We start from the raw sequence: 40,528 nt of genomic DNA, 5'->3' as shown, positions 1-40,528 counted from the left end.
GGGTGGCAGGATTCGAACCTGCGGCCTTCCCGCTTTAAGGCGGGACACGATAAAGGTTCTATGCTACAATTGATATTTAAAATCGATGTCTTACAGATATCTTTTTGCACCTCGTTTCTTTATTTTAGATTCTAAAGTCACTGCTTCAGATCTTGAATCTAGTTGAATTGTATAAATGATTTTCCATGGAATACCATTTTTTGTAGATAATGATTGTCCACTATTGTGTCTTCTCAGTCTATCTTCGATATCATTTGTTTGACCGATGTAAAACTTTTCTTTTGTAGTACTGTAAAGAATATAAACGAAAAACATAGAAGTTGGGATTAAAGCAAAAAAGCCGAACATTTCTGTTCGGCTTTTGTCGGGGTGGCAGGATTCGAACCTGCGGCCTCCTGCTCCCAAAGCAGGCGCGATAACCGGGCTACGCTACACCCCGTAGCATTTGCTTATTGATCGTTACTGTGGTCTTCCCGCCTAGAGCGGGACACGATAACCGGGCTACACTACACCCCGAAGATGTATTTGTAATACTGCCCGAAAGCGGATGCAAAGATAGAAATAAATTTCATTTACAAAAGGAAAAAATGAAAATAAATAAAACTTATTTTGACATAGTTATTTCGGATTTATTTTAACCCTAAATTTTTATAATAAAGTTTACATTTGCAACTCAAAAAAACTATAGATACTATGTCAAATACAATCGAAAAAATTAAATGCCTTATTATAGGTTCTGGTCCTGCAGGCTATACAGCGGCGATTTATGCAGCCAGAGCAAATATGAATCCAGTATTATACCAAGGAATGCAGCCTGGTGGTCAATTGACTACAACAAATGAAGTTGAAAACTTTCCAGGTTATGTTGATGGAGTTACAGGACCAGAAATGATGATTCAGTTACAAGAACAGGCAAAACGTTTTGGCGCTGATATTCGTGATGGATGGGCTACAAAAGTTGATTTTTCTGGAGATATTCATAAAGTTTGGATTAATGATTCTATCGAATTGCACTGTGAAACAGTAATTATTTCTACAGGTGCTTCGGCTAAATATTTAGGATTGCCATCAGAACAACACTACTTAAATATGGGTGGAGGAGTTTCAGCATGTGCTGTCTGTGACGGTTTCTTCTACAGAAATCAAGATGTTGTAATTGTAGGAGCAGGAGATTCTGCTTGTGAAGAAGCTCATTACTTATCTAAACTTTGTAAAAAAGTAACCATGTTGGTTAGAAGCGAAAAATTCAGAGCTTCTAAAATTATGGAAGAGCGTGTTCGTAAAACAGAAAACATCGAGATTTTAATGAATCACGATACAGTTGAAGTTTTAGGAGACAGTAATGTTGTTCACGCTATTAAAGCTTTAAACAAAACAACTGGCGAAACAATCGAAATTCCAGCAACTGGTTTCTTCGTAGCAATTGGTCACAAACCAAATACAGATATCTTTAAAGAGTATATCACTCTTGATGAGACTGGATATATCGTAAATACTCCAGGTACATCTAAAACGAATGTTGAAGGTGTATTCGTAGCAGGAGACGCTGCAGACCACGTATACCGTCAGGCAATTACTGCTGCTGGAACTGGATGTATGGCAGCATTGGATGCTGAAAGATATTTAGCTTCTAAAGAATAAACAGTTATAGTGTTCAGTTTTCAGTTAGATAGTATTCAGTCTGAAAACTATAAAAGAAAAAGCTCCGATCATCAAATGATCGGAGCTTTTTCTTTTTAGTCTATTTGTGCTGCAAACGGAACTGAATACTTAAAACTGAACACTGAATATTACGACTATTTTATCTTCTTAAACAACTTAGCTTCTTCAGAAAAACGAGTTAGTGTAATGGCAGGACTTCCTAAAAGAGAGATTTCCGCTTTATCGCCAACTGCCAATGAAAGTGTTGTTTCAGCAAAAATACTTCCTACTGCATAATTTTCAGCTGTAACATTGGCATCTTTCAAAGTAAATTTTGTTCCTGTGAAAACCGAATTGTTGTCTAATCTAATAGTTGCTTTTTCTGCAATACCTTCGATGGCAGCATTAGCTCTTTGGTACAAATCACATTTGAATTTTATAGCAGAAACTAATGTTTTAACAGAAGCGTTTTTACTCAATTGTAAGCTTCCATCTTCTGCTTTTAAATTCAGTTCTGTTTTCGATTTATCATCTGCAATTAAGGTGAATTTTTTTGAATTTACATTCAAGTACAATTTAGAAAAATCAAGGCAATTCATTGTAATATCATCCAATTGTAATTCCTGAATGGCATAAACGATTGCTTCATTTTTGGTAATCACTTTATTTAATGACTTCGTGTAAGTAACTTTAACAGATAGTTTTTTAAAAATCGTCGATTCTTTATTGGTATATAATCGAAGCGTTTTTTCTCTTAAATCCATACCAATGATATCGTGTAAATTATCATCGGCTTCGATTTTGATTTCGTTTTTTTCTCCTTGTTCTAAATATACCTCAAGATTATCATCGACTTCAATGGCATCAAAACTGCCAACTTCTTTTATCGAAGTAGTTACAACTTTAGAGCCTTTAACTTTTTCTCTTTTTTGTGCAAAAGTGAATGTTGTAACAAATAATAATAAGAGCAACGCTGTACTTTTTTTCATTAATTCTAGATTTGATTTTGACAAATATAAAAAAATCATCCACTTTTGATGAATGATTTCTTTTATATTTAACAGTTACTTCTGTTTAGCTTTTGCTAATGTTTCCTCCAGAGCTTTCAGATTTCTCTATAGTTTTAGGAGAACCGCTGTAATTGATATTTCCGCCGCTTGAGGCTTGCGCTTTTAAGCTTACAATAGGTCGTATCGAAATTGTACCGCCGCTAGAAGCTTCTGCATGAACATCATTAGACATCAATTTACCTGCATCAATACTTCCTCCGCTTGAAACCGAAGTACTTAAACTTAATGATTTTCCTTCAATAACTACAGAACTACCACTGCTAGAATCAACAGAGATTTTGTCTGACTCAATATTAACATTCATCGAAGCCGCGCTTGAAGTCTCTAATGTAATGTTTTCACCTTCGATGACATTTTTAGTTTTAACGGATGAAGCACTTGAAGCTTCTATCTTGTCTACAATAGGCATTTTTACAGTTACTTTTTTTGCTGTGATGTTGCGGAAAGAGTTGTATTTGCATTCAATAACCAATGTTCCGTTTTCTACTTTAGTAACAATTTCTTTTTGAAGATTGTCATCTGCCTCAACAGTGATTTCTTTAGAATCAGCTTGTTCAATTACTACATCAATAGCATTACTTACTTTGATATTAGTAAAATCTCCCTGAACAGTTCTTTTTTCAGTTGTAACATTTCCGCTTCCTTCAATTGCGTTCATGTTAAAATTACATGAAGCAAACAACAATGCTGTTAGGGTTGCGATAACAAATTTTGTAATATGAATGATTATTTTGATCATGGCTTAGTTAATTTTGATTATAACTCCGTTTTTATCTGTGGTTAGTTTTCCTTTAGTTTTTTTTCCGTTTATAACTTCTTTTCCATTTATCTTTACTGAAACTTCTTTTATTGTATCATTACCAATAGTACTTATTTCTTCTGTATCATAGTCATGATCATCGTCATCGTGATCTTTTGCTGGGCAGTTTAAACATTTAACTTTAGATCCGATTACTTTATAGTTGTAATTTCCATCATAATTTAGATTAAAGAAATCGTCTTCATAGCTAAAATAATCTCTAACAGAACTATCTGGTTTAAATAGTTGTCCTTCTGGTAGATATAGGTAGATGTCAACTTCTTGTCCTCTGAATTTGTTTTTTATATCTGTCAGAAAATAGTTATCCAAAATTAATTGATTTCCGTTAACTTGAAACTTATAATTGATCTTTTCTGCTCTTTTTTTAGCATTTGTAAAAGAATTTCCTCTTGCACTTTTTTCTACCTGAATAAATGGAGTTTTTTGATCTGTATGCAATACATGTAAACGAACATCGTTGGAATAAATCAAGTCATTGCTGGCAGAATCCTGAACAAATTCAAAATCTCTGTAATGATTCAGGCTTTTTGTATAATAATCGCTGTATTTGAACTTTACGTACAAGGTATCAGTTGTATTAATTGTTATGGCTTTCTTCTCAATTACTTTATTATCATGAGAGATTTCAGTTGCCTGTTTAATTCCGATGCTTGCTAAAATTGCAATAGAGATAATCCAAACTGCTAAAAGTGTATATTTTGTAATGTTTCCAATTGATTTTAAGTTTGGAGATAACAATTTAAACCCTAAAAGTGTTAAGAAAAAGAACGGAATTCCAACAACAAAGAACATTAATAATCCAAATGACCAAAGCGGATATTCTGTAAAGTTTCCAGCTTCAACAAAATTCTGCCAAGGGAAATCAACAAAAATATTGGTTCCTAAAGTAAAAACTCCGATTAACAACATGATCAAAGTTGCGATTCCGCTTATGATTAGAATTACACCTAAAAACTTTGCAAAAATCTTAAAAATTGTCATGATAAAGTCTCCAAATGAACTACTTATTCTCTCAGCTCCCGACTTTACTTGGTTTCCCATTTCGTCATAATCTGCATTTTTGAATTTTTCAGAAAGGGTATCAATTTCTTCGCGAACTTTTTTTTCAATGTTCGAAATAGTTACCGGCTCACCTGTCATTTCTAATTTTTCTGAAGTTGTAACTGCTTCAGGAGTTACAATCCAAAGAACGAAATAAGCCAAGATTCCTGTTCCAAAACCTGCAAAAACGAAAATCAAGAAAATGATTTTAATCCAAACAGCATCAATTCCAAAGTAATGACCTAAACCTGTAGCCACACCACCAATTAAACCTTTTTCTTTATCACGGTATAATTTTTTGTGTTTTCTTGGACCGTAATTATTATAAGATTGATTTGCGTTTTCTTCGTCTTCAATTCTGTAGTCTTCTGGTTGTCCCATCACCGCAATCACTTCGTCAACGTCTTTCAGTCCTACAACATGTTTTTCGCTTTTTTGTTTTTCCGTCAATAATTCAGAAACACGCATTTCGATATCTTTAATAATTTCATCCTGACCAGATGAGTTGTTAAGTGATCGTTTTATAGCGTCAAAATAGCGTGTTAATTTTAAGTATGCGTCTTCATCGATGTGAAAAAACATCCCGCCTAAGTTAATATTTACTGTTTTGTTCATGACTTATTGATTTTGATTGGTGATTAAGTTTACAGCGTCAGACAATTCTGTCCAAGTTCCGCTAAGTTCGTTTAAAAAAGTTTGCCCTATTTCGGTTAATCCATAATATTTTCGTGGTGGCCCTGAGGTCGATTCTTCCCATCGATAATTAAGTAAACCATCATTTTTTAATCTAGTTAACAACGGATAAACAGTTCCTTCTACAACTAGTAATTTTGCGTTTTTTAAAGTGTCTAATATTTCTGATGTATAGGCATCTTTTTCTTTTAGGACAGATAAGATGCAAAACTCAAGAACACCTTTGCGCATCTGTGCTTTTGTGTTTTCAATGTTCATAATTTCATTTTGTTTTTTTTTGATTGAACAATTCGTTTTTTGATTGATGATGATTGCTTTGCCAGTTCGCCTTTCTGGCTCGGGTGATTGATGATTGATTTCGAATATAACTTTTAACCTTTTTAAGGATTACTTTATAAAAGGAATCGTAATCGGATATTTGTATAATTCTCCGTTTGAAGCTTTTATTGAAGCATAAATCACTAAAAAGAATTCAACAAATTTTAATAATCCAAAAAGCACTACAGCTGTAATTCCTACACTTAGCATTCCGATATGCGCTTGAAAGTCAAAATTTCTAATCACAAAATCGTGGTCATTAAAAACAGCTTCCATTGGAATATTCTGCAAAATGATAGTAATAAAAATAGGTATAGCGATAAGTGCTAAAATCAAAGTATAAAGCAATAAGCTTAACTGAAAGTTCAAAGCCTGTTTTCCGTGATGGTCTGCAAATTCAGATTTGTCTTTGTAGTTCGTCCAAATGATTAACGGAAAAATATAGTTTCCAAACGGAATTATATATTGACTTAATGTACTCAAATGAGTAAATGCTGCTGTATTCTTTTCTGATGTTTTTTCCATGATGAGTGGTGTTGATGATTGCATGATTAAAAGTATATAGTAATTTCTTATGCAAATATATGTCTAAAAAACAGTATCTTGTTTTACATAGTACTAATTATTAACAAAAATTTAACAATTTAAAAAGTAAGAATATGTATTTAAATTGTTGATAATCATTCGGAAGTATTGAATTTATTGAGGTCTTTCTGATAGTTGAATAATTTATTGTGCATGCATAGTTTTTTTGTATTTTTACATAAAAAATAAATCACATGGCACTTTCTGTATCAAAACTTAATAAGTTCGTTCTGTTTAAACTTCCTTCTGCCTACTTCTGCGGCGTACGTGTTAAGGATATAAACGATTCAAGTTGTACCGTAACAGTCAAACACAGATGGATTAATCAGAATCCTTTTAATTCGATGTATTTTGCAGTTCAGGCTATGGCGGCAGAATTGACAACAGGTGCTTTGGTAATTTCTCAAATTCAGCAAAGCGGCAAAAAAATCTCTATGTTAGTTGCCAACAACAAAGGAAACTTTACCAAAAAAGCAACAGGCCGAATTACATTTGTCTGCAAAGACGGACATTTAATTGCAGATGCTATTAAAAAAACAATCGAAACTGGAGAAGGCCAGACGTTTTGGATGAAATCTATCGGTACCAATGAAGAAGGTGTTCAGGTTTCGGAAATGGATTTTGAGTGGAGTATTCGAGTGAAATAGGGTTTTGTTTGCCACGAATTTCACGAATTAGCATAAATTTAAATACGATGTTTTTTAGTGTAAATTAGTGAAATTCGTCGCGAAAAAAAATAAAAAAAGGCTTCGAACAATTAGAAGCCTTTTACTTTATAATTTAATGTTACTTTTTGGTACAACAAGATTTTTTGTCTTTTTTGTCTGCTGTTTTTTTACAGCATGATTCTTTTTTCGCTTTATCTTTTTTCGCTGGTTTCGTGTCCTGAGCGCTTACGCTAATTGTAAATAAAGCAACGGTAACGATTGTGATTACTTTTGTCATTTTGTTTTAATTGTTTTTTGTTAGAAGAATTATAATTGAGTGAATCAAATATAGATTGATTTATTGTTTGTAAGAATAGTTCTGTTGTTAATGTTTTGGTAAAAAACTCAAAAGCCGTAGGCAATTTTACGCTCTTTATATTTTCCTTTTTCTATAATCCATATAATTTCATAACCTCCAGCTCCATCACTATTGCTAGATGTGATATATAAAGTATCGGATTTTTGATCATAATTTATTTGGGTTTTAAAAAGAGTAGGTTCAAATAAATCGTCGAAAGAGTTTTTAGGAAGTTCAATACTATTGTTGCCTAAAGTAACCGTTATACTTTTATAAGCCTTTTTAGGAATTTCGCCATCGGTTCCCCAAAAAGATTTTCCGTTAATTTCTTTTAGAAAAGATTTGTCCTTCCCTGAAAAGATTAATTTTGCCAAATTTAATTCGAATTTTTTGCTTTCGATACTAATATTAAAACCATCTTTTTCGAAAACAACTTTAGTTTGAGTTTCTTTGATTAATGGGATTTCTGTGAATTCAGACAAATATTGAATCCTGTCTTTGTGTAAATAACCGCTTCTGTCTTTGTTATTTTTAGAATAATCAATATTGATCCAGTTGTTTTTTGGTTCAAAGCAATACACGACAAAGCCGTTATTTAATTTGTCTGAAATATTATTTCCTTTTGAAGCTTCAGTCCGGATATTTACATAACCATCGTTATCTTTTATGACTGCGAATTGACCAAAAGCATTATTTAAAAATAAAACGAAAAGGATGGAAGAAATTGCTTTCATTTTTGTTTACGGTTATACGATCTTTTAATTAGGTATTGAATAAGTATTGTAAGTAATAAAACTGCAATAATAAGCAGTTCCATAAAAACTAATCCAACAAAAGGCATTCCGCATCTGATTCGTCCATTTGATTCTTGATTAAGTTTATGCTCAAGAAATACATAGGCCCAATAAGAAAAAGCAATTTGCAAAAGAAAATTAATGATGCTGATTTTAGCAAAATTTAATTTTATGCTTCTCGCATAGTCTTTAATTCCAAATATAAGCTGTAAAATCAAAGGTAGAAAAAGCAGCAAAAAAGGATTGAAGTCAAACATAAGGTTGATTTTAGATTGGTTTTTAGCTGTTTCTTCTCAACCAAAATTAATGCCAATTCAAATTTTTTAAACCATATAAGTTATGTAAGTAAATATTTTTTTCAAATAAACTTAAATCACTTATATGGTTCAAAAACAAATCAATAATTCAAATTAACCCCAAAACCAATTCCCATATCACTGTCATAATGCGTCGTGATTCCAAAGTTTCGGGCAACAATGTATTTCAGTCCCGCCATATATTCTTTATCTGTATTCCACATTAAATTCATTCGAAGTCTTTGCGAAAGCGGAATATCTTTTCGTTCAAATTGCACTCTTACGTTTCCATCGGTATAAACCTCAACTTGTGCCTTTATAAGCATTGGCAAAGTATATTCGGCTCCTAAACTGAAAACCGAACGATTGTCTTTGGTGTTTTTCTGTCCAAAAAGATTTTGTTCCTGTTCGTCCATTCCCATTTTTCGGTAGCGCCAGTCAAAACCAATAAAAGGCATTAACCATTGATTTTTTCCAATGTAACGTCCAATATGAGTTTCGGTTTCATAACCATGTTTGTCATTATAGCCCAATCTCCATTCCGTTCCAATACTCCATCTTGTGTTGCTGAACATAGCTTCACCATCATTTCCATTGCTGGCAAAATCATTTTCTGCCATAAAATGAAACATTCGATCATCCATTTTCAACATTTTGAAAGCCATTTCCGGATGATGAATCAACGGATTTGGTGCTGAATTTTCATAGCTAAAAATTCTTCCCATTCCAGCCATCATGTGATATAAAATATGGCAGTGAAAGAACCAGTCCCCATCAGCATTTGCCTGAAATTCGATCGTATCGGTTTCCATTGGCATAATATCAATCACATTTTTTAGCGGAGCATAATCTCCGTGTTCATTCAGAATTCTAAAATCATGTCCGTGCAAATGCATGGGGTGGCGCATCATCGAACCGTTGTATAAAACGATACGAACATTTTCTCCTTTTTTGATTAAAATTTTATCGGTTTCGGAAACGACTTTATTGTCTAAACTCCAAACATAACGATTCATATTTCCAGATAAAGTAAAACGCAATTCTTTAACAGGAGCATCTTTTGGAAGATTCGTTTTAAAAGGAGATTTCAGCATTCCGTAATTCAAAGTCACAATTTCAGAAGTTTCAGTGCTGTCACTTTCCATTTTCATTTCTTCCATATTATGATTCGAATGATCCATCGCAGGTTTTGCATTTTCATCTTCACCCGAAATTTCAGGATACATTACGGCATTCATGTCCATTTTGTTCAAAGACATATTCATGCCCATATCATTCATTTCGCCGTTCATTTTCATCATATCGTTCATCATTTTCATGCCTTCAAAATATTTTAGTTTTGAAAGATGATGAACAGGTTGTTTTTCTCCACTTCCTAAAAACAAAGACGCAGATCCTGTTCTGTCTTCGGCTGTAGCCAAAAAAGCAAAAGATTTATGATCTTCTGGAACAGTAACGACAACATCATAAGTTTCAGAAACGGCAATAATCAAACGATCCACTTCTACTGGTTCGACATCGTTTCCATCACTTGCTACAACGGTGATTTTTCCTCCGCCATAAGTCAGCCAGAAATAACTGGAAGCACCGCCATTGGCAATTCGCAATCTAACTTTTGAGCCAGGTTTGAGATCTGAAAATTGTTGTTCATTTTTACCATTAAGCAGAAATTTTTCATAATAAACATCGCTGACATCCATTGCGTTCATTCGTTTCCATTCGTTGGTCACTTTGGTTGAAAAATGTCCTTGTTTGATAGCTTCGGAATAACTTTGAGTCGTTCCTTTTTTTATCGCAAACCAATCGTTGGCATTGTGAAGCATTCGCTGAATATTTTCTGGTTTCAAATCAGACCATTCACTTAAAATAACTGGAATCGTTGGTAAATCATCAATTCCTTTTCGAATAGTTGAATCGTCTTTTTTCTTGTTGATGATAAAAAGTCCGTACAAACCAATTTGTTCTTGTAATCCCGAATGACTGTGATACCAATACGTTCCATTTTGAATTATGGGAAAAGAATATTTATGAGTTGTTCCAGGTTCAATAGGCATTTGAGTCAAATACGGAACTCCATCTTCTTTATTGGGCAGAAATAATCCATGCCAGTGCATCGAAGTGGTTTCTTTTTTTAATTCGTTGTGTACATAAATTTCTGCAATATCGCCTTCGGTAAAAGTCAGAGTTGGCATCGGAATTTGTCCATTTACTGCAATCGCACGTTTTTCTTTACCCGAGAAATTGACAATTGTATCGCGAACATGCAAATCATAACGCACTACTTTTTGCGCCTTTAACTGAATAGCAATTAAAAAAAGCACAAGTATATATTTTATTTTTGTCATCGATTATAATTTTAAATCGTTAGGTTAAATTTATTTTAACACATAGAAACATAGATTTTTGTGTCTAAAAAAGAGCATAAAAGAAACTAGTTTCCACACATAGCTATGTGTATTGTAACAAGTGAAACGCCTTTACGCACAATGCAAAACTATGTTTCTATGTGTTGAAAATAATTGCGTCCCAACTCACAATTTTAGATTTCTCAATCGTAAAGCATTTACAATTACCGAAACAGAACTCAAACTCATTGCCACCGCAGCCAACATCGGCGAAAGCAATATTCCTAAAAACGGATATAAAATTCCTGCTGCAATTGGAACGCCCAAAGTATTATAAATGAAGGCAAAGAATAAATTCTGTTTAATATTTGACATTACAGCGTGGCTGAGGTTTTTAGCTTTTACGATTCCGTTTAAATCGCCTTTAACCAAAGTGATTTTAGCACTTTCTATTGCGACATCTGTTCCTGTTCCCATTGCAATTCCGATGTTAGATTGCGCTAAAGCTGGAGCATCATTGATTCCGTCTCCCGCCATGGCAACAATTTTTCCTTGAGCTTGAAGACGTTCAATTTCTTTTAATTTATCGTGTGGAAGACAATCTGCTTTAAACGAACTCAAATGCAAATGTTCAGCAACTGCTTTTGCTGTATTATGATTGTCGCCCGTCATCATGATAACCTCAACGCCTTGAGTAATTAATTCTTTGATCGCTTTTGCACTGTTTTCCTTGACGGCATCGGTAATCGCAACATAACCTAAAACAATATTTTCAATTGCGATGTACGAAATAGTTTTTCCTAAATTTTGTTCTGCTGTTACTTTTTGTTCTAAATCACTAGAAACAGAAACGCCGATTTCTTCCATTAATTTTTTATTTCCTAAAGCTACTTTTTTGCCTTCGATAGTTCCTAAAACACCTTTTCCGGCAATCGTTTCAAAACCTTGAACTTCTTTGAATGAACTATCTTTTGCTTTCGCGAAATTGACTACGGCCTGCGCCAAAGGATGCTCGCTATGCTGATTTAAAGAAGCAATATTTTCGAGTAGAAAATCTTCGTTATTATGGATAGCAACTATTTTTTCAACCGATGGTTTTCCTTCTGTAATGGTTCCTGTTTTGTCGGTAATTAAAACATCAATTTTATTCATGTTTTCCAGAGCTTCGGCATTTTTAATCAGGATTCCGTTTTGTGCTCCTTTCCCAACTCCAACCATAACCGACATTGGAGTTGCCAATCCAAGTGCGCACGGACAAGCAATAATTAAAACGGCAATCGCATTAATTAATCCGTAAACATAAGCGGGTTCAGGACCAAATTTCGCCCAGACAAAAAATGTTACAATCGAAATGATAACTACTGTAGGCACAAAATATTTAGAAACCCTATCGGCTAGTTTTTGAATTGGAGCACGAGATCTGCTGGCATCATTTACCATTTGGATAATTTGCGAAAGCATCGTTTCTGAACCCACTTTTTCGGCAATCATCACAAAAGATTTTGTACCATTTATAGTTCCTGATATTACAGAATCTCCAACCTTTTTATCCACGGGAATTGGTTCTCCTGTAATCATAGATTCGTCGATGCTGCTTTCGCCAAAATAGATTTTTCCATCAACGGGAATTTTTTCTCCCGGTTTTACACGTAATAAATCGTCTTTTTTGATATTGTTAATGGAGATTACTTTGTCAATTCCTTTTTCTACTAAAGTTGCTTCGGTTGGAGCTAATTTCAATAATTCTTTTATCGCACCATTGGTTTGTCCGTGTGCTTTGGCTTCCAGTAATTGTCCTAATAAAACTAAAGTGATAATTACGGTTGCAGCTTCAAAATACAAATGTATAGTTCCGTGATGCGATTTGAATTCGGCTGGGAAAATATCAGGAAAAAACATTCCAACAATACTAAATAAGAATGCTACGCTTGTCCCGATTCCAATTAAAGTAAACATGTTTAAATTCCAAGTCACAATCGATTTGTAAGCGCGAACAAAAAACATCCAACCCGCATAAAACAAAACAGGAATTGAAAATAAAAGCTGCACCCAATTCCATTTTTCAATTGACATTACATTATAAAGCGGATTATTCGGAATCATTTCTGACATTGAGATAATGAAAATAGGAAGTGTAAACAAAATTGCGATTTTCATTTTCTTCAATAAATCAGAATAGGTTTTGTTTTCCTCACTTTCAGAAGCCTGCATCGGAACCAAATCCATTCCGCAAATTGGGCAGTCACCCGGTTCGTTTGAAACAATTTCAGGATGCATTGGACAAGTAAATTGTGTTGCTGTGATGGCAACTTGGGGAACTAAATCCATTCCGCAAACTGGGCAGTCTCCAGGTTTATTATACGTTTTGTCACCTTCGCAATGCATTGGACAATAATAAACGTCATTTGCACTCTGGTGATGCATTTTTTTTATTTCTGATTTATGTTGGTCATGATGCTCTTTTTTATGACCTGAACAGCATGATTTAACAGCTGATTCTCCATGATTTTTAGGAGAATCTATTTCGATAGTATAATTTCCTGCAGCAGACAAAACCTCTTGAAATTTTTCTGTTGGTACATGTTTGTCCATTGTTATTGTAGCAGTCGGCGGATTTAGAGTTACTTCTGCCTGAACGCCTTCAACTTCATTTAAAGTTTTTTCTACTTTAGTTCGGCATCCATTGCACGACATTCCTGAAATTATATATTGATGAGTCATTGTATTGGTTTTTAAGTATTACAATGCAAATTTCTGAACTATTGGCGAGTTCGGTTTGTAGAATTTTGGGAATGATTTGTAAGATTTACGAAGATTTTTGTTTCACGCAGATTTGGCAGATTTAAGCAGATTTTTTTAAAAGTTGCTATTTAATCTCGCAAAGACGCAGAGACGCTAAGTTTTTTAAATAAAGATAAGTCAATAAGTTTTTAAAGTTTTCACGTAGATTAAGCAGATTTGATTTGCAAATAAATATCTGCAGAATCTGCTTAAATCTTTTAAAATCTGCGTGAAAAATAAAACTTTGCGCCTCTGCGGCTTTGCGAGAAATTGACTTTTTTACAAATTCTCTATCTGAATACGCATTTTATCTTTTGATTGCTTAAATGAAGTAGGAGTGTAGCCCGTAATTTTTTTGAATTGATTGCTTAAATGTGCTACGTTGCTGTAATTAAGAATATCAGCAATTTCGCTTAACGAAAGTTCATTATAAACCAATAATTCTTTTACTTTTTCAATTTTCTGGCTAATGAAATATTTTTCGATCGTAGTGTTTTCAATTTCAGAAAATAAATTGCTCAGCGAATTATAATCTTGATTGAGGTTTTCTGCGAGATAATCGGACAAGTTTATTTTAAGATCATTGTTTTTATGATGAACCAAATCGACGATTAGATTTTTTATTTTTTCGACAGTTTTTGTTTTTTTATCATCGATTAAATCAAAACCTAAAGCTTGAAGATTTTCTAATAAAACCTCTTTTTGCGAATCATTGATTTCGTTTTGTAACTCAACCTCACCTAATTCAACAGCAATAGTTTGAAGTCCGAGTTTTTCGAACTCAGACTTCACAACCATTTTGCATCGGCCGCACACCATGTTTTTGATGTAAAGCTTCATATTTATTTGATCGTTTCTACGACATTTCCGCAAGTTAGCATAGAAGAACCATAGTAAGGATTCTTAACTGCCTTTTCTTTGCTTAACCAATCGGCATCAGCCATAGGGCAATATTGTTTGTAGATTGGTTCAGTTGGACTTGAAACTTTTATCAAATCGTAAGTTCCTTTCGATAATGATTTGAAAGTCTCACGTTGTTTTTTAAGATCTGAAGAAGTCGAAATACTTTTAGCATCAGCAGTTAGTTTTTTTACTACCTTCATCCAAACGGTATGTTCGTTGCTTTTTAATTTATCCATTTTTACAGCTGTGATGGCACTCAGTAAATCTTTGGCTTTCGCCGAAGTCAATTTGCTGTCACTTTTTATAAGTGCATCTTTTACAGTAAAGTAAGCATCGTAAACCGATTGTAATTGAGAATCGGCGATTTCAATTGCTGTCAATTCAGAATTATTGTTTTTTGCCTGAATTGTATTTGCGCTAAAAAATACTGTAAATGCTGTTGCTAAAGCTATGATTGATTTTTTCATTGTATATAATATTTGGTAAAGGATTAATTTCCTTTAAAATTAATTAAAAAAGTTGATTTCAAAAAGACCCAATATGGGCTGTACTAAATGCAATAATTATATTTTCGGCTTCAGCCAAATAGAAGTAAATCCAGAAGAAATAGTTGAATTACTATAAGATGAAATTTTGTTTTTTAAAGAAAAATTGAAAACATCATTTTGCAAATCAAAATCGTTTGAAGTCAAAATAACAAATTGTAATGCAGAAGTTGTACAGCCCGAATGACGGCACTTTCCGTCACAATTGTGTTTTTCTTGTTTTGAAGTTTTCTTTTCACAGCATTTTTTAGAACAGCTGTTTTCTTCTTTAGAAGTAATTTCTTTGTGATGTCCCATATTACATGCATAAGTATAACTTGGATTCAAAAAGAAACTAAGTGTTATAAAAAGCAGTATTATATGGGTTTTCTTTTTCAAAGAAATTGTTTTTAGAAGTACAAATTTAGCTAAAAATGTTCGAGGAAATTACTTTTTAAGATTTTGCTAACTAGAGTTTTTTAAAATCTGTTGGTTTCATGTTTTTGCGCTTTTTGAAATAATTCGTCAAATGACTCTCGTCAGTAAAACCAAATTCATACGCAATCTGCTTAATCGGTAATTGATTGTTATGAAACCTTTTCTCTATTAAAGTTGTTCTTAAATTATGAATGTATTCCCGATAACTAACACCAAAAGTCCTTTTGAAATAAGCGCTGAAATAGGTTTGTGCGATATTAAAATGCTCTGCAATAATTTTAATTTGAACTAATTTTGGCTGATAAATATTCTGATGAATATAATTAGCAATTTGTTCATTATCCAAATGTGTCGATTTCATCTGAAGATTCATGCCTCGAATGGTTTCCTTAATTAAACCAAAAATCGAAAGAATCTGATAGAAAACAATTGGAGAATTAGTTACATCTATGTATTTGTCATAAGTAACAATATTTTCAACAGTGTTTTTTAGAATCGTTTTACAAGGTTCATCAAACTTTAAAACAGTTTCTTTTAAAATTTTATCTCTCATGAAACTTTCGGGAGTATTGACCAAAAATTCATCGCAGGTAAGATTCTGTTTAGAGTTGAAATAATTATCAGTGAATTTAATGAAAATGAATCCTGTACTTTTCTTGATATCAAAATAATGTTCGTCGTCTGGCGAAATCACAAATAAATCTCCAGCTTTATAAGGAAGGAGATTATGGTTTAAATGATGAACTCCGCTTCCCTTTTTGATATAAATAATTTCGTAATAAGTATGAGTATGTGGTGGAAGATGAAATTTTTCTTCCTCAAATTCATCCAATACTAGTGTTTTAAACTGATTTAATTTAGGCATAACTTAAATTTACAATTTTATGTCACAAATATACAATTTATGATCGAGCTAACGGTGTTAATTTTGCAACGTAGAAATCATTCCTTTCTACTTTTAATGAAATGAAAAAAAGTCTTATTGCGCTCTCTTTAGGAGGGTTAACTATTGGAATTACAGAATTTGTAATGATGGGCCTTTTGCCTGATATTGCCACAGATATGAAAGTTTCCATTCCTGTTGCTGGATATTTAATATCTTCTTATGCACTTGGAGTTGTTATTGGAGCACCCTTATTGGTAATTGCAGGAAGAAATTATGCGCCTAAAAAAATGCTTTTGATTTTAGCATTAATGTTAGCTGTGTTTAATGCATTGTCTATTATTGCTCCTGATTATAATGTTTTATTTGCTTCTCGTTTTCTTTCTGGTTTGCCACATGGAGCATTCTTTGGAGTGGGAGCGGTAGTCGCAAGCCGTTTGGCAGATAAAGGAAAAGAAGCACAGGCTATTTCTATTATGTTTGCCGGATTAACTATTGCGAACTTAATAGGCGTACCTATCGGAACTTATATAGGGCACCATTTTATCTGGCGTTATACTTTTGTTTTAATTGCTTTTGTGGGATTATTAACGTTTCTGGCAATTTATATGTGGATGCCAAATCTGGAAAAAGGAGAAAGTGTCAATATGAAAACACAACTTCAATTCTTTAAGAAAACAGAAGCCTGGCTGATTATCGGAATTACGGCAATTGGTTTTGGAGGTTTGTTTGCTTGGATCAGTTATATTGCTCCTTTATTAATTAATGTTTCTAAGTTTTCGCCAGAAGATGTTTCGTATATCTTGATTTTGGCGGGATTAGGAATGGTCGTTGGAAATTTCGCAGGAGGGAAATTGGCAGACCGATTTTCGCCGGCTCCAACTACATTGGCTTTATTGTTAGTAATGTCAGTAGATTTGGTTTTGGTTTATTTCTTCTCTTTTAATCAATATGTGTCTTTATTTCTGACATTCTTAACTGGTGCGATTTCTTTCTCTGTTATAGCGCCAATCCAGATGCTTATGATTCGTACAGCAAAAGGAGCAGAGATGATTGCTTCAGCATCACTTCAAGGAAGCTTTAATATAGGTAATGCTTTAGGAGCCTTTCTAGGCGGATTGCCTTTGGCGGCGGGCTTTAGTTACTCATCACCTAATTTAATTGGCGTCGCTATGTCAATTATCGGAATGATTATTACATTCATATTGATGAAGTTACATCGTAAACAAGTTGCAGTACAGCACATTTAAAAATATTTTTACTCTTTTTTAAGCCCTTAACTTTTGTTTAAGGGCTTTTTTTGTGTCTATAAATGACTTTTTGTTTCTAATTATTCTCTTTTTTCTCTACTTTATCGGAAAATACACTTTAAAAATTAGCATAATTTTCTTCTGACTTCATTTTTTTTTAGCATCTCTTTAACTTTTTAAGTGTAAAAATAACACCTAATAATTTCGTAATTAATATTCATGTAATCGATTGTTTTTTTTATAAAAATAGAATCAAATGAACGATTAGTAATAATATTTTTAATATTTTAAGTTAAGATAAATTATATATCTCACATAAAAAAGCAATAAAATTTTCAATATGTAATTTTTTTTAGCAAATTTTTATGAGAATTTATTTTTCGTTTAAAAAAAATATCTATGTTTGTGTAATCGATTACAACTTTTTTTTTGATGTTCGAAATCGATTAAGTTATAACAATTAAAAAGTAACAGGAATTAACACTGTTATTTGCAGATATAGGAAAATTAAGCATAAAATAATACCTGTAATAATTTTAAAAATGAATTGAAAGTAACCACAAAAAACCACTTAAACCAAAACGAAGAAAAATTAACAACTTAAACAATCAACCATGAACTTTAAAGAACTATTAAACAAAGGAGCAAATTTTTGCTTTAAACTTGTTTTCTTACTGTGCTTATTGATCGGCAGTCAAATGCATGCACAGGGCACTACTATAGAGGGAACCGTGAAGGATGCCGCAGGACTTTCTCTGCCAGGCGTAAATGTCTTGGAAAAAGGTACCAAGAACGGAACTTCTACTGACTTTGACGGTCACTTTAAAATAAAACTAACCAATCCGAAAGCTGTTTTAAGCTTTTCTTTTATTGGTTTTAAAAGTATTGACATTTCTACAGAAGGAAAATCCAAGGTAAACGCTACAATGACCGAAGATTCTAATAACCTAAATGAGGTTGTTGTAATTGGATACGGTACTTCTAAGAAATCTGATTTGACAGGAGCTGTATCTACTATTTCGGGTAATGATCTGAAAAAAGTACCAGTAGCAAATGTTGCCGAAGCTTTAACAGGTAGAATCGCTGGTGTGCAGGTTATGTCGTCTGAAGGTTCTCCAGATGCTGATATTAGAATTAGAGTTCGTGGAGGTGGATCTCTTACTCAAGATGCTTCGCCTTTAATTATTGTGGATGGATTTCCAATCAATAATATGAATGATATTTCGTCATCTGATATTGAGACAATGACCGTTTTAAAAGATGCGGCTTCTACAGCAATCTATGGATCTCGTGGTGCAAATGGGGTAATCTTGATTACAACAAAAAGTGGAAAAGATGGGAAAATAGCGGTGAACTTCAATATGTTCTATGGTATGAAAACCATCGCTAATGAAATTGACGTTTTATCTCCTGAAGATTATACAAAATGGCAATACGAATATGCGTTGCTTTCTCAAACAGGAACAAAAGTACCTTCGGATCCAACTTCTTACACAAAATATTTTGGAAATTGGCAGGATCACGATATGTACAGTGGTTTAAAAGGGAATGATTGGCAAAAGCAGATTTTTGGACGTAGAGGTGAGGTGCAAAGCCGTGATTTAGGAATTAGAGGAGGAACGGATAAGCTTAATTATAACTTTAATTATGCTCATTACGATGAAAAGGCAATTATGTTGGGTTCAAATTACAAAAGAAACAACCTTGCATTGGCATTAAAAAGTAAAATAAGTGATAAGATCGATGTTGGTTTTACAGTGCGTTATTCTGATACAGAAATTGATGGTGGTGGTGTAAATGAGCAGAATGAAAAATCTTCATCAGATTCTCGTATGCGTACTATTGTGGGTTATGCACCGATTCCAGTATCAGGTTTGACTTCTGATGATGTTTCTGGAGACGGAACAGATGTATTAATAAATCCTTTGAGATCTATTTCAGATAATGAACGTCAGCAGTTTCGTAAGAACTTTAATATGCTGGGAAGTTTTGGATGGGAATTGGTTGATAATTTAAAATTGAAAGTAGACTTAGGTCTTGATAATTATAACAGTTTAGATTATCGTTATTATGGACGCAGTACTTATTATGTAGCTAATGCTCCAGCTAGTACATTACAAGGTAAGCCAGCTATGGTTATTACAGACGGTAAAGAAAAACGTTTTAGAAATGCGAATACGTTGAATTACGATTTCAAAAAAATAATGGGCGAAGATCATCATTTGACGGCTCTTATAGGAGAAGAAAGCATTAATTATGAAGTGAATACTGTGACTTCTACTATTCATGGATATCCTTCTTTCTTTGATTTTAACCAAGCGAAAACATTAACATCGCAAGGAACACCTCAAGCAGTCGATAATTATTATAATCCTGATGATAGATTGTTGTCATTTTTTGGACGTGCTAATTATGACTATAAAAATCGTTACATCTTATCGGCTACCTTTAGAGCAGATGGATCAAGTAAATTCTTGTCGCAAAATCGTTGGGGCTATTTTCCAGCTTTTGCAGCAGGATGGAAAATTTCTGAAGAACGTTTCTTAAAAGGGACATCATGGATTGATCTTTTAAAAATAAGAGCTAGTTATGGTGAGGCAGGAAATAATAATATTCCTGTAGGACAGCAAACTCAAATTTTTCAATCTATTCCAACAACATGGATTAATGGGGTTACTAGTGTTTGGGCAATTCCAAAAACAATGCCTAATCCTGATTTAAAATGGGAAACTACGGTAACTCAGAATGTTGGTTTGGATTTTGGATTTTTCAAAAATCGTTTAAGTGGTAATTTTGATGTTTATAAAAACGTTACAAGCGACTTATTAATTAATTTTCCAGTTCCTGGATCTGGATATGAATACCAATACCGTAACATGGGAGAAACTCAAAACACAGGTTTTGAAGCGACTATAAATGTTGTGGCAATTGAAAAAGCGAAATACGGATTGAATTTTTCATTCAATATGGGAATAAACAAAAACCGTATTAATTCATTAGGTATTATGAGTGATTTTGGAGCAGCTACTGGTTGGGCTTCTTCACAAATTGGAGATGATTATTTAATAGCAGTGGGTTCTTCTTTAGGAACAATGTATGGCTATAAAAATGATGGTAGATATGAAGTCTCAGACTTTGATTATGTTGGAGGAAAATATGTTTTAAAAACAGGTGTAATTCCTACTGCTACTACTTTGGTTGGAGATGGAAGTTCTCTTAAACCGGGAGATATGAAATTGAAAGATGTTAATGGAGATGGTGTGGTAGATTTAAAAGACAAAACAATTATTGGAAACTACAATCCTAAAAGCACAGGTGGTTTTGTGATCAATGGTAATGCTTATGGTTTTGATTTAATGGCTGCTTTTAACTGGAGTATTGGTAATGATGTTTATAATGCTGATAAAATTGAATTTTCAACAGCGACAGCTTCAGGACAATATAAAAATTTGAATTCTACTATGGCTGATGGAAAAAGATGGACAAATTTAGATCCGGTATCAGGTCAATTAGTAACAGATCCTACTGCATTAGCAGCTCTTAATGCTAATACAACGATGTGGTCTCCATATATGAGAAGTGCTATATTTACAGATTGGGCTGTTGAAGACGCATCATTTTTAAGATTAAATACTTTAACGTTAGGGTATACAGCCCCAGAGATGTTTACATCTAAACTTGGAGTTTCTAAATTGAGATTCTATATGACGGCAAGTAATGTTTTTGTTTGGACTAACTATTCTGGCTCAGATCCAGAAGTTTCAACCAAAAGAAAAAACCCGCTTACACCAGGGGTTGATTCAAGTCCTTATCCAAGAAGCAGACAAATGGTTTTTGGGATGAATCTTAATTTCTAATTTTAAATTATCACAAAATGAAACATAAATTAATAATAGCAGGATTGATAATTTCAAGTCTATTTAGTTCTTGCCAGCAATTTGAAGACGACTATTTAGAAACAGATGCACCATCAACATTAAAGCCAGAATTGATTTTTTCTGATGCTGAACTTGCAAAAGGAGCTGTTGATGGAATAAAAGTACCCTTTGCCGAAACAAACTCTTATAGAGGTAGATTTTTGCCATATTATGGATTAAATACAGATGTAGAATGGTATAATGCCTCGCAAACAGCAGGAGATAAAGCAGATTTATGTGTTTACGATGCAAAACCAAGTAACACAGAAATGAATAATATCACTAATGCTTATGCGATGATGTATATGGGTATTGAGCGAGCGAATATTTGTATTGATGGTATACGTAAATATGGTAATGCAAAACCAGATAATGCAATGGGGCAGTTATTAGGAGAGGCTTTAACATTAAGAGCTATTTACTATGCTGATTTGCTTAGAGCATGGGGAGATGTTCCAGCTCGTTTTGAACCTATTACAACTGCGACTTTATATTTGCCTAAATCAAGCAGAGATGTTATTTATAAGCAAATAATTGCAGATTTAGGGGAAGCGTCTACATTGGTAGCATGGCCAAATGCAACCTCTTATACAAGCACTGTAGAACACGTAAATAAAGCTTTTGTAAAAGGATTTAGAGCACGTTTAGCATTGGCAGCAAGTGGTTATCAGCAATATCCTGATGGAGTAAGAAGAAGCACTGATCCAGAGCTTTCTGTGGCTAATATGTATGCATTGGCATTAAAAGAATCTCGTGAAGTAATTCAAAGTGGTTCTGCTCATTTAGAATCGACTTTTGAGGGATTATGGAGAAAATATAATGAAGAAGTTACTACTGCTGGTGGAGAATCTCTTTGGGAGCTTCCTTTCGCAGATGGACGTGGTAGAATGTTATTTACGTTTGCTGTAAAACATACCGCAGCTGTTGATCAGTTTCAAGCTAATGGCGCTAACCGTGGAGGTGTAGCAGGTCCATTGCCATTTGTTTTCTATGATTATGATCAAACGGATACACGTAGAGATGTTACTTGTGTGCCTTATAAATATGGTGCAGCAGGAGCTAACAATATCGCTAAACAAGAATTAGGTACTTTGGATACTTGGTATTTTGGAAAATACCGTTACGAATGGATGAAACGTTATGTGACTTCGACTAATGACGATGGAGTTAACAAAATGTACATGCGTTATGCTGAGGTACTCCTTATCGCTGCTGAAACTGCAAACGAACTTGAAGGTCCTAGTGCAGCAATGCCTTACTTAAAAGAAATTCGTAGAAGATCATTTTCTGTGGCAGATCAGGCAGTGAAAGTTGAAAACTATGTAAACTCTAAAACTAGCAAAGATGCCATGTTTACTGCTATCGTTGATGAAAATAAATATGAGTTTACAGGTGAAATGGAGCGCAAGCAAAATTTAATTCGTTGGAATTTGTTAAAAGTAAAATTAGACGAAGCTAAACAAAAAATGACTGCCTTATCAGCTCGTACAGGAGATTATGCTACTGTACCTGCAACTTTGTATTACAAGTACAAAACGGATAATGTGAGTTTAGATATTTATGGACTAAATAGAGGAGAAACAACAAACCCTGGAACAACATATTCATCTATTACTTGGACATGGACAGGTACAGCTGCTGATACTAAAATAAATTCATTGTACAAACCTGGAGTTAATCCTGATAACAGACAATTCTGGCCAATATGGAAAGTATTTATCGATGGAAGTAATGGTCAGTTAAAGAATGATTACGGTTATGAAAATCTTTAGGAGTTAATAATAAATTATAAGTTATTAAGATGAAAGCAAAATATATATATAAAGGATTAATAGCCGTATTATTTCTAGCAATTGGAATTTCAAGTTGCGACAGTTATAATGAAGCTTTATTAGATGGTGTTGGAAACTCAAGAGAGTTTTCGCCAATTGGACTTACAGCCAGAGTTAGGAACTCAACTACGGTTGAGTTAAACTGGACGGTAAAGGCAGATGAACATGCAGATCATTATGTTGTGGAATTTAGCCCAGATGATCCAGAATTTAAAACTATTTTCAAAACAGTTAATGTTACTACAAGTCAATTGCCAATACAAGTGCCTTTAGAAGGAGAAACTACTTATTATATTAGAGTAAAAGCGGTAAGTGCAGGTGGTCTTGACGATTCTAAATGGTCAATTACTTCTGCTGCTACAGCATCTGAACAGATTTTCCTTCCAATTAAACCGGAAGAAATCCAAGCAAATTCTATTATTTTAAGATGGACGCCTAACAGTAATGTAACTCAAATTATATCTCAGCCAGGTGATGTGATTCACACTATAACAGCGGAAGAAAAAACGAAGGGAGAAGCAACTGTTACTGGTTTAACTCCAGAAACAAACTACACTGCTACTCTAAAAAATGGAACTAAAACAAGAGGAATACTAACATTTACTAGTGGTGTAGATTTAACAAAGGGTATTGTGGTGAATCCAGGTGATGATTTAAATGCTAAAGTAGCTCAGGTAACTGGAGATTCAAGATTATTACTGATGCCTGGTACTTATGTGACAACAGGTGAGATTATTGTAAATAAAAAACTGATCATTAGAGGAGTAAGACCAGAGAATAAGCCTAAGCTTAATGTGAAATTTACCCTTATTAATAATCCTGCTAATCCTACTGAAGCAGTGAATCTATCTCTCGTTGATTTAGATTTAAATGGAGCAAATTTAACTGGTGCTGCAATCGCGATTAGTGCGACACAAGCGCAACCTTTAGGAGATGTCTTAATTAGTAGCTCTTATGTTCATGATTATCCTTCTCAACTTATGTACGGAAATGGTGCAGCTAGATTGAAGTCATTTACTGTAGACAATAGTATTGTTAAAAATGTAAATACTGCGGGAGGAGCTGATTTTATCGATTTTAGAACTACATATGTCGCAAATGTGACTTTAACAAGAAGTACATTTGATAAATGTTCATCACGTGATTTTATACGTTTGGATGCAGCTGCTGGTTTTACAGGAGGAAGTTTGACAAGTAACGTAGTAATTGATGCATGTACTATATATAGTCCTACATTAGTACTTGCTAGTAGAATTTTGTATGTGCGTTTTGCATCAAATGTGTCAGCAGTACGTAATACGTTGCTTGCAGTTGGGGCGGCAGTTTATACAAACCAACCTACAACAAGTGCTCCTGGATTTGGAAATAATAACAATTTTAATTCACCAAATTTAAAGTTAGTAGGAAGTAATAATACACCTGATTCAGCAGCAACGACCCTGGATCCGCAATTTGCAAATGCAGCAACGGGAGATTTTACATTAGGAAACCAAACCTTAATGGATAATAAAATTGGAGATCCTCGTTGGATAAAACAACAATAAATTCATGGTTAATAAATAGGAAAAGCGGGATGCAATTAAGTTTGTATCCCGCTTTTTTTTAGTCACAGTTTTTAGTTGCAGTATTCAGTCACAGTATTTGTTCACTATTAACAAACTGAAAACTGAGACCGCGACTGAAAACTAATAAATCATTCAATAACCAAATCAAATTTTTCTAATAAACCGGCAAGGGCAATATGTGAAACTTTTGTCCCTTTAATTTTATTTTCTGAAGGATCGAAAGCATAATTTCTGGAAGTTCTAAAATCAGTTTTCTCTAAAATAGTTTCCACGAAAGTGGCGCCAGAAAGATCACAGTTTTTAAAAAGAGCTAAAGATAAGTCCGTGTTTGAGAAATCGGTTTCTTTGAGAGAGCAGTCTGTGAAGTTGGTTTTCTTCAGCTTCTTATAAATGAACGTAGAATAATCTAGAAGACAATCTTCGAAATTCATGGAAAATAAAAAACTATTGCTGGCGCTAAAATCCAATCCCATGAGTTTGCATCCGATAAATTTGATGTTTTTTAAACCTGTATTTTTAAGAACTGCCAATGAAAGATTACAGTTTTTAAAAGTAGAATCTAAGAAATCGTTATGACTTAAATCACTTTTAGAAAAGTTGCAGTTAAGGAATTCGCAGTTCACAAATTCTACATTGGATAATCTTTTTTCAGAGTAATCTACGGTATCAAAAGTTCTATTTTGATATAATTTGGTTTCCATATTATTTTATGAAGAGGTTGAAGGTAATTTATTCTAATTCGATACAATCAAAGATGCCGTTGTTTTGAATAAGATTTGGAATGTCAAGTTCACTGTCGATTCTTAAAATATTGTCACAGTCTTCAAGATCAAAGTTCCACTTAGATTCAGGCAATAATTGATCTAGTAATAGAGATGCCGACTCAAATTTGGTCTGGCTGTCAACGGAAGTTTTAAAAACATAAATCATAATTTGCATTTTTTTCAAGAGGCAAATTTCTGAAAAAAGTAAAGCTTTTTGTTAGGATGTTATAATCAATAATTAGGACTTATCAATCATTTTTCGATAACGAATAGGAGAAATTCCTTCCGCTTTTTTAAAGAAACGACTAAAGTAAGATTGATCCTCAAAACCTACCTGAGTTGCGATTTCACCTACAGAAAGAGTGGTCTGAAAGAGTAAATATTTGGCCTCTAACAATATGTTTTCATCAATCCATTTTACGGCAGATTTCCCCGTTACGGTTTTGACACATTTATTCAAATGGTTAGGAGTTACGCTCAATAGAGAGGAATAATAATTGACCTGATGCTGGCTTTTGATATGATCGTGAATAAGCTCTTTGAATTTTGCTGTAATAACAGCAGCAGCCGAAATGCCTTTTGCCGTTTTTACCGCATTTTTATTCATTTCATAAAAAAGCGTAATCAGGTAAGACTGTACAATATTAAGATCTGTAAATGCAGTTTCAGAATATTCTTTTTTCAATCGTTCCAAAATGTTGACAATGGAACCGATATCCTCTTTAGGAAGGCTTATTTTTGGGTTTCCTGAAATTTTTAAGAAATCAAATTCATTCAGCAGTTCTCGGCTTCCGTATTTTCGAATTAAAATATCAGGATGAAACTGACAGATAAATCCTTTATGTATATTGTTGACATTTTCAAGAGAGAAAATCTGTCCAGCGGGTACCATAATCATTTCGTTATCGGTCGTGATGTATTCCTGATGTCCCAATTTCATTACATGTTGTCCGGAAGAAATAAAGATTAAAGTATGACAAGAATGTTTAGAAGGCGGAACAGGATGCTGCATCTGCATGATTTCCTCAATCTCCAAACAGAAAAAATGATCCGAATTGGATTTGAAAAGTAAATGTATGGGATTATCTTCTCCCAGAAACTTCTCCCGAAATCCTGATGGACTGTATGTCTTTATTTTCTCAGCCTGCTTCTTTTTCATTTTAATAGTATAATCTAAAATCAAGCAGTTTGCATAGATTATAATGTTTAGCATAAAGGTCTTCGACAACTTCAATCAAGTTATCGTTTTCCTGATACAAACTAAAAAATGCTTTATCAATCGTACTGCAGCTTGCAATTTTGTTATAAGTAGATCCATAACCGGAAATGGCTCTTGCTCCTGTTATATCCAGAAAATATTGTGACTCTTCTTCATTTAAATCCAAAACTTTAAGATTGGCAAAGTGGATGATTTTGCCCTTCATTTTTCCTTCAAAAAGTTCTGCGATTTCTTCTATGCTGTAATAATAATCATGAAGACAAATGTTGTTTTCCTGTCCCGGCATGGCAAGATAAATGATTTCATAATCTTTAAAATTATGATCTTCATACAATAAAATATTCAAACTTTCTTCTAAACCTTCAATGGTATCGCAAGTTTTATGAATGCTCGAAATGCCTTGGTCAATAGCCAATTCTTCGAGACATTTTACCACATGCGTTGGGGTAAGATCGTCTATATCTTTCACGCCTTCTAGGCAGAAAATAAATTTTTCGCTATCCATGCAGTTTCTCTTTCTGGTTTTTAAGGATGGAAATTCTTTTTAACTGTTTCTAACAAAAGTATTTTTTAAAAAACAAAATCCCGCATTCAAACCAGAATTTAACGTGTTTTTTAGATTTTAAATTTAGGTTAGAACTGCGTAAATTTTAAACCGTATTTTTGTAAACCGAAAATTAAATTACGCATGATACAAATTAACCAGACAGAATCTTTTGCTGTCGAAGATATATTATTCTCATTTGCTCTTGAATCTGAAGCAGCTGAAGTTTTTAAAGGACATAACGTTTTAATTACTGGAATTGGTAAAGTAAATGCGGCTTATGAATTGACTAAAGCTATTCAAAAGAAAAAACCTGCTGTAATTATAAATCTGGGATCTGCTGGGAGCAGCAGTTTTCAAAAAGGCGAAGTAATTTGTTGTACTCAATTTGTGCAAAGAGATATGGATGTCCGCGGTTTAGGTTTTGCATTATATGAAACGCCGCTATCTGGTTTGCCTCCAGTTTTAGAATACGGTTTAAAAATGGATGATTTGCCTGAAGGTATTTGCGGAACAGGCGATAATTTCGAAATGGAACATAAATCTGATGTTTACAATGTGGTTGATATGGAAGCGTATGCTTTAGCCATGATTGCTATGAAAGAAAAAATCCCGTTTTTATCTTTAAAATACATTTCCGATGGTGCCGATGATAACGCTGCCGAAGACTGGACGGTCCAAGTACATAAAGCGGCGATTGCTTATGGTAAAATTTTAGGATTGATAGAAGATAAAGAAGCCATTTTGTAGTGAAATGGCTTTTTTAATTTCTTTCAATATATCCATTTTCAGAGGGATAAATTCTAGAATGTTTTAACATACCAATTGTAAAGCAATTTTTAAGTCTGTAATATTTCGCATTGGGAATATTATCTTCGTCTCGATACCATTGTGTTTTCACTCTATATTTCGTCGTATCTATACTTACTTCGACAATTTTAGAATTATCATTTACAAATTGCCATCCTGTCCTTTTTCCTAACCAGCATATACCAATTTCATCACCCAATTCTGTAACTTCAGAAATATCCAATTTTACATAATCGTTTGTCGGTTTTGTATTTAGTTTTCCCAAAGCTATAATTCTTTCGTTAGTATAATAATCACTAAATACTGTTATTGATTGTGTTTTGTCTTTTGAATACAGATAGACTAAACTGCTACGACGATTTGATTCGCAACTTATCAGTAACAAAATTAGCAATGGAATATATAAAGTCTTTTTTACTAATGATTTCATTTATAAATTCTAATTAGAATGTTTTTTACTGGATTCATTTACAATCATTATTAGATGCAAGTACTTTTAATCATTTTCTTTATCATTTTTAAAGCTTCAGTTGATGTTTTACGAATGATGATTTTATTCTTTTTATCCTTTATCAAAGCGGTAAACTGATTGTCTTCTATATTGATATCAACGATAGTTCCGCCATATTTTAAAGTGGTTTCTGCAATTGCAATCGGGAGATTTGTCGCGCCCGAAGTTCCCAGAATAAATAGTATTCCCGAATTTTTAGCAATTTTTAAAGAACTGAATTTTTTATTGGTTTTCTCATCATAATATTCATCAAACCATAAGATATTAGGTCTCATCCAGCTTCCGCAACTTTGACATTTTAAAAGTTCTATTTCTCTTTCCGTCAGATCTTCGTCAATTTCTTTTCCTTTTATTTCTTCGGGCAGATTTACGATTTCTTTACAGCCGTTCGAACATTTAATTTCTCTATTGTTGCCATGGATTTCAAAAATTCTTTCAGTTCCGCTTTGTCGGTGTAAATTATCAATGTTTTGGGTAATAAGATGAAACCGGTCTTTCAGAATTTTTTCAATTTCAACCAATTCGTAATGACTTTCATTTGGTTTGGCATTTTGAAACATTTTCTTTCTAAACAACGAATATTGCCAGACCTCTTCGGGGTGCTCTTTAAAGTATTTAAAAGTTCCGAATTCTTCCGGTTTATGAAATTGTGTTCCTTTGACCCAAATGCCATCAACACCTCTGTAAGTTGGGATTCCGCTTTCTGAAGAAAGTCCAGCTCCTGTCAAAAAGGTAAAGAGGTTTCTTTTGTTTTTAGTTGAAACGTATTGTATTATATCTTCTAATTGTTGCATGTTTAGTTTTGAAAAAACAGAACCGTATTTTTTGATTAAATATAAATTAAAAATGGATACCTCAGCTTTTTAATTTTAATTCTATAAAAAACGGACTTTTGAAAATGACTGTCCTAGCCCAGATAGGAGCGATATCCTTTTGTGGTCTCGTAAAATAAAAACGAGACCACAAAAGATATAGCGGATAGCTGGAATTAGCTCCAAATTAAAAAACTACTCTGAAAAATTAGAGAGAAAAGTACATATACACCCCTTAAAAAGAAAAAACTCCCTCCTTTATTTTTTGCAATAGCGCTATTTTGCAGTGCATTCGATTGATTTTTTTCATAGGTTTATTGCAATTAAATTACTCGGGCGTTTATTCTATTTTGTTTATGAAAAGCATCAAAAACTACATTTTAAGTTTTATTCTATTTTTTGCAACGACTGTCAGTTCATTTGCTCAAAGTTCCGATTTGTACTTTGATCATATTAACTATGATACCAGTTTTTCGCAGAGTATGATTTCGAGTATTCATCAAACCAAAAAAGGTTTTATTTGGATCGGAACGGCGAACGGTTTAATTAGTTATGACGGATATGATTTTCTTCGATATGTTTACAATAAGGACATTTTGAACAGCATAAGCAACAATCATGTCAATGTCATTCTGGAAGACAATCAGAAAGAACTTTGGATTGGAACCAATAACGGACTGAATCTTTTTAATAAAAACGAAAGAAGTTTTGTTCGTGTCGATGTTCAGAAAATAAAAGGCGGGCGAAATTATATTTCATCTATAATTCAGGATGACGAAAACCGAATCTGGATTGGAACTTTTGGCGGAATTAAACGACTGAACAGACAGCAATATTTGCTGGAAGAAATCTCAAACGATCATAATTCGCCATTCAGAAAAAGCAGGGTTTTGTCTTTGTTTTATGATCGTAATTATGGGGTTTTAGTTGGAACTTCTAAAGGTTTAGAATGTTTTGATCCTAAAAATGGTTCTAAAAAAATGCTTCCAAAAGCTTTGGCAGAAAATGAAGCTTTACTAAAATCAAAAATCTGGAAAGTAATCAAAGAGAAGAATGGCGATTTATGGTTTGCAACCGAAGCCAATGGCGTTTTTCATTTTGATGTCGATAAAAATGTTGTCAAAAATTATCTGCTGAATACAAATAACAGAAATAGTTTATCCTCAAACTGGGTAAATGATATTGTTGCAGTGGACAATAATACGATTTGGTTTGCTACAAAAAACGGTTTGTGTGTTTACAAAAAAGACAGAAATCAGTTTACCAAATACGGACACAATCCGTTAGAAAGTTACAGCCTTTCAGACGATGATGTAAAATGCTTTTTAAAAGATCGTCACAATGATATTTGGATTGGTACAAATGGAGGAGGAGTTAATCTTTTTCAGAAAACCAATGCCAATTTCACCAACATCAGAGAAGTGGTTAAACCGAATTTCGGATTAAATACCGCTTTTGTCAATGCTGTTGCACGAGAAAATGACGGTGCGCTTTGGGTTGGAACAAATGGCGGAGGTTTAAACTATCTTGATTTTAGAAATAACCGAAACACAACGTATCAGATTGAAGGTTATGATTTTGATAAAAGCGTGAATATGATTACGGCTTTGGTCAATCAGAACGAGCAAAATCTGTTTTGCGGGACTTTCAACGGATTATTCAAATTCAATAAAAGCAGTAAAACGTTTCAGTTTATCTCGCTTTCGCGAAAGGATTCCAAAGAAAGAGAACGTCCGATTACGTCTTTATTAATGGATAACGGAGATCTCTGGGTGGGAACCAACGGAAACGGACTGAAAAAAGTAATGGCAGACGGAACGGTCGAAATTTATATGGCAGACGGAAGTTCCAATTCGCTTAGCGATAATTTTATTACCGATTTGGTAAACCGAAAAGACGGAATTTGGATTGCCACACAATATGGTTTGAATTATTTTGATAAAAAGCTAAAACACATTACAAGAGTTTTTAAAGCTGGCCTAAAAAGTGGTTTGTCTAACAACAGTCTTACCGTCATGTTTACCGATTCTAAAAGCAGATTTTGGATCGGTGCAGAAAGCGGAGGCGTGAATTTATTTGACGAAAAGAAAGGCCGTTTTTTCGAAATCAATCGCTCGATGGGATTTACAGATGAAACCATTAAAAGTATTTCGGAAGATTCAGAAGGAAATATCTGGATCAGCGATAACAATCTGTTATACAAAATACGAACAAAGAGTTTTAATCCCGTTTTTAAAATTTCTGATTTTGAAATTACCTCTTTTTCGTCCAAAGATGGATTGAAAGTAAAGCAGTTTTCTAATAATTGCAGTATACAACTGAATGCTAAAGAACTTGCTTTTGGCTGTTCGAACGGATTAGTGCTTTTTAATCCTTCGAAATTAATTAAAACCGAAGATAAAGCACCAATTGTCCTAACCAAACTAATAGTAAATAACGAAGAAATAAGACCAGGAAATAAAGAGGTTTCGTTGGAAAAACGTATTAGCGAAACTTCTGAAATTACTTTAAAACACGATCAAGGTTATATCGGAATAGAATTTAGTGCCATGAATTTTATTTCGCCCGAAAAAAGTGAATATGCGTATAAACTGGAAAGTTCGTTTAATAAAGACGAATGGCATGTAATAGGTTCACAGCATTACATCAATTTGACGAACCTGAATTCGGGAACTTATACCTTAAAAATCAAAACATCAAGTGGAGGCGGAGAGTGGAATCCGTCTGTTAAAACTTTGAAAATTATTATGTTACCGCCCTGGTGGAAAACGTGGTGGGCTTATTTAATTTATCTTGCTTTATTAGCGGGAGCTGGTATTTTATTGTTCCGTTTTTTACGAAACCGAGAATTATTAAAACAAGCGTATTATCTGGAACAGGTAGAAAAAGAAAGACAGGAAGAATTGTATAAAATGAAGCTGGATTTCTTTACCAATGTTTCACACGAAATTAGAACGCCATTAACCCTGATAAGTGGGCCGGTTGAAGAATTATTAAGTGGAGCCGAAAAGAATTCGAATCTGGAACATAAACTGAAAGTCATCAAAAACAATTCGGATCGCCTTTTGAAATTGGTTAACGAATTAATGGATTTCAGAAAAGCCGAAAAAGGAAGCATGAAGATCTATTGCGAACAGCAGGATATTGTTTCGTTTTGTTTTGATATTTATGAATCGTTCCGAGGCATCGCAGTCGAGAAAAAAATCGATTATAAGTTTGTGCTGAATATCAATACAGCTTTGATTTATTTTGATAAAAATCAGATGGAAAAAGTAATCTACAACTTGCTTTCGAATGCTTTTAAATTTACGGGAAAGAATGGCAGAATTACTTTGGCCGTCGAGCAAAAAGAAGATTCTGATTCGATTGAAATTAAAGTAAAAGACAACGGAATTGGGATTCCCGAAAACAGGAAAAAGAAAATCTTCAAGAACTTTTTCCAGCTGGACGAACGCGGAAGCGCCAATTTAGGAAGCGGAATTGGTTTGGCGCTAAGTAAAAGTATTGTTGAATTACATCATGGAGAAATAAAAGTACAGACTGAAGCCGACGCTAATTTCAACACCATTTTTACCATTACTTTAAAGAAAGGAAAAGAGCATTTTAAGAAATCGCAGATTGTTGAAAATTCGGTTAAGATTGAAGAAAATGCAAATCCGATTTCAGATGTTAAAACTGAAATTGATCTTTATGAACCGGAATATGTTGAGGATACAGAAAACAGTTCTAAAAAGACCGTCTTAGTAATTGAAGACAATGAAGAAGTGCTCTCTTTTGTTTATGATATTTTATACACCGATTATAAAGTGCTGAAATTCATAAACGGAATCCAGGCGCTGGAATATATGGAAAAAGAAATTCCGGATTTGATTGTAACCGATGTGATGATGCCAGAAATGGATGGATTTGAATTGTGTACGATTTTAAAAACAAGTCAGAATACCAATCATATTCCGGTTATTTTATTGACAGCAAAATCGTCAACTTTAAACAGAATCGAAGGACTTTCGACCGGTGCAGATGCTTATATTTCGAAACCTTTCAGTATTGAAGAATTAAAACTGACGATCGCGAATTTATTATCAGCAAAAGAAATCATGCGTCAGAAATATGGCGACGGATTTATTGAAGATACGGAACAGGAAAATCTAAATACGCCAGAAGGACAGTTCCTAAAAAAACTCATTCAGATTATTGAAGCCAATCTGGACAATACCGATTTTGATGTAAATGATTTAGTGAATGAAATAGGTATGAGTAGAACAGTGTTGTATAAAAAAGTACAAACGCTGACCAATCAGTCTGTGGCTGGCCTTATTAAAAATATGCGTTTAAAGAAAGCGGCGAGTCTTTTAGCTAATACTAGTTATTCGGTTTCAGAAGTTACCTATATGGTTGGTTTTAATGATCGAAAACATTTTAGCAAAGAGTTTAAGAAGTTTTATAATTTATCGCCAAGTGAGTATAAAGGGGCTCAGAGTAAAGTTTAACAATAATTTCAGTGATTATAGGGAATTAAGGTTTTTATTTGGCCACAGATGATTGGGATTAAAAGGATTTAAAAAAATCTGTGCTAATCCTGATAATCTGTGGCTAACTTTTTTCAATAAAAATTAATCAACTTTATAAATATAGTGCAGTGATTTAAATATTGGACAATATATTTTCATATCATTACAATTAAAACTTGCGGACTTTGCGTTTAATTTTCTTGCGTGCTTTGCGGTTAAATAACCAGAACTAAAAAAAAATAAGCACCTCACAATTTTTTAAGGTTTATATTACGAATCCCATTTTTTAAGGTATTACAAAGCATGAAATTCGCAAATAAACACATTCACGCCCCCAAATGCGAATGTTTTCCTCCCCTAAAACCATCATTTATTAGTCACATTTGCAACATAAATCATGACTGATTTCTATCTAACTAACCAAACAATTATTTTATGAAACAAAACAAACCTGTAAAGATGTTTTGCCGTGAAGGAAAATATCTCAAACTAGTTGTATTACTTCTGATGTGTATTCTCTCAACCACTGCGAGTGCACAAGAAAGTTCGATTACTGGAAAAGTAGTCGATAATGCAGGATTGCCTCTTCCGGGTGTAAACGTTCACGTTAAAGGAAGTACAAAAGGAACCCAAACCGATTTCGATGGTAACTTCACAATCAGTACTGCCCCAAAAAGTACGCTTGTATTCTCTTTCATCGGAATGGATGAGGTTTCGGTGGAAACCGAAAACAAGAAAAACCTAAAAGTAGTTTTAAAACAAAGTTCTCAATCTCTAGACGAAATTATTGTTGTAGGTTATGGAACCAAAAAGAAAAGCGACGTAATCAGTTCTGTGGCTTCGGTAAAACCGGGCGACATGACCAAAGTAGCAACTTCAGATGTTGGAGAAATGCTTCGTGGTAAAGCTGCCGGAGTACAAGTAAGTTTAAATGATGGCGGGCCTGGAAGTTCTTCTTCCATCCAGATCAGAGGAAAAAAATCGATTAACGGAAGCAACGAACCAATTGTTATTGCAGACGGAATCGTAATTGGAAACATTAATGATATTAATGCCAATGATATTGCTTCTCTGGAAATCTTAAAAGATGCTGCTGCTCAATCTATTTATGGAGCAAGAGCCTCAAATGGTGTAATCTTAATTACAACTAAAAGAGGAAAAACAGGAAAAGCAAAAATCTCTTACAATGGTTTTTCGGGAGTTCAGACCATCAACAGAAATTTCGATGTTTATAGCGGAGAAGAATTTGCACAGCTAAAAAGAGAAGCCTACAGAACAAGCAATGGTGGAGTTTACAGACCAGACGATCAGGTTTTTACTCCTTTAGAATTGGAATCTGTTCAATCTGGAAAATATATTGATTGGGAAAAACTGGTTTTAAGAACGGGCGTAACCAATAACCATAGTGTGAGCATTTCATCTGGAACAGAGAAAACTAGTATTTTTTCTAGTATCAACTACATCAATACTTCTGGAGTAATTGCTAATTCGGATTACGATAAGGTAGCGATGCGAGTAAATGTCGATCAGAGAATTACAGATTGGCTGAAAGTAGGAATGAATGTTTCACTTCAGTATTCAGAATCAAACCGTCCGAATGTTGGAAATATTTTAAATAATGCTATTAACACATCTCCTTTAGGACAAGTATATAATCCAGATGGTTCTTTCCGTTACTTGCCGGGAGGAATTCAGGAAACACCAAATCCGCTTATTGATGTTTACGAAACCAACACAAATGAGTTGAATCGTAACGATATCATGAATATATTTTTGGATATAAACTTAGCAAAAGGTTTTACGTATAAATTAAATGCTAGTCGTAGATCGTGGAATTACAAAGCCATGTCTTTCAATTCTTCGAAATCACTTTCGGGAATTGCGAACTCTGGACAAGGAAGCGGTTATATTAGATTTCAAGATAATGTAGAGTATCAATTGAGTAATATTTTGCATTATAATTTAAATGTAGCCGAAAAAAATCATTTTAATGTAACTGGAGTTTATGAGATTACTTCTTCGGAATACAATGATTTTAGAAACTCAGCAAGCAGAATTCCGAGTGATATTCTTGGGATTTACGGTTTAGAAAGTGCTTTCTTAAATACGCCTGAAATTGGAGGAAATGAAAGATCGCTGATTTCTTTCGCAGGAAAATTAGAGTACGATTTCGACAGCAAATATTATTTTACAGTTTCAGGAAGAGCTGACGGATCTTCCGTTTTTGGAGCCAATAATAAATGGGGATTCTTCCCAGCAGTCAATGCAGCATGGAATGTTTCGAATGAAGAATTCATGAGAGAGCACGTTCCAGTAATCAGCAACTTGAAATTAAGAGCAAGTTATGGTAAAGTAGGAAACCAGCCGAAAGATCCATATCAAAGTATGGCAACGGCAACTCAGAGAGATTACATTATCAATGGTGTAAAAGTTTCGGGTTATGTGCCAGGTTCGCAATTATCCAATCCAGATTTAAGATGGGAAACTTCTACTCAATTAAACTTGGCTGCCGATTTCGGTTTATTCAAAAATAGATTGAATGGAACAGTTGAGGTTTACAATACCGATACTTCAGATTTATTGATTTATGAAACGCTTAACGCGAATACAGGTTACACGACCAAACTTTCTAATATTGGAAAAGTCAACAATAAAGGTTTGGAAGTGACTTTGAATGGTGATGTAATTAAAACAAAAGATTTTAGACTGAATCTGGGAGCCACGTTTACTAAAAACAAAAACAGCATTGTAAGTATCTACGGAAAAGATGCAGACGGAGACGGAAGAGAAGATGATGCTGTTGGAAACTTATGGTTTATTGGAAAACCGATTGATGTTTATTACAGATACAAAGCAGTTGGAATTTATCAGGAAGGAGAAAATATTCCGCTGGTAACAGGAACTACTTTATATCCTGGAGATATAAAATTGTGGGACGCAGATCCGTCAAATGGAGCCAATCCAAATCCAGATCAAGACAGAGTAATTACGTCTAAAATGCCGGATTGGTTCGGAACTTTCTCTGTGGCGTTAGAATATAAACAATTTGATTTCTCAGCAGATATTTATACAGTTCAGGGTGTTACAAGAGACAACTTATTCTTGTATGATTATGTTCGTGGAGGTTCTTTACGAGGAGTTAAAAATGGTATCAAACAAGATTATTGGACACCAGAAAATCCAGGAGGAAACTGGCCGAGACCAAGAGATGGGAATGATCCGCCGTACATCAATACTTTAGGATTGCAAGATGCGTCATACATTCGTTTACAAAACGTTTCTGTTGGATTTAAATTCCCAGAAAGTACGCTAAAACCATTAGGATTAAGCAATATGAGACTTTATGTTACAGGAAGTAATTTGGTTACGCTTACAGATTATCAGTCTTACAGCCCAGAAAAAGAAATTTACGATTATCCAGAACCTGTAACTTGTGTTATAGGCTTACAGGTAGGTTTCTAACAAAAAGGTTTAAGACATTTCAATAAATAAAAAATAACAAGATCATGAAAAATATAAATTTTCTATTTGTTTTGATTTTCGGACTTTCTTTGGGACTTACTTCGTGTGAAGAATTTTTGGAAGAAACGGTAAAAGATCAAGTTTCTGTAGATTATATCTACAATTCTCCAGCTGGTTTAGAAGTTGGGGTTAATGCACTTTACAATCAGATGCGTTTTTACAATCTGCCATCTGGAGATAACAGCGATTTATGGGCCAATGTATTCTTTATGGTAGCTACCGATTTAGGTTTGCACAGAACCTGGAATACACCTTATGGAACAGGTCATAATCCGCAGTCGTTTACAGGTTCAAAATGGATTCAGGGATATAAAATCATTGATAGATGTTCGGCTATTATCACATCAGCAAGATCTATAAAAATGGATGAAGCGGCTAAGAAAAGATTAGTAGCTCAGGCAAGAGTAATTAGAGGAGAATTGTATTTGGATTTAAAACAAATGTATGGTGGTATTCTAATCGATACAATTCCGACAACACCTCAAAACATTAACGATCCAGTTGAATATAAAGTAGCCAGCGATGCAGATGTTTACAAATTAATTGATGGGGATTTGGATTATGCAATTGCTAATCTTCCTTTTAAAGTGGATCCAGGACGTTACGGACAAGGTGTTGCAAGACATATTCGTGGTAAAAGCGCTTTATGGCAGCAAGACTGGGCAGAAGCAGCAGCACAATTTGATGCCATTATTAATGATGGAACTCACGGTTTAGTTGCCTTAGCAGATGTTTGGGGACAAAACGGGAATCATAAAGAATCTCTTTTTACTTATCAAAAAGACTTTTTATTAGGCCCAAGTGATGAATTAGCAGGTGGTGGAGGCTCTTGGTTAAGTAGTGTTTTCACGCACAGAACTTACGAATTAAATACAAACGAATTGGTGCAGGACGTGGCTTATGGAGGTCAGGCTTTAGGTTGGTTTTATCCAAATAATTACTTGAAATCTTTATACGATCAGGCAAACGACTTGAGATTTAAAACGTATTATTATTCAGATAATTATCAAGATTATAAAATCAACGTTCCAAGTAATCCAAAATTTGGACAGCCAATTACCAATCCAGCCATTGCAGCGCCAAACGGAAACTACAGAGCTTGGCATTGGAGTTTAAAGAAATATCACGATTCAGAAAAACTGCCAATGACTTCTAATAGTTACAAAGATTATATGTATTACAGACTGGCTGAAACTTATTTATTGGCTTCTGAAGCGTATCATAATTTAGGTAATGATACTAAAGCTTTGGCTTATTTAAACAAAGTAAGAAGGAGAGGATACACTGGAAATCCTGAAAGCACTGTAACCACTTTTGATTTGACAGCTTGGACATTAAATAATTATTTAGACGAATCAGCAAGAGAATTAGCATTCGAAAATAACAGATGGTTTCTGTTGAAAAGACTTGGACTTTTGGTCGAAAGACAAAATTTATATTTCCGTTCAAGTCCATCAGGAACTATTTCTGGAGAAGTACAATTGAAAATGACGCCGGCAATGGTAAACATGCCAATTCCGCAGAGTCAAATCGATTTAATGGGAAAACCAGCAGGTTTTAATGTTGGGTACAATTAATTTGATTTAAACACATAGAAACATAGATTAAAATAAAGAAACTAGTTTCTCACACACAGATTACTATGTGAATTTAAATAAGTGAAACGCCTTTTTTAGTTTCTCAAAAACTATGTCTCTATGTGTTTAAAAAATCACACCCAAAAAAGTTAAGGTTAAAGTTAGTAATAACCCATCCGGAAGTTAGCATAATCCTAATCTGACTTCCGGATTTAAAAAGACAAAAAATGATAAATAAAAAATATATTCTTGGTATACTTACCGTTTTGTTGTTTGCATCCTGCAGCAACGACGAAAAAGTAGTTTTTATTAATGCAGATGAAGGCGATACAGGAAATCCAAATCCGATTACGCAAACCTTAAAGGAAAAAGCAAAGTTTAAAATTGGAGCCGCAGTCAAAATGAGAGATTTGCAAAATGAAGCCAATTTTAAAAATGCTGTTTTAAAACATTACAATCAAATTTCGGCAGAATTTGAAATGAAAATGGCAACGATTTGGTCTTCTTCAACAGCTTACAATTATACTGCAGCCGATTATTTAGTTGGTTTTGCCAAAGACAATAACATGGAAGTTCACGGACATACTTTGGTTTGGTACGATTCATTTCCAGAATGGTTTAAAAATGCCAAATACGATTCAATTGCATTCGAGTCAAAAGTGAAAATTTACATAACCGATGTTGTTGGGCGTTATAAAGGCAGAGTAAAAAGCTGGGATGTTGTCAACGAAGTTTTTGCAGATGGTGGAGCTATGCGAAACGAAACCGTAATAAACTCATTATTTAAAGATCCAATAGGTTTTTATGGAAGATGTTTTAGATATGCGAAAGCAGCAGATCCAGACGCCAAATTGTTTTACAACGATTACAGCGTAGTGCTGGATGCAGGAAAAAGAGCATCCATCAAAAAAATGGTAACCAGATTCAAAGCTAACGGGGTGCCTATTGATGGTTTAGGAGATCAGTTTCACTATGCTACAGACACCAACAGGCAGACTATGAAAACCGGTTTTACGGATATGGCTTCAACTGGATTGTTAATTCATATTTCAGAATTGGATATCAAAGTCAATACAAGCAAATCTGATTCCTATGTTTTTAATGATGCAGAAGCTCAAAAACAGTCAGAGACCTATAAATACATCACAACTATGTACGAAGAACTGCCTCAAACCCAAAAATTTGCCATTACAACTTGGGGTGTAACCGATAAATATACTTGGCTGACAAGCTTCTGGAATTCCAAAGAATATCCCTTGCTTCTAGATGCCGATTATAATAAAAAACCTGCTTATCAAGGATTTTTAGATGGATTGAAGTAAAGATTTTAAAGAAGCAAGATGAAAGAAACAAGATTTATGAGATGTCTTTCTTCTTGTCTCTTTTATATTTTCCTTCTCAAAAAATTAACCAAAAAAATTAAAATCATGACCATAAAACTAAACCATATACCGAAATTAAAATATTTCCTTTTAGTGCTTTTTGTAGGTTTGCTTTCCTGCGAAGACGATGTGCGCGAAGTATATCTTTATAAAAAAGGGGAATTAAATGCGACTT

Annotated in this window: 33 protein-coding genes and 1 tRNA gene (1 of these 34 running past the window's edge); 12 read left to right on the top strand and 22 right to left on the bottom strand. The window is 33.9% G+C overall.

The genetic code is table 11. The annotated features are described in order from the left end of the window. Positions 1–90: 90 nt before the first annotated feature. Both GSY47_RS01610 and GSY47_RS01605 read right to left on the bottom strand, forming a co-directional pair. Positions 91–348 carry a GIY-YIG nuclease family protein gene (locus tag GSY47_RS01610; RefSeq protein WP_219071079.1) on the bottom strand — a complete coding sequence of 86 codons (258 nt, stop codon included), beginning with the start codon at positions 346–348 and terminating at the stop codon, positions 91–93. A 16-nt stretch (positions 349–364) separates the two neighbouring features. Beyond that, a tRNA-Pro gene (locus tag GSY47_RS01605) sits at positions 365–439 on the bottom strand. Positions 440–693: 254 nt separating this feature from the next. On the opposite strand from GSY47_RS01605, the gene trxB reads away from it, so the two are divergent. After that, positions 694–1,641, top strand: a complete 948-nt coding sequence (trxB, locus tag GSY47_RS01600) for a thioredoxin-disulfide reductase (protein WP_179008006.1) — start codon at positions 694–696, stop codon at positions 1,639–1,641. A gap of 155 nt (positions 1,642–1,796) precedes the next feature. Here the strand turns inward: trxB and GSY47_RS01595 are convergent, their stop codons facing one another. From GSY47_RS01595 to GSY47_RS01575, 5 genes are all read right to left on the bottom strand, one after another. After that, positions 1,797–2,630 carry a GIN domain-containing protein gene (locus GSY47_RS01595; RefSeq protein WP_246611237.1) on the bottom strand — a complete coding sequence of 278 codons (834 nt, stop codon included), beginning with the start codon at positions 2,628–2,630 and terminating at the stop codon, positions 1,797–1,799. An 85-nt stretch (positions 2,631–2,715) separates the two neighbouring features. Next, a complete protein-coding gene (locus GSY47_RS01590; RefSeq protein ID WP_179008010.1) occupies positions 2,716–3,450 on the bottom strand; it encodes a head GIN domain-containing protein in 735 nt (244 codons plus the stop codon). Positions 3,451–3,453: 3 nt separating this feature from the next. After that, on the bottom strand, positions 3,454–5,187 hold the full coding sequence (locus GSY47_RS01585) for a PspC domain-containing protein (RefSeq protein ID WP_219071078.1): 1,734 nt from the start codon (positions 5,185–5,187) through the stop codon (positions 3,454–3,456). 3 nt (positions 5,188–5,190) lie between these two features. Further along, entirely contained in the window at positions 5,191–5,523 is a 333-nt protein-coding gene (locus GSY47_RS01580; RefSeq protein ID WP_008464689.1) for a PadR family transcriptional regulator, read from the bottom strand. Positions 5,524–5,652: 129 nt separating this feature from the next. Next, entirely contained in the window at positions 5,653–6,108 is a 456-nt protein-coding gene (locus tag GSY47_RS01575) for a DUF4870 domain-containing protein (RefSeq protein ID WP_179008014.1), read from the bottom strand. A gap of 254 nt (positions 6,109–6,362) precedes the next feature. Between GSY47_RS01575 and GSY47_RS01570 the strand changes: the two genes are divergently transcribed. Continuing rightward, complete coding sequence (locus GSY47_RS01570) at positions 6,363–6,815, top strand: DUF4442 domain-containing protein (protein WP_111285737.1); 453 nt, start codon at positions 6,363–6,365, stop codon at positions 6,813–6,815. Between the two features lie 139 nt (positions 6,816–6,954). Here GSY47_RS01570 and GSY47_RS01565 read toward each other — a convergent pair whose 3' ends face one another. From GSY47_RS01565 to GSY47_RS01525, 9 genes are all read right to left on the bottom strand, one after another. Beyond that, entirely contained in the window at positions 6,955–7,113 is a 159-nt protein-coding gene (locus GSY47_RS01565) for a hypothetical protein (protein WP_179008016.1), read from the bottom strand. 107 nt (positions 7,114–7,220) lie between these two features. Then, a complete protein-coding gene (locus GSY47_RS01560; protein ID WP_179008018.1) occupies positions 7,221–7,907 on the bottom strand; it encodes an SH3 domain-containing protein in 687 nt (228 codons plus the stop codon). Continuing rightward, complete coding sequence (locus tag GSY47_RS01555; protein WP_179008020.1) at positions 7,904–8,224, bottom strand: hypothetical protein; 321 nt, start codon at positions 8,222–8,224, stop codon at positions 7,904–7,906. The genes GSY47_RS01560 and GSY47_RS01555 overlap by 4 nt, the downstream gene beginning before the upstream one ends. 140 nt (positions 8,225–8,364) lie before the next feature. Next, positions 8,365–10,608, bottom strand: coding sequence for a multicopper oxidase family protein (locus GSY47_RS01550; protein WP_219071077.1), 2,244 nt, complete (start codon positions 10,606–10,608; stop codon positions 8,365–8,367). A gap of 186 nt (positions 10,609–10,794) precedes the next feature. After that, positions 10,795–13,329 (bottom strand): heavy metal translocating P-type ATPase, encoded by a 2,535-nt coding sequence (locus tag GSY47_RS01545; RefSeq protein ID WP_219071076.1) that lies wholly within the window; start codon positions 13,327–13,329, stop codon positions 10,795–10,797. A 339-nt stretch (positions 13,330–13,668) separates the two neighbouring features. After that, a complete protein-coding gene (locus GSY47_RS01540) occupies positions 13,669–14,229 on the bottom strand; it encodes a helix-turn-helix domain-containing protein (protein ID WP_179008025.1) in 561 nt (186 codons plus the stop codon). Between the two features lie 2 nt (positions 14,230–14,231). Next, complete coding sequence (locus GSY47_RS01535) at positions 14,232–14,759, bottom strand: DUF3347 domain-containing protein (RefSeq protein WP_179008027.1); 528 nt, start codon at positions 14,757–14,759, stop codon at positions 14,232–14,234. 96 nt (positions 14,760–14,855) lie between these two features. After that, positions 14,856–15,215 carry a hypothetical protein gene (locus GSY47_RS01530; RefSeq protein WP_246611236.1) on the bottom strand — a complete coding sequence of 120 codons (360 nt, stop codon included), beginning with the start codon at positions 15,213–15,215 and terminating at the stop codon, positions 14,856–14,858. Positions 15,216–15,285: 70 nt separating this feature from the next. Further along, positions 15,286–16,119 (bottom strand): AraC family transcriptional regulator, encoded by an 834-nt coding sequence (locus GSY47_RS01525; protein WP_179008029.1) that lies wholly within the window; start codon positions 16,117–16,119, stop codon positions 15,286–15,288. A 101-nt stretch (positions 16,120–16,220) separates the two neighbouring features. On the opposite strand from GSY47_RS01525, the gene GSY47_RS01520 reads away from it, so the two are divergent. From GSY47_RS01520 to GSY47_RS01505, 4 genes are all read left to right on the top strand, one after another. Continuing rightward, a complete protein-coding gene (locus GSY47_RS01520; RefSeq protein ID WP_179008031.1) occupies positions 16,221–17,387 on the top strand; it encodes an MFS transporter in 1,167 nt (388 codons plus the stop codon). Between the two features lie 614 nt (positions 17,388–18,001). Next, on the top strand, positions 18,002–21,244 hold the full coding sequence (locus tag GSY47_RS01515) for a SusC/RagA family TonB-linked outer membrane protein (protein WP_179008033.1): 3,243 nt from the start codon (positions 18,002–18,004) through the stop codon (positions 21,242–21,244). Between the two features lie 17 nt (positions 21,245–21,261). Beyond that, entirely contained in the window at positions 21,262–23,076 is a 1,815-nt protein-coding gene (locus GSY47_RS01510; protein WP_179008035.1) for a RagB/SusD family nutrient uptake outer membrane protein, read from the top strand. A 29-nt stretch (positions 23,077–23,105) separates the two neighbouring features. After that, complete coding sequence (locus GSY47_RS01505) at positions 23,106–24,680, top strand: DUF4957 domain-containing protein (RefSeq protein WP_179008037.1); 1,575 nt, start codon at positions 23,106–23,108, stop codon at positions 24,678–24,680. Between the two features lie 149 nt (positions 24,681–24,829). Here the strand turns inward: GSY47_RS01505 and GSY47_RS01500 are convergent, their stop codons facing one another. The 4 genes from GSY47_RS01500 to GSY47_RS01485 form a co-directional block, all read right to left on the bottom strand. Beyond that, positions 24,830–25,402 carry a pentapeptide repeat-containing protein gene (locus tag GSY47_RS01500; protein ID WP_179008040.1) on the bottom strand — a complete coding sequence of 191 codons (573 nt, stop codon included), beginning with the start codon at positions 25,400–25,402 and terminating at the stop codon, positions 24,830–24,832. Positions 25,403–25,430: 28 nt separating this feature from the next. After that, a complete protein-coding gene (locus GSY47_RS01495; RefSeq protein WP_246611238.1) occupies positions 25,431–25,640 on the bottom strand; it encodes a hypothetical protein in 210 nt (69 codons plus the stop codon). A 63-nt stretch (positions 25,641–25,703) separates the two neighbouring features. Beyond that, the gene (locus tag GSY47_RS01490) at positions 25,704–26,624 is read right to left on the bottom strand and encodes a helix-turn-helix domain-containing protein (RefSeq protein ID WP_246611235.1); all 921 of its coding nucleotides are present in this window, start codon (positions 26,622–26,624) and stop codon (positions 25,704–25,706) included. Between the two features lies 1 nt (position 26,625). Next, positions 26,626–27,189 carry a DUF6642 family protein gene (locus GSY47_RS01485; RefSeq protein WP_179008042.1) on the bottom strand — a complete coding sequence of 188 codons (564 nt, stop codon included), beginning with the start codon at positions 27,187–27,189 and terminating at the stop codon, positions 26,626–26,628. A 183-nt stretch (positions 27,190–27,372) separates the two neighbouring features. Here GSY47_RS01485 and GSY47_RS01480 point away from each other — a divergent pair, with 183 nt between their 5' ends. Further along, a complete protein-coding gene (locus GSY47_RS01480) occupies positions 27,373–27,978 on the top strand; it encodes a 5'-methylthioadenosine/S-adenosylhomocysteine nucleosidase family protein (RefSeq protein WP_179008044.1) in 606 nt (201 codons plus the stop codon). A gap of 13 nt (positions 27,979–27,991) precedes the next feature. Here GSY47_RS01480 and GSY47_RS01475 read toward each other — a convergent pair whose 3' ends face one another. Next, the gene (locus GSY47_RS01475) at positions 27,992–28,468 is read right to left on the bottom strand and encodes a hypothetical protein (RefSeq protein WP_179008046.1); all 477 of its coding nucleotides are present in this window, start codon (positions 28,466–28,468) and stop codon (positions 27,992–27,994) included. A gap of 50 nt (positions 28,469–28,518) precedes the next feature. Then, positions 28,519–29,343 carry an SIR2 family NAD-dependent protein deacylase gene (locus GSY47_RS01470; protein WP_179008048.1) on the bottom strand — a complete coding sequence of 275 codons (825 nt, stop codon included), beginning with the start codon at positions 29,341–29,343 and terminating at the stop codon, positions 28,519–28,521. 374 nt (positions 29,344–29,717) lie between these two features. Between GSY47_RS01470 and GSY47_RS01465 the strand changes: the two genes are divergently transcribed. The 5 genes from GSY47_RS01465 to GSY47_RS01445 form a co-directional block, all read left to right on the top strand. Beyond that, positions 29,718–33,851 carry a hybrid sensor histidine kinase/response regulator transcription factor gene (locus GSY47_RS01465; RefSeq protein WP_179008050.1) on the top strand — a complete coding sequence of 1,378 codons (4,134 nt, stop codon included), beginning with the start codon at positions 29,718–29,720 and terminating at the stop codon, positions 33,849–33,851. Between the two features lie 456 nt (positions 33,852–34,307). Continuing rightward, positions 34,308–37,334, top strand: coding sequence for a SusC/RagA family TonB-linked outer membrane protein (locus GSY47_RS01460; RefSeq protein WP_179008052.1), 3,027 nt, complete (start codon positions 34,308–34,310; stop codon positions 37,332–37,334). Positions 37,335–37,378: 44 nt separating this feature from the next. Beyond that, the gene (locus GSY47_RS01455; RefSeq protein WP_179008054.1) at positions 37,379–38,971 is read left to right on the top strand and encodes a RagB/SusD family nutrient uptake outer membrane protein; all 1,593 of its coding nucleotides are present in this window, start codon (positions 37,379–37,381) and stop codon (positions 38,969–38,971) included. A 227-nt stretch (positions 38,972–39,198) separates the two neighbouring features. Continuing rightward, positions 39,199–40,293 (top strand): endo-1,4-beta-xylanase, encoded by a 1,095-nt coding sequence (locus GSY47_RS01450; RefSeq protein ID WP_179008056.1) that lies wholly within the window; start codon positions 39,199–39,201, stop codon positions 40,291–40,293. Between the two features lie 105 nt (positions 40,294–40,398). Further along, positions 40,399–40,528 carry the 5' end (the start) of a PKD domain-containing protein gene (locus GSY47_RS01445; RefSeq protein WP_179008058.1) on the top strand. 770 nt of this gene lie beyond the right edge of the window, so 130 of the gene's 900 nt are visible here — the first part of the coding sequence; it begins with the start codon at positions 40,399–40,401; its stop codon lies off the right edge, out of view.

The organism is Flavobacterium quisquiliarum (assembly GCF_019308285.1).
Taxonomy (GTDB): Bacteria; Bacteroidota; Bacteroidia; order Flavobacteriales; family Flavobacteriaceae; genus Flavobacterium; species Flavobacterium quisquiliarum.
The sequence above is the reverse complement of the archived record's forward strand: the minus strand, read 5'-3'. Positions and strand labels throughout refer to the sequence as shown.

Coding starts and splice junctions, on each gene's coding strand:
- GSY47_RS01610 (WP_219071079.1), bottom strand. CDS start 348: ATGTTCGGCTTTTTTGCTTTAATCCCAACTTCTATGTTTTTCGTTTAT.
- trxB (WP_179008006.1), top strand. CDS start 694: ATGTCAAATACAATCGAAAAAATTAAATGCCTTATTATAGGTTCTGGT.
- GSY47_RS01595 (WP_246611237.1), bottom strand. CDS start 2,630: ATGAAAAAAAGTACAGCGTTGCTCTTATTATTATTTGTTACAACATTC.
- GSY47_RS01590 (WP_179008010.1), bottom strand. CDS start 3,450: ATGATCAAAATAATCATTCATATTACAAAATTTGTTATCGCAACCCTA.
- GSY47_RS01585 (WP_219071078.1), bottom strand. CDS start 5,187: ATGAACAAAACAGTAAATATTAACTTAGGCGGGATGTTTTTTCACATC.
- GSY47_RS01580 (WP_008464689.1), bottom strand. CDS start 5,523: ATGAACATTGAAAACACAAAAGCACAGATGCGCAAAGGTGTTCTTGAG.
- GSY47_RS01575 (WP_179008014.1), bottom strand. CDS start 6,108: ATGGAAAAAACATCAGAAAAGAATACAGCAGCATTTACTCATTTGAGT.
- GSY47_RS01570 (WP_111285737.1), top strand. CDS start 6,363: ATGGCACTTTCTGTATCAAAACTTAATAAGTTCGTTCTGTTTAAACTT.
- GSY47_RS01565 (WP_179008016.1), bottom strand. CDS start 7,113: ATGACAAAAGTAATCACAATCGTTACCGTTGCTTTATTTACAATTAGC.
- GSY47_RS01560 (WP_179008018.1), bottom strand. CDS start 7,907: ATGAAAGCAATTTCTTCCATCCTTTTCGTTTTATTTTTAAATAATGCT.
- GSY47_RS01555 (WP_179008020.1), bottom strand. CDS start 8,224: ATGTTTGACTTCAATCCTTTTTTGCTGCTTTTTCTACCTTTGATTTTA.
- GSY47_RS01550 (WP_219071077.1), bottom strand. CDS start 10,608: ATGACAAAAATAAAATATATACTTGTGCTTTTTTTAATTGCTATTCAG.
- GSY47_RS01545 (WP_219071076.1), bottom strand. CDS start 13,329: ATGACTCATCAATATATAATTTCAGGAATGTCGTGCAATGGATGCCGA.
- GSY47_RS01540 (WP_179008025.1), bottom strand. CDS start 14,229: ATGAAGCTTTACATCAAAAACATGGTGTGCGGCCGATGCAAAATGGTT.
- GSY47_RS01535 (WP_179008027.1), bottom strand. CDS start 14,759: ATGAAAAAATCAATCATAGCTTTAGCAACAGCATTTACAGTATTTTTT.
- GSY47_RS01525 (WP_179008029.1), bottom strand. CDS start 16,119: ATGCCTAAATTAAATCAGTTTAAAACACTAGTATTGGATGAATTTGAG.
- GSY47_RS01520 (WP_179008031.1), top strand. CDS start 16,221: ATGAAAAAAAGTCTTATTGCGCTCTCTTTAGGAGGGTTAACTATTGGA.
- GSY47_RS01515 (WP_179008033.1), top strand. CDS start 18,002: ATGAACTTTAAAGAACTATTAAACAAAGGAGCAAATTTTTGCTTTAAA.
- GSY47_RS01510 (WP_179008035.1), top strand. CDS start 21,262: ATGAAACATAAATTAATAATAGCAGGATTGATAATTTCAAGTCTATTT.
- GSY47_RS01505 (WP_179008037.1), top strand. CDS start 23,106: ATGAAAGCAAAATATATATATAAAGGATTAATAGCCGTATTATTTCTA.
- GSY47_RS01500 (WP_179008040.1), bottom strand. CDS start 25,402: ATGGAAACCAAATTATATCAAAATAGAACTTTTGATACCGTAGATTAC.
- GSY47_RS01495 (WP_246611238.1), bottom strand. CDS start 25,640: ATGCAAATTATGATTTATGTTTTTAAAACTTCCGTTGACAGCCAGACC.
- GSY47_RS01490 (WP_246611235.1), bottom strand. CDS start 26,624: ATGAAAAAGAAGCAGGCTGAGAAAATAAAGACATACAGTCCATCAGGA.
- GSY47_RS01485 (WP_179008042.1), bottom strand. CDS start 27,189: ATGGATAGCGAAAAATTTATTTTCTGCCTAGAAGGCGTGAAAGATATA.
- GSY47_RS01480 (WP_179008044.1), top strand. CDS start 27,373: ATGATACAAATTAACCAGACAGAATCTTTTGCTGTCGAAGATATATTA.
- GSY47_RS01475 (WP_179008046.1), bottom strand. CDS start 28,468: ATGAAATCATTAGTAAAAAAGACTTTATATATTCCATTGCTAATTTTG.
- GSY47_RS01470 (WP_179008048.1), bottom strand. CDS start 29,343: ATGCAACAATTAGAAGATATAATACAATACGTTTCAACTAAAAACAAA.
- GSY47_RS01465 (WP_179008050.1), top strand. CDS start 29,718: ATGAAAAGCATCAAAAACTACATTTTAAGTTTTATTCTATTTTTTGCA.
- GSY47_RS01460 (WP_179008052.1), top strand. CDS start 34,308: ATGAAACAAAACAAACCTGTAAAGATGTTTTGCCGTGAAGGAAAATAT.
- GSY47_RS01455 (WP_179008054.1), top strand. CDS start 37,379: ATGAAAAATATAAATTTTCTATTTGTTTTGATTTTCGGACTTTCTTTG.
- GSY47_RS01450 (WP_179008056.1), top strand. CDS start 39,199: ATGATAAATAAAAAATATATTCTTGGTATACTTACCGTTTTGTTGTTT.